Source organism: Micromonospora sp. NPDC127501 (genome assembly GCF_040302185.1).
Taxonomy (GTDB): Bacteria; Actinomycetota; Actinomycetes; order Mycobacteriales; family Micromonosporaceae; genus Micromonospora.
In genome coordinates, this window is sequence record NZ_JBEORJ010000018.1 from 57672 (window position 1) to 100868 (window position 43197).

Annotated in this window: 45 protein-coding genes (1 of these 45 cut by a window edge); 24 read left to right on the top strand and 21 right to left on the bottom strand. The window is 72.5% G+C overall.

Annotated features, from left to right (window positions below):
- The 3 genes in view from ABTW72_RS30205 to ABTW72_RS30215 are tightly spaced (at most 27 nt apart) and all read right to left on the bottom strand, a layout consistent with a single transcriptional unit that may run on beyond the window.
- Window positions 1–727 carry the 5' portion of an ABC transporter permease gene (locus ABTW72_RS30205; protein WP_350864661.1) on the bottom strand. 131 nt of this gene lie to the left of the window's left edge, so only the first 727 of its 858 coding nucleotides appear in the window; its start codon is at window positions 725–727; the stop codon falls past the left edge of the window.
- Entirely contained in the window at window positions 724–1737 is a 1014-nt protein-coding gene (locus tag ABTW72_RS30210) for an ATP-binding cassette domain-containing protein (RefSeq protein WP_350864664.1), read from the bottom strand. Before ABTW72_RS30210 ends, ABTW72_RS30205 begins: the two co-directional genes overlap by 4 nt.
- Window positions 1738–1764: 27 nt before the next feature.
- Complete coding sequence (locus ABTW72_RS30215) at window positions 1765–2319, bottom strand: NADPH-dependent FMN reductase (RefSeq protein ID WP_350864666.1); 555 nt, start codon at window positions 2317–2319, stop codon at window positions 1765–1767.
- A 128-nt stretch (window positions 2320–2447) separates the two neighbouring features.
- On the opposite strand from ABTW72_RS30215, the gene ABTW72_RS30220 reads away from it, so the two are divergent.
- Window positions 2448–2963, top strand: coding sequence for a GNAT family N-acetyltransferase (locus ABTW72_RS30220; protein WP_350864669.1), 516 nt, complete (start codon window positions 2448–2450; stop codon window positions 2961–2963).
- A 25-nt stretch (window positions 2964–2988) separates the two neighbouring features.
- On the opposite strand, the gene ABTW72_RS30225 is transcribed toward ABTW72_RS30220, so the two are convergent.
- The gene (locus ABTW72_RS30225; RefSeq protein WP_350864671.1) at window positions 2989–3975 is read right to left on the bottom strand and encodes an aldo/keto reductase; all 987 of its coding nucleotides are present in this window, start codon (window positions 3973–3975) and stop codon (window positions 2989–2991) included.
- Between the two features lie 83 nt (window positions 3976–4058).
- The gene (locus ABTW72_RS30230; RefSeq protein ID WP_350864771.1) at window positions 4059–5066 is read right to left on the bottom strand and encodes an ArsR/SmtB family transcription factor; all 1008 of its coding nucleotides are present in this window, start codon (window positions 5064–5066) and stop codon (window positions 4059–4061) included.
- 130 nt (window positions 5067–5196) lie between these two features.
- On the opposite strand from ABTW72_RS30230, the gene ABTW72_RS30235 reads away from it, so the two are divergent.
- Window positions 5197–5727, top strand: coding sequence for a nuclear transport factor 2 family protein (locus ABTW72_RS30235; protein WP_350864674.1), 531 nt, complete (start codon window positions 5197–5199; stop codon window positions 5725–5727).
- 57 nt (window positions 5728–5784) lie between these two features.
- Here the strand turns inward: ABTW72_RS30235 and ABTW72_RS30240 are convergent, their stop codons facing one another.
- Entirely contained in the window at window positions 5785–6636 is an 852-nt protein-coding gene (locus ABTW72_RS30240) for an aldo/keto reductase (protein WP_350864677.1), read from the bottom strand.
- Window positions 6637–6733: 97 nt separating this feature from the next.
- Window positions 6734–7699 carry a LysR family transcriptional regulator gene (locus tag ABTW72_RS30245; protein ID WP_350864680.1) on the bottom strand — a complete coding sequence of 322 codons (966 nt, stop codon included), beginning with the start codon at window positions 7697–7699 and terminating at the stop codon, window positions 6734–6736.
- A gap of 51 nt (window positions 7700–7750) precedes the next feature.
- Between ABTW72_RS30245 and ABTW72_RS30250 the strand changes: the two genes are divergently transcribed.
- Together ABTW72_RS30250 and ABTW72_RS30255 are read left to right on the top strand one after the other, a co-directional pair.
- Window positions 7751–8674, top strand: coding sequence for a serine hydrolase (locus tag ABTW72_RS30250; RefSeq protein ID WP_350864683.1), 924 nt, complete (start codon window positions 7751–7753; stop codon window positions 8672–8674).
- Window positions 8675–8828: 154 nt separating this feature from the next.
- Window positions 8829–9806, top strand: a complete 978-nt coding sequence (locus ABTW72_RS30255; protein ID WP_350864686.1) for an MBL fold metallo-hydrolase — start codon at window positions 8829–8831, stop codon at window positions 9804–9806.
- A 42-nt stretch (window positions 9807–9848) separates the two neighbouring features.
- Here ABTW72_RS30255 and ABTW72_RS30260 read toward each other — a convergent pair whose 3' ends face one another.
- Genes ABTW72_RS30260 through ABTW72_RS30270 form a run of 3 tightly spaced genes read right to left on the bottom strand, consistent with a single transcriptional unit; the run spans window position 9849 to window position 12239 of the window.
- Window positions 9849–10388 (bottom strand): DUF1697 domain-containing protein, encoded by a 540-nt coding sequence (locus ABTW72_RS30260; RefSeq protein WP_350864689.1) that lies wholly within the window; start codon window positions 10386–10388, stop codon window positions 9849–9851.
- A 28-nt stretch (window positions 10389–10416) separates the two neighbouring features.
- Window positions 10417–11085, bottom strand: a complete 669-nt coding sequence (locus ABTW72_RS30265) for a response regulator (protein ID WP_350864691.1) — start codon at window positions 11083–11085, stop codon at window positions 10417–10419.
- Window positions 11082–12239 carry a sensor histidine kinase gene (locus ABTW72_RS30270; protein ID WP_350864694.1) on the bottom strand — a complete coding sequence of 386 codons (1158 nt, stop codon included), beginning with the start codon at window positions 12237–12239 and terminating at the stop codon, window positions 11082–11084. The genes ABTW72_RS30265 and ABTW72_RS30270 overlap by 4 nt, the downstream gene beginning before the upstream one ends.
- Window positions 12240–12408: 169 nt before the next feature.
- On the opposite strand from ABTW72_RS30270, the gene ABTW72_RS30275 reads away from it, so the two are divergent.
- From ABTW72_RS30275 to ABTW72_RS30285, 3 genes are read left to right on the top strand one after another with little or no spacing between them, the layout of a single operon-like run.
- Window positions 12409–13158, top strand: a complete 750-nt coding sequence (locus ABTW72_RS30275; RefSeq protein ID WP_350864697.1) for an ABC transporter ATP-binding protein — start codon at window positions 12409–12411, stop codon at window positions 13156–13158.
- Window positions 13152–15572 (top strand): FtsX-like permease family protein, encoded by a 2421-nt coding sequence (locus ABTW72_RS30280; protein ID WP_350864699.1) that lies wholly within the window; start codon window positions 13152–13154, stop codon window positions 15570–15572. Before ABTW72_RS30275 ends, ABTW72_RS30280 begins: the two co-directional genes overlap by 7 nt.
- A 45-nt stretch (window positions 15573–15617) precedes the next feature.
- Window positions 15618–16628, top strand: coding sequence for a hypothetical protein (locus ABTW72_RS30285; RefSeq protein WP_350864702.1), 1011 nt, complete (start codon window positions 15618–15620; stop codon window positions 16626–16628).
- 1 nt (window position 16629) lies between these two features.
- On the opposite strand, the gene ABTW72_RS30290 is transcribed toward ABTW72_RS30285, so the two are convergent.
- The 4 genes from ABTW72_RS30290 to ABTW72_RS30305 are packed head-to-tail and all read right to left on the bottom strand — an operon-like array spanning window position 16630 to window position 19668.
- The gene (locus tag ABTW72_RS30290) at window positions 16630–17193 is read right to left on the bottom strand and encodes an SOUL family heme-binding protein (protein WP_350864705.1); all 564 of its coding nucleotides are present in this window, start codon (window positions 17191–17193) and stop codon (window positions 16630–16632) included.
- A 32-nt stretch (window positions 17194–17225) separates the two neighbouring features.
- Window positions 17226–17975 carry a YqeB family protein gene (locus tag ABTW72_RS30295; RefSeq protein WP_350864708.1) on the bottom strand — a complete coding sequence of 250 codons (750 nt, stop codon included), beginning with the start codon at window positions 17973–17975 and terminating at the stop codon, window positions 17226–17228.
- Between the two features lie 2 nt (window positions 17976–17977).
- Window positions 17978–18775, bottom strand: a complete 798-nt coding sequence (locus tag ABTW72_RS30300) for an ABC transporter permease (protein WP_502892270.1) — start codon at window positions 18773–18775, stop codon at window positions 17978–17980.
- Window positions 18772–19668, bottom strand: coding sequence for an ABC transporter ATP-binding protein (locus ABTW72_RS30305; RefSeq protein ID WP_350864711.1), 897 nt, complete (start codon window positions 19666–19668; stop codon window positions 18772–18774). The genes ABTW72_RS30300 and ABTW72_RS30305 overlap by 4 nt, the downstream gene beginning before the upstream one ends.
- Before the next feature lie 132 nt (window positions 19669–19800).
- On the opposite strand from ABTW72_RS30305, the gene ABTW72_RS30310 reads away from it, so the two are divergent.
- The 3 genes from ABTW72_RS30310 to ABTW72_RS30320 all read left to right on the top strand — a co-directional run bounded on the left by ABTW72_RS30310 (window position 19801) and on the right by ABTW72_RS30320 (window position 22405).
- Window positions 19801–21060 carry a sensor histidine kinase gene (locus ABTW72_RS30310; RefSeq protein ID WP_350864714.1) on the top strand — a complete coding sequence of 420 codons (1260 nt, stop codon included), beginning with the start codon at window positions 19801–19803 and terminating at the stop codon, window positions 21058–21060.
- Window positions 21039–21788: a response regulator gene (locus ABTW72_RS30315; RefSeq protein ID WP_350864777.1), complete on the top strand. Its 750-nt coding sequence runs from the start codon at window positions 21039–21041 to the stop codon at window positions 21786–21788. Before ABTW72_RS30310 ends, ABTW72_RS30315 begins: the two co-directional genes overlap by 22 nt.
- Window positions 21789–22051: 263 nt before the next feature.
- Window positions 22052–22405: a hypothetical protein gene (locus tag ABTW72_RS30320; protein ID WP_225855057.1), complete on the top strand. Its 354-nt coding sequence runs from the start codon at window positions 22052–22054 to the stop codon at window positions 22403–22405.
- 101 nt (window positions 22406–22506) lie between these two features.
- On the opposite strand, the gene ABTW72_RS30325 is transcribed toward ABTW72_RS30320, so the two are convergent.
- Window positions 22507–23286 carry a D-Ala-D-Ala carboxypeptidase family metallohydrolase gene (locus ABTW72_RS30325; RefSeq protein WP_350864717.1) on the bottom strand — a complete coding sequence of 260 codons (780 nt, stop codon included), beginning with the start codon at window positions 23284–23286 and terminating at the stop codon, window positions 22507–22509.
- A 305-nt stretch (window positions 23287–23591) separates the two neighbouring features.
- Between ABTW72_RS30325 and ABTW72_RS30330 the strand changes: the two genes are divergently transcribed.
- Window positions 23592–24230: a DUF6642 family protein gene (locus ABTW72_RS30330; RefSeq protein WP_350864720.1), complete on the top strand. Its 639-nt coding sequence runs from the start codon at window positions 23592–23594 to the stop codon at window positions 24228–24230.
- A gap of 42 nt (window positions 24231–24272) precedes the next feature.
- Window positions 24273–24737: a PPOX class F420-dependent oxidoreductase gene (locus ABTW72_RS30335; protein WP_350864723.1), complete on the top strand. Its 465-nt coding sequence runs from the start codon at window positions 24273–24275 to the stop codon at window positions 24735–24737.
- Between the two features lie 23 nt (window positions 24738–24760).
- Here ABTW72_RS30335 and ABTW72_RS30340 read toward each other — a convergent pair whose 3' ends face one another.
- Together ABTW72_RS30340 and ABTW72_RS30345 are read right to left on the bottom strand one after the other, a co-directional pair.
- On the bottom strand, window positions 24761–25402 hold the full coding sequence (locus ABTW72_RS30340; protein ID WP_350864726.1) for an NAD(P)-dependent oxidoreductase: 642 nt from the start codon (window positions 25400–25402) through the stop codon (window positions 24761–24763).
- 52 nt (window positions 25403–25454) lie between these two features.
- Window positions 25455–26687, bottom strand: a complete 1233-nt coding sequence (locus ABTW72_RS30345) for a serine hydrolase domain-containing protein (protein ID WP_350864729.1) — start codon at window positions 26685–26687, stop codon at window positions 25455–25457.
- Window positions 26688–26780: 93 nt separating this feature from the next.
- Between ABTW72_RS30345 and ABTW72_RS30350 the strand changes: the two genes are divergently transcribed.
- From ABTW72_RS30350 to ABTW72_RS30360, 3 genes are all read left to right on the top strand, one after another.
- Window positions 26781–27374 (top strand): pentapeptide repeat-containing protein, encoded by a 594-nt coding sequence (locus ABTW72_RS30350; RefSeq protein WP_350864731.1) that lies wholly within the window; start codon window positions 26781–26783, stop codon window positions 27372–27374.
- A gap of 285 nt (window positions 27375–27659) precedes the next feature.
- Window positions 27660–28508, top strand: a complete 849-nt coding sequence (locus tag ABTW72_RS30355; RefSeq protein ID WP_350864734.1) for a hypothetical protein — start codon at window positions 27660–27662, stop codon at window positions 28506–28508.
- A 117-nt stretch (window positions 28509–28625) separates the two neighbouring features.
- On the top strand, window positions 28626–28955 hold the full coding sequence (locus ABTW72_RS30360; protein ID WP_030331319.1) for a hypothetical protein: 330 nt from the start codon (window positions 28626–28628) through the stop codon (window positions 28953–28955).
- A gap of 45 nt (window positions 28956–29000) precedes the next feature.
- Here the strand turns inward: ABTW72_RS30360 and dacB are convergent, their stop codons facing one another.
- Window positions 29001–30584: a D-alanyl-D-alanine carboxypeptidase/D-alanyl-D-alanine endopeptidase gene (gene dacB, locus ABTW72_RS30365; protein ID WP_350864736.1), complete on the bottom strand. Its 1584-nt coding sequence runs from the start codon at window positions 30582–30584 to the stop codon at window positions 29001–29003.
- Window positions 30585–30806: 222 nt separating this feature from the next.
- On the opposite strand from dacB, the gene ABTW72_RS30370 reads away from it, so the two are divergent.
- Window positions 30807–31880, top strand: a complete 1074-nt coding sequence (locus ABTW72_RS30370) for an NAD(P)-binding domain-containing protein (protein WP_350864739.1) — start codon at window positions 30807–30809, stop codon at window positions 31878–31880.
- Between the two features lie 192 nt (window positions 31881–32072).
- The gene (locus ABTW72_RS30375) at window positions 32073–32354 is read left to right on the top strand and encodes an adhesin (protein WP_030331312.1); all 282 of its coding nucleotides are present in this window, start codon (window positions 32073–32075) and stop codon (window positions 32352–32354) included.
- Between the two features lie 8 nt (window positions 32355–32362).
- Here the strand turns inward: ABTW72_RS30375 and ABTW72_RS30380 are convergent, their stop codons facing one another.
- Window positions 32363–33433, bottom strand: a complete 1071-nt coding sequence (locus ABTW72_RS30380; RefSeq protein WP_350864742.1) for a beta family protein — start codon at window positions 33431–33433, stop codon at window positions 32363–32365.
- A 91-nt stretch (window positions 33434–33524) separates the two neighbouring features.
- Here ABTW72_RS30380 and ABTW72_RS30385 point away from each other — a divergent pair, with 91 nt between their 5' ends.
- The 4 genes from ABTW72_RS30385 (at window position 33525) to ABTW72_RS30400 (ending at window position 38507) form a co-directional block, all read left to right on the top strand.
- The gene (locus tag ABTW72_RS30385) at window positions 33525–34403 is read left to right on the top strand and encodes a sulfotransferase domain-containing protein (protein ID WP_350864745.1); all 879 of its coding nucleotides are present in this window, start codon (window positions 33525–33527) and stop codon (window positions 34401–34403) included.
- Window positions 34404–34646: 243 nt separating this feature from the next.
- Window positions 34647–35039 carry a cupin domain-containing protein gene (locus ABTW72_RS30390; RefSeq protein ID WP_229686966.1) on the top strand — a complete coding sequence of 131 codons (393 nt, stop codon included), beginning with the start codon at window positions 34647–34649 and terminating at the stop codon, window positions 35037–35039.
- A 42-nt stretch (window positions 35040–35081) separates the two neighbouring features.
- Window positions 35082–36881, top strand: a complete 1800-nt coding sequence (locus ABTW72_RS30395) for a glycoside hydrolase family 15 protein (protein ID WP_350864749.1) — start codon at window positions 35082–35084, stop codon at window positions 36879–36881.
- A 255-nt stretch (window positions 36882–37136) separates the two neighbouring features.
- Window positions 37137–38507, top strand: coding sequence for a pectate lyase (locus ABTW72_RS30400; RefSeq protein ID WP_350864751.1), 1371 nt, complete (start codon window positions 37137–37139; stop codon window positions 38505–38507).
- Between the two features lie 51 nt (window positions 38508–38558).
- On the opposite strand, the gene ABTW72_RS30405 is transcribed toward ABTW72_RS30400, so the two are convergent.
- Window positions 38559–39749, bottom strand: a complete 1191-nt coding sequence (locus ABTW72_RS30405) for a threonine synthase (protein ID WP_350864754.1) — start codon at window positions 39747–39749, stop codon at window positions 38559–38561.
- 14 nt (window positions 39750–39763) lie between these two features.
- Window positions 39764–40813 (bottom strand): DNA polymerase ligase N-terminal domain-containing protein, encoded by a 1050-nt coding sequence (locus tag ABTW72_RS30410; protein ID WP_350864757.1) that lies wholly within the window; start codon window positions 40811–40813, stop codon window positions 39764–39766.
- 94 nt (window positions 40814–40907) lie between these two features.
- Between ABTW72_RS30410 and ABTW72_RS30415 the strand changes: the two genes are divergently transcribed.
- The 3 genes from ABTW72_RS30415 (at window position 40908) to ABTW72_RS30425 (ending at window position 42940) form a co-directional block, all read left to right on the top strand.
- A complete protein-coding gene (locus ABTW72_RS30415) occupies window positions 40908–41696 on the top strand; it encodes an aldo/keto reductase (RefSeq protein ID WP_350864759.1) in 789 nt (262 codons plus the stop codon).
- Between the two features lie 126 nt (window positions 41697–41822).
- Window positions 41823–41975 (top strand): hypothetical protein, encoded by a 153-nt coding sequence (locus ABTW72_RS30420; RefSeq protein ID WP_350864762.1) that lies wholly within the window; start codon window positions 41823–41825, stop codon window positions 41973–41975.
- Window positions 41975–42940, top strand: a complete 966-nt coding sequence (locus ABTW72_RS30425) for a golvesin C-terminal-like domain-containing protein (protein ID WP_350864765.1) — start codon at window positions 41975–41977, stop codon at window positions 42938–42940. Before ABTW72_RS30420 ends, ABTW72_RS30425 begins: the two co-directional genes overlap by 1 nt.
- Window positions 42941–43197: the final 257 nt, after the last annotated feature.

Below are 43197 nucleotides of genomic sequence, written 5' to 3' on the forward strand. Positions count from 1 at the left end.
ACTGCGTCACCGGGTTGACCTTCACGAACGCCTGGAGCCAGCCGGGCATGGTGCTCGGCTCGACGAAGACGTTGCTGAGGAACGTCAACGGGAACAGCACCATCATGCTGACCCCCATCACCGACTTTTCGCTGCGCAGGATCAGCCCGAAGAACGTCCACACCCAGGAGAACGCGAACGAGAAGATGACCAGCAGCCCGATTCCGGTGGCGACCCCGACCACACCGCCTTCGGGGCGGAACCCGAGCACCAGCCCGAGACCCAGGATCACCACGGCGGCGAGGATGTAGCGCAGCACGTCGCCGAAGATCATGCCGACCAGGGCGGCCGGGCGCCAGACGGGCAGCGTCCGGAACCGGTCGAAGATGCCCTTCTCGATGTCGGTGTTGAGGCCGATGCCGGTGTACATGGTGATCATGACGACGCTGGTCACCATGATGCCGGGCAGGAAGAACTGCAGGTATTCGCGCGGGCTGCCGGCGAGGGCGCCACCGAACAGGTACGTGAACATCAGCACCATGATGATCGGAAACGCGGTCACGTCGAAGAGCTGCTCCGGCACGTGCTTGATCTTCAGCATGGCCCGCCAGCCGAAGGTGAGCGACGCGCCCAGCGCGCTCGGCCGGGGCGGTCGGGCACCGGGCGCGAGTACGGTAGCCAGCGCCTCGGCGGACGGAACGTAGACGGTCGGCGCCCGTTCGGTCGTGGTGGTCGAGGTGTCGCTCATCGGGCTGCCTCCAGCTCGTCGTCGCGCTCGTCGGTCGGCACGGCGGGGTGGTCGGTCAGGGCCAGGAAGACCTCGTCCAGGCTCGGCTGGCCGAGGGAGAAGTTGTCGACCACGATGCCGGCGCGGGCCAGGTCGCTGAGCACGCGAGCGGCCTGGGCGCTGGCGTCGAGGTCGGTGCCGGCCTCGCCGACGCGGGCGGTCAACGCCACCGGATCGGCGGCGAGCTGCACCGGCACGTCGAGCGCCTCCCGGAGCACCCGCTCCGCCTCGGGGCGCTGAGCGGGGTCGCGCAGCCGCAGGTGGACGGTGCCGGAGCCGATCGACGACTTCAACTCGCCCGGGGTGCCCTCCGCGATCACCCGGCCGTGGTCGACGACCGCGATCCGCCCGGCGAGCTGGTCGGCCTCGTCGAGGTACTGGGTGGTCAGCAGCACCGTCGTGCCGTGCGACACCACCGCCCGGACGATCTCCCACACCTGGTTGCGGCTGCGCGGGTCGAGGCCGGTCGTCGGCTCGTCGAGGAAGAGCAGATCCGGGGTGTTCAGGATGCTGGCGGCGATGTCGATGCGTCGCCGCATCCCACCCGAGTACTTCTTCACCTGGCGGTCACTCGCGTCGGTCAGACCGAACGCGGCCAGCAGGGCCGCGGCGCGCTCCCGAGCGGCCGGCTTGCGTAGGCCGAGCAGACGGGCGAGGAGCACCAGGTTCTCCGTACCGGTCAGGTCCTCGTCGACGGAGGCGTACTGGCCGGTGAGGCTGACCCGGGAACGGACCTTGTCGGCCTCGGTGACCACGTCGTGCCCGAAGACCCGGGCCGAGCCGCCGTCGGGTCGCAGCAACGTGGCGAGCACCCGGACCGCTGTGGTCTTGCCCGCGCCGTTGGGGCCGAGCAGACCGTAGACGGTGCCGGCGGGCACCTGGAGGTCGATGCCGGCCAGCGCCCGGGTGTCCCCGAACGAGCGGGTGAGCCCCTCGGCCTCGATGGCCAGGCCGGTGGTGCGTCTACTCATGATCCTTACCTTTCGTGTTGGACGTGTTCAGGAGACGTAGGGTCGAGCCGCCCGGCCGTCGCGCAGTGCCAGGCCCCACCAGCGCAGCTGGTCGAGCAGGACGCCGACGTCGCGGCGCAGCTCGTCGGTGCACCGGGCGGTCGGCTCGCCGGCGAGAAGGTCGATCCCGACGACGTCGCGCACCGTCATCGCGTGCAGTGCGGTGAAGACCGTACGGAGCTGGTCGACCGCGTGCAGGCCGGTGGAGCGACAGCCGTACGACACGAAGCCGACCGGTTTGGCCTGCCACTCGTCGTACGCGTAGTCGATGGCTTGTTTCAAGGGTGCCGGAAAGCTGTGGTTGTACTCGGGGGTGACCACGACGAACGCGTCCGCCCGGCCCACCTCGCGGACGAACGCCCGGATGGACGCCGTCGGCTCGGCGGGGTAGGTGGCCGGGAAGTCGTACTCGGTCAGGTCAACGACCGTCACCGCCAGGTCGTCGTGCCGCGCGGCCTGCTCGACGAACCAGTGGGCCAGCCGGTCGCCGACCCGTCCCTCCCGCGTGCTGCCGACGATCACAGCGATTCGCAACTGTGTCATGGCCACCCCCTTCCACACTGAAGGCGCGAGGTGACGACACGCGCCCGCTAGATCCGATCTAGCGGGCGCGTGTCGGGGCGAAATGTCGGTGGGATCGGCTTGACTGGGGGTCGACGAACGGGGGCGGAATGGCACAGGTGCGCATCGAGCCGTGGCACGAGGACGACCTCGACCTGCTGCGGCAGCTCAACTCACCGGACACCCGCAAGCACACCGGCGGCCCGGAGACCGACGAGCAGGTGCTCGCCCGGCACGACCGGTACGTGCACTTCTCCGGCACCGAGCAGGGCTGCATGTTCACGCTGGTGCTGCCGGACGGGACACGGGCGGGCAGCGTCGGCTACTGGGCCCGCGAGTGGCGCGAGCAGCCGGTGTACGAGCTGGGCTGGGCGGTGCTGCCCGCGTACCGGGGGCAGGGGCTGGCCACGGCGGCGGTGCGCGCGGTGGTGGACGTGGCCCGCGCCCGACGAGATCGGCGTTATGCCCACGCCTACCCCTCGGTCGACAATCCCGCCTCGAACGCGGTGTGCCGCAAGGCCGGTTTCACGCTGCTCGGCGAGACCGGTTTCGAATACCCGCCGGGGCGGATGATGCGGGCCAACGACTGGCAGCTCGACCTGACCGCCCCACCGACCGCAGGTTGAGGTCGGCGGGGCGGTCGGTGACAGGTCACCAGGTGGTGTCGAGGCGGTGCCGTTGCTCGGCGGTCAGCTCCAGGTCGACCGCTGCCAGGCTCTCCTCCAGTTGCGCCACCGACGAGGCGCCCACCAGTGGGATGGACGGCAGCTCGCCGCCCAGCAACCAGGCGAGCACCACCTGGTTGACCGTCGCGCCGCTCTGCCCGGCCACCTCCCGCAGCGCGGCCAGTCGCCGGGGCGCGCTCGGCAGGTCGTACGCCGAGCTGAGCGGCTTGTCCGCCCGGGTGAACGCCCCCTTGAGCAGCGGCGAGTACGCCACCAGGGTCAGCTCGGGCTCGGCACGCAGATAGCTGAGCAGGTCACCGCTGACGCCGCCCGGCTCGCCGTCCGGGTCCAGTTCGCTCATCAGGTCGGTGCGGTTCGGCAGGTAACTGCGGTGGTACTGGAGCACCTCGTACCCCGGCAGTCCGGCGGCGGCGGCCAACGCGCGGGCCCGCTCCACCCGCCAGGCCCGGTGGTTGCTGGCGCCCAGCAGACCCACAGTGCCCTCGGCGACCAGGTCGGCGAAGCCCTCGACGGTCTCCTGGAGTGGCACGGCCCGGTCCTCGATGTGCGCGTAGAGCAGGTCCAGCCGCTCCACCCCGAGCCGTTCCCGGCTGCGCTCCGCGGACTCGCGGATCACCTTGGCCGAGAGGCCCTCGGCGTTGTCCAGGTAGCTGGACCCCGGGGCCAGCGGTCGGGCACCCAGCTTGGTGGCGATGACGATCTCGGTGCCGACGCCCCGGCTGCGCCGCCACCGGCCGAGCAACTCCTCGCTCTGCCCGCCCTGGCCGCCGTCCACCCAGAACGCGTAGTTGTCCGACGTGTCGATGAACGTGCCGCCGGCCTCGACGTACCGGTCCAGGATCGCGTATGAGGTGGCCTCGTCGGTGGCGCTGCCGAAGAGCATCGCGCCGAGGCTGAGCACGCTGACCTCGCGCCGGGTCGCCGGGTCGGCGCCGATCGTGCGGTACCGCATGGGGATCTCCTCTCGTGCGCCCTACCGGTGGGCGCACGAGTCACACTGCCGGCTGGAGCGCGCTCCAGGTCAAGCGTCCACCGTCACCAGGGCTTCCGCCGGCTCGCCGGGCGCGTCGCGCCCTGACCTGCCCGGCAGCCGACCAGCCCGTCCCCGTGGTCGGAGCGCCGGTAGAGCACGCTGTGGCGCTCCCGGGTGCGCACCACCAGGCCGGAGCGCAGCAGCACCCCCAGGTGGTAGGAGACGGTGGCCGGGGCCAATCGGTGCCGTTCGCTGAGCTGCCCGGTGGATCGGGGAACGTCCAGGTCCGCCAGGATCGCCGCCCGGCTCGCACCGACCAGGTCACCGAGCCGGTCCGCCCGGCGCTGGACCGTCGGCCCGGCGCCGACCGGGTAGACCAGCACGGCGTTGCCCTCGTCGCACAGCTGGGTGGAGAGCTGAGGCCAGGCCAGCGCCGACGGCGCGAGCACCAGCTCCGCGCCGGTCAGCGCGGTGGTGATCCGGTACGAGCTGTCGATGGTCAGTGACCTGCCGGTCCAGCCGACCTTCGGGTGCAGGGTGTTCAGCATGCTGCCCACTCCGGCGGTGGCCATCGTGGTGGCTCGCAGGGCCAGCTCGGCCTCCAGCGTGGTCCGCACAGTTGGCCACTGCTCGGCGAGCGCGGCCCGCCAGAAGTGGCGCAGCCCGTTGGTGACCCGTCGGGCCAGGGTGCCGTCCTCGACCGCCGTGCGGACCCGCGCCGGGATCCCGCCCGCCGGAAACCGCTCGTTCACCTGCGCCGCCACCTCGTCGGCGGGGGTCGCGGCCGTGGCCGCCAACTGCTGCTCGAAGGCCGCGTCGAGCGGACCCAGCGGCGGCTTCGGCGTGAGCAGATCCGGGGTGTAGCCGAGCCGGCCGGGCGGCGTCACCAGCTCCGCGACCAGGGCCACGTCGGGGTGCCGCAGCGCGGCGCGGGCGGCCGGACCGGGGTCGCCGTGCACCGGGTGCCCGAAGCGCGAGAGCGCTGCCCGCAGCCAGGACGTCACCTCCGAGGCCGGCGAGATCGCCAACCGGAGCCGCGCGAGGCTCGAACCGTCCAGGTGAGCGACCATCACACGGCGGATCGTACAAGCGGGGGCATCGATGTGGTGTCGGCATTCGAACTGGTTCGAATCAGTACCCGGCGGCGTGACGGGTCGGGTTGGCTGCGACGGCACAAGCACTCGTCCTGAGGAGAACCCGATGCGTCCACCCGCCTCCGCCCGTCCCGCCGGCCGGCTCGGCCGCACGATCGCCCTGCTCGGGCTCACCACCGGCCTGCTCGCCGCCGCTCCGGCCGCGGTGTCGGCCGCCACCCCCGGACCGGGCGACACCACAACCGGGGACGCGGCGGCCCGCGGCTGCGAGCGCGCCTTCGACCGCGCCGTCCGGGCGTACGTGGAGACCACCGCCCGGCGCGACCTGGACGGCTTCGCCGCGCTGCTGCACCCCGAGGTCACCTCCGTCTTCGCCTCCGACGGGGAGGTGCTCGACGGCAAAAGGGCCACAGTGGACTGGCTGCGCGGGTTCTTCGCCGACGACTCGTGGACCCAGTCCTTCAGCGTGGCGAAGCAGACAGTGGTGGGCTGCCGGACGGGCTTCGTGCTGTTCGACTCCGTCTACGCGGTGCCGGCCACCGGCACCAGGGTGCCGTTGCTGATCGGTGTGAGCTACACCTACCAGCACGGCCGGTGGTTGGTGTTGCAGAACCAGGACTCCGTGGGCCGGATCTGACCGGGGGGTCGGGGAGGGGCGGGCACCACCGCAATGGGCGCCCGCCCCAGCGGCAGGTCAGTTGGGCAGGTAGGCGAAGGTGTCCGGGTTCGCGCCCTGCCGGCCGGCTTCGCCCTTGTCCAGCGAGGTGATCCGCTCCATCGCCGCGTCGTCCAACTCGAAGTCGAAGATCCGGGTGTTCTCCTCGATCCGCTTCGGGGTGGTCGACTTCGGGAAGATGATGTCGCCGCGCTGCACGTGCCAGCGGAGCACCACCTGCGCCGGGGTCCGGTCGAGCTGCCCGGCGATGTCGACCACCGTCGGGTCGTCGAGCACCTTGCCCTGGGCGATCGGCGACCACGCCTCGGTGAGGATGTTGTGCGCACGGCCGTAGGCGCGGACCTCGTCGTTGCCGAAGTACGGGTGCGCCTCGATCTGGTTGACGGCCGGCACGACGCTCGCCTCGTCGGCCAGCCGCTCCAGGTGCGGCACCTGGAAGTTCGACACGCCGACCGAGCGGGCCCGGCCGTCGCGCTGGAACTCCTCCAGCACCTTCCAGGTCGAGACGTAGTCGCCGTCGTACAGGGTCGGCAGCGGCCAGTGGATCAGGAACAGATCGATGTAGTCCATCTTCAGCGCCGCCAGCGTCGAGTCGAACGCCCTGCGGGCGTCGTCGGGGCGGTGGAAGGCGTTGCTCAGCTTGCTGGTCACGTAGACAGCGCTCCGGTCGAGACCGGAGACGCGTACCGCCTCGCCGACCTCGGCCTCGTTGCCGTACATCTCGGCGGTGTCGATGTGCCGGTAGCCCGCCTCGAGCGCCGTGGTCACCGCCGCGACGGTGTCCTTCGGCTCGATCTGGAACACCCCGAAGCCGAGCTGCGGAATGGTGGTGCCGTCGTTCAGGCTGATGTCGGGAATCGTGTTTGCCACTGCGGCTCCTTCGCGTCTTCGTTACCTGTCATCCATACCCGGGTGGGTGGACGATCCACCGCCCAACCGGGGGTGACGAATACAACGGCCGGTCGGTTCACCCGGTCGTGTCGAACAGCACCGGCCACGGCCGTGCCGCCGGCACCGACGTCGCGGGCGGCGCGGGCGCGCTGGGCTCGGCGTCGGCCAGCACCTCCGCGGCGAGCTGGCCGAACATCGCCGCCGCCGGGTGCGCCGACCGGTCCGGCCAGGCCGCCGAGGTGCGTTTCGCCAGTGGCGCGTCGGTGATGGGCCGCCAGGCCATCCGAGGTTCCCGGCGGGCCACCGCCGTCGGTTCCACGGCCACCCCGCCGCCGGCCAGCACCAGCCCGCAGAGAAACTCCGGGTTGCGGGCCGGACGCACCCGTGCCGGGTGCCACCCGTGCTGCCGGCACACCGCGAGCAGGTGGTCGTGCCAGCCGGGGGCGGTGGCGCGGGGAGCGGCCACCAGATCCAGACCGGCCAGCGACGCGAGCGTCACCTCGCGGCCGCGGGCCAGCGGCGAGGTGCGCGGCAGCAGCACCCCCAGGGGTACGTCGACCGGGGCGCCGAAGCGCAGCCCGTCCGCCTCCACGGGGTGATGCACGAGCCCCACGTCCAGGGTCCGCTCGGTGAGCATCCGCACCTGCTCGGCCGTGGTCAGCTCGTGCAGCTCCACGTCCAGGCCGGGCGCCCGGGTGGTGAGCCCGTCCAGCAGCGAGCGCAACGTCACGGCGGGCGTCTCCGGTGGCACCCCGGCCCGGAGTACGCCCAGCTCACCGGCGCGGATCTGCCCCATCAGGCTGCGGAGTCGACCCTCGCCGGCGAGCAGCTCCTCCGCCTCGCCGAGCAGCAGTTCACCGGCGGTGGTGAGGCGCACCTGGCGGCGGGACCTGTCGAACAGCTCGACCGTCAGCTCCCGTTCCAGCCGCTGGATCGACTGGCTCAGCGGCGGCTGGGCCATCCCGAGCAGCTCCGCGGCCCGCCCGAAGTGCAGTTCGTGTGCGACCACCACGAAGTGCCGCAGGTGCCGGAGCAGATCCACGCCGGGACCCTACGCCAGCGCGGCAACCGCGACGCTGGATACCGTGCTGGCGTGGACGTGGAGGAACGCATCGGGGCCATCTTCGCCGCCGTCGGGGTGACGGCCAGCCTGCACGTCGTGGACCTGGACGCCGTCGACCTGAGCGCCGTCGAGGGCGGCGGCCCGGCCGGCGGCGGTCGCGAGGTCGGGGTGCGGGCCGACGAGCAGGTGGTGATCGCCTCGATCTTCAAGATCCTTCTGGTGCTGGAGTTCGCCCGGCAGGTCGAGGCCGGCCAGCTGGACCCGACCGAGCGGGTCGTGGTCACCGCCGCCGATCGTCTCGGTGGGTGGGGTCTGGCCGGCTGCGACGACGACGCGGAGGTGTCGCTGCGCGACCTCGCGTACTTCGCCATGTCGGTCACCGACAACACGGCCGCCGACCTGCTGCTGCGCCGGGTCGGCCCGGACCTGCTGCCGATGCTCGCCGTCGAGCTGGGGCTGACCCGTACCCGGGTCCTCGGTGGCCCTCGGGAACTGGTGGAGATGATGCTCGCCGACGTGGGCGCCCGGACCGAGGCGGAGTTCGCCCGGATCTTCCCCACGCTGCCGGCGGACCGGGTCCGGGCGATGCGGGTCTTCGACCCCGCGCACACCACGTCCAGCACCGCCCGGGAGATCACCCGGCTGCTCACGCTGATCTGGCGGGACGAGGCCGGGCCGGCGGCGGCCTGCGCGATGGTCCGCACCTGGATGGCCCGGCAGATCTTCTGGACCCGGCTGGCCGCCGGTTTCCCGCCCGGCGTCCGGGTCTCCGGAAAGACCGGCACCCTGCCCGGGTTCCACCTGGAGGCCGGGGTCGCCGAATACCCCGACGGCGGCCGGTACGCGATCGCCGTCTTCGCCCGCGCGGAACAGTTGACCCCGCGCCGCATCGACGTGGACCTGGCCATGGGGGAGGCCGCCCGGACGGCCGTCGAGGCGCTGCGGGGCGACTGATTTCGCGACCCTCCGAGCGTCGCCGCGCCCCCGCCGAGCAGGACCGATATCCGTCGGCGTATCGAAGCGGACGGCCCTTGATCTTGGACTGCTGCCCGGTGCCGCTGGTTGGCTCGTGGTCGACACATCACCCGACCACGGGGAGTAGATCCGCATGCCCAGTCTCGACCGCCGACGCTTCCTGCGCGACGCCGCCGCCACCACCGCCCTGGTCTCCGCCGGTGGCCTCGCCGCCGGCGTCGCCACCCCGGCCCAGGCCGCGCCCTCGACCGCCGCGCCCACGCCCACCGCTCGCCGCAAGGGCGCGGTCAGCTTCCGCTGGTGGGGTACGGCCGGCTGGCGCGTCGACATCGGCGACCGCACCGTTCTCGTCGACCCGTTCCTCAGCCGGATCGACACCGGGCTGTTCACCGGGGCGTTCAAGACCGACACGGCGTTGACAGTGCGCACCGACGTGATCGACCCGCGGGTCGACCGGGCCACGACGGTGCTGGTCACGCACACCCACTGGGACCACTTCATGGACGTGCCGTACATCGCCAGGCGCACCGGCGCACGGGTGTTCGGCACGCTGACCGCGTACCACCTGGGGTTGGCCTACGGGTTGCCGTCGACGCAGCTCAGCGCCGTGAAGGGTGGGGAGGTGCTGGACTTCGGCGACCACAGCGTCGAGGTGGTCGGCTCACTGCACAGCCGCAACCCGTCGTACTCGGTGGCCTTTCCCGGGGTGCGGGTGAGCCCGCCGCCGCAGCCGGCCACCATCGCCGACCTGCCGGAGGGCGACACGCTGGGCTACCTGCTGCGGGTCGACGGCGGACCGTCGGTCTACTTCACCGGGGCCAGCGACGTCGCCGAGCGGAACCTCACCGGACTCGCGCCCGACGTGGCGATGGTGGCCATGCAGAACGCCACCACCACCGGCGACTACCTGCCCCGGCTGCTGGCCGGCCTCGACCACCCGAAGGTCGTGGTGCCGGTGCACTACGACAACTTCGAGACGGCGTTGCAGAACCCGCCGCCGGTCGCCCCGACCGACCGCACCCGCCTGAACGAGATGATCGCGGCGGTGCGCCGGATCTCGCCGCGCAGCCGGGTGCTGGTGCCCGAGTACGAGACCGCGTACCACTTCTGAGCAGCGCCGGTGGGGGTCGCCGAGCCGCGGCCCCCACCCCGGTCAGGAGGCGGTCATCTCCGCCAGGGCCCGCACCGACTTCCAGTTGCGGGAGGTCGCCACCACGCCGAGCTTCTTCTCCAGGTACGCGTTCGTGAACTTCGACCGCCCGTAACCGCCGTCGACGTAGTGCAGGAACACCTCCCGGCCGGTCACCGTGAACGACACGTTCTCGCCACCGGGCACGGCCAGCGCGTCCACACTGGACTTCTCCGGTGCGGTGGCGAGGAAGGCCACCAGCAGTCGCGTCGGGTCGTCCTCCCGGTCGGCGTACGGGTTGCCGCCGGCGATCGCCGCCAACTCCCGGCCGCTGCGCACCAGCACCGGCACTGTCAGCGCCAGCTCGTCGGTGAGCGCCCGCGCGATGCCGGCGGCCAGCTTCTCCGCGTCGCGCACGGTGCTGCCGAAGGCCACGTTGCCGCTCTGCAGGTACGTCCTGACGTCCTCGTGCCCGAGGTCGGCGACGATCCGGCGCAGGTCGGCCATCGCCAGCCGGGTGGTGCCGACGTTGACCCCGCGCAGCAGGGCGACGTAGCGGGTCATGGCTCCTCCTCGGGTGCGGACGACCCGCTCAGCGTAGGCCGCCCGGCCCCACCAGGCCCGTCTCGTACGCCACGATGACCAGTTGCGCGCGGTCGCGTACCGCCAGCTTGGTCAGCAGCCGCCCGACGTGCGTCTTGACGGTGGCCTGGCTGAGGTTGAGGTGCGCGGCCAACTCCGCGTTGGACAGGCCCCGGGCGATCAGCGCGAGGACCTCCCGTTCCCGATCGGTCACCCCGTCGAGCCGGCGGGGCAGCGGCCGGGTCGGCTCCGGCTGCCGGGCGAACTCGTCGATCAGCCGGCGGGTCACCGTCGGCGCGAGCAGCCCCTCCCCGGCCGCGACCACCCGGATCCCGGTCAGCAGATCCGCCGGTGGGGTGTCCTTGAGCAGGAACCCGCTGGCTCCGGCGCGCAGCGCCCCGTAGACGTACTCGTCGAGGTCGAACGTGGTCAGGATGATGACCCGGGTGTCGGCCGTCGCCGGGTCGGCGCAGATCCGCCGGGTGGCCTCGATGCCGTCCATCTCCGGCATCCGCACGTCCATCAGCACCACATCCGGCCGGTGCTGCCCGGCGAACGCGACAGCCTCCACTCCGGTGCCCGCCTCACCGACAGTGGTGCAGTCCGGGCTGAGATCGACCAGCAGCCGGAAACTGCCGCGCAGCAACGCCTGGTCGTCGGCGATCAGCACGCGGATCACGCGGCCACCCGGTAGGGCAGGCTGGCCGTTACCGCGAAACCACCGTCGGAGCGGGGGCCGGCACGGAACTCCCCGCCGTGCAACGCCACCCGTTCCCGCATGCCGATCAACCCGTGCCCCTCCCCGCCGAGCAGGACCGGCCGCCGGCCGTCGTCGGTCACCTCCACCCGCACCTCGTCGGGCAGGACGGTCACCGTGGCCCGGCAGGCGGCCGGTGCCGCGTGCTTCACCACGTTCGTCACCGCCTCCTGCACGATCCGGTACACCGCGAGGCCCACCGACTCCGGCACCGCGCCGGCCGGCTCGTCCCGCCGTACGTCGAGCTGCACGTCGACGCCGCCGATCGCCGCCTGCCGGGCGAGGAGGGGCAACTCGTCCAGCCCGGGCGTCGGCGCGTACGGGCTGTCCTCGCGCAACACGCCGAGCACCCGACGGACGTCGGTCAGCGCGGTGCGGCCGGTCTCCTCGATGACCCGGAGCGCGGCGCCCGCCTCGCGCGGGTCGGCCTCGGCGACGTGGTTGGCGACGGCCGCCTTCACCACGATGAGACTCAGCGTGTGCGCGACCACGTCGTGCAGCTCACGCGCCACCCGCAACCGCTCCTCGGTGGCGGCCTGACGGACCAGCTGATCACTCTGCCGGGTGGCGAGGGCGCGTCGCTCCCGGATCAGCCAACCGATCACCCAGGCCGGCGCGACCATGACGGCGGCGTAGACGACAGCGCCGGTCCGCGACCAGAGGTCGCCAGCGGTCAGCACCAGGCCGACGCTCACCAGTGCCAGACAACCCGCGGCGCAGAGCATGGACCGGCGAGTGGGCGTCGCCACGGCCACCGTGTAGAAGGACAGGCCGATGGCGAACGCCGGGGCGGCGGCCGCGAAGTTGGGTATCACCCCGGTGATCAGAGCGACGGTGGCGATCGAGCTGATCACGACGGCCACCGTCATCGGCCACCGTCGCCGGACGGCCAACGGCAGCCCGAGGGCCATCCCGACCAGCACCGACACCCAGAGCGGTTCGCGTACGCCGCCGTGCAGCGGCGACTCCAGCGCCGCGTACGGGCAGAGCAGCCCACCGACGGCCACCGCCAGCAGGGCGTCCACGGTGTACAGATCCACCGGCCGCATGCGTCGGGTCAGGAGGAGAGCGGTCACCCGTCGAACGGTAACGGCCGGCCGGGTCGGCCGCGTCCGCCTGCGGGTGGTCATCCCGCAGGACGACGCGCGGCCGGTTGCGGGCCCCGGACTCCACCCGGGGGAGGGCCGGAAAGTGCCCGCCTCGGCACGACGCGCCGCACCCCCGGCATTCGGCACGGTAACTGTCATGACCACAGACACGGTGACCCTGACGGGGCTGCGCGCGGTGTACGGCACCGGAACCCGGCGGGTGACGGCGCTCGACGGTGTGACCACCGGCTTCGCGAGCGGCACGTTCACGGCGGTGATGGGCCCCTCCGGCTCGGGGAAGTCCACCCTGCTGCACTGCGCGGCGGGGCTGGACCGCCCGACCGAGGGGATCGTCACGATCGACGGCACCAGCCTCAACGACCTCGGTGAGGACGAGCTGACCCGGCTGCGGCGGGACCGGATCGGCTTCGTCTTCCAGGCGTTCAACCTCGTGTCCACGCTGACCGCCGCGCAGAACGTCGAGCTGCCGTCGCGCCTGGCCCGCCGCCGCCCGCCGGCCGGGGACGTCGCCGCCGCCCTCGACGCCGTCGGCCTCGCCGACCGGGCCGGGCACCGGCCGAGTGAGCTGTCCGGCGGGGAGCAGCAGCGCGTCGCCGTGGCCCGCGCGTTGATCACCCGTCCGGCGGTGGTCTTCGCCGACGAGCCGACCGGGGCGTTGGACAGCGCCTCCTCCCGGCAGGTGCTCCGGCTGTTGCGGGCGCTCGTCGACGACCACGGGCAGACCGTCGTGATGGTGACCCACGACCCCACCGCCGCCGCGTACGCCGATCGGGTCCTCCTGCTGGCCGACGGCCGCGTCGTCGACGAGCTGACCGGCCCGATCACCGCCGCCGCCGTCGCCGCCCGGATCGCCGAGCGGGAAACCGTCGCGGAGTCGTCGTGCTGAGCGTCCGGCGGTCGGCCAGCGCGTTCGTGGCCGTCGCCATCGGGGTCACGCTGGTCGCGGCGGCCACCCTGCTGCTCGCTTCCGGGCGCCCGCAGGTGCCGGACCGGCTGGCGCGGGCGGCCGTCGTGGTGCAGAGCCCCGAGGCGGGTGCGTCCGCTGACGAGTTCGTGCCGACCCGCCCCTGGTCCGCCACCACGGCGGCGGAGTTGGTCGGCAGGCTGTCCGGTCTGCCGGACGTGGTGGCGGCGGTGGCGGACCGCACCTTCTACGCGCAGCCGCTCGTCGAGGGCCGACCCGCGGCCGCCGACACCCGTCGCGAGGACGCCTACCAGGGGCACGGTTGGTCCAGCGCCCAGCTGGGTGGGCTGCGCCTCACGGCCGGCGAGCCACCTCGCCGGCCCGGCGAGGTGGTCGTCGACAGCGCGCTCGGACTGCGCGCCGGCGCACCGGTCACAGTGCTGACCGCTGTGGGCCCGGAGTCGTACACCGTCAGCGGTCTGGTCGACGGACCGGGCGTCCACGTCGCCGACGAGGTCGCCGCCGCGCTCGCGCCCGGCGTGCGGGCCATCGGGCTGGTGCTCGCACCGGACGCCGACCCCGAGCGGGTTGCCACGGCGGTCCGCGGAGTCGTCGGCGGCGACGGACGGGTGCTCACCGGTGACGCCCGTGGTGCGCTGGAGCCGCGCGGCGACGCCCGTACCCGGTGGATCGGCATGCAGGTGCTCACCGCCACGGCGGCCCTCGCCGGTTTCGTCACGGTGTTCGTGGTCGCCTCCACCTTCGCGTTCACCATCGCGCAGCGCCGCCGTGAGCTGGGCCTGCTGCGCGCCGTCGGCGCCACCGGACGCCAGGTCCGCCGCATGGTCCACGCCGAGGCGCTCACCGTCGGCGTCTCGGCGGGACTCGTCGGCCTGCTGGTGGGCGCGGCGCTCGCCCCGTTGCTGGGTCGGCTGCTGGTCGACTTCGGCTACGAGCCGTCGACCTTCCGGGTCCGCTACGAACTCTGGCCGGTCGCGGTCTCGCTCGCCGCCGGGCCGGTGATCGCGTTGCTGGCCGTCTGGTCGGCATCCCGCCGAGCGGCGCGGGTCCGCCCGTTGGAGGCGTTACGCGATGCCGCTGTGGAACAGCGACCGATCGGCCGACTGCGGGCCGTCACCGGGGTGCTGCTCCTCGCGACGGGGGCCGCTCTCAGTCTGGGTACGGCGACCGCCGACGAGGCACGGGTGGGGGCGCAGTACGCGCTCTACGCGGTGATGGCGCTGGTGGCCGGCACCACAGTGCTCGCCCCGGTGGTGGTCGGACCGCTGGTGTGGCTGCTGCGTTCCCCGGTGCGTCGGCCCGGTGGCGCGATCGGGATGCTGGTCCGGGGCGCGGCGTTGACCGCGACCCGGCGAACCGCCGCCATCGCCGCGCCGGTGCTGCTCACTGTCGCGTTCGCGGTGCTGGTGTCCGGGATGGTGCGCACCACCAGCGCCGCGTACGCGGCGGGTCGGGCGGACAACGTGAACGCCGGCTGGATCGTCGTGCCGGACCGCGCGCCCGGCCTGTCCGACCGGGCCGTCGCCGCGACCGGCGGCACCGCGCTCCTGCCGACCACCGTCTACCGCACCGACCCCGGAACGTCGCCGCCGGACCGGCCGATGACCGCGCTCGGCGTGGATCCGGAGGGCTTCGCCGCCGCGAACCGGGTGCTCACCGTCGTCGCCGGTTCGCTGAACGATCTGAGGGGCGACGACACGGTGGTGGTCGGCGCCTCGGCGAACCGGCTGCCGTCCGAGCCGTACCCGGTGGTCTTCGCCGACGGGACGACGGTGTCGTTGCGCGTCGTCGCCGTGGTCGACGACACCTCGATCCCGGGCGACCTGCTCGTGCCCCGGGCCGTGGTGCGGGCGCACGACCCGTCGGCGCTGACGTCCACGGTGTACGTCCGGGACCGCATCGATCCACCGGTCGGCGCGCGGATCCTCGACGTCCCGGGCTGGGCGGCCGAGGCGGACGCCGCCGAGGACCGCCTCGTCTGGCTCTTCACGGTGCTGCTGATCGGGGTGTCCGCCGGCTACGGTGCCATCGCGGTGGCCAACACGCTGCTGCTGGCCGCCGCCGGCCGCGCCGCGGACCTGCGGCTGATCCGGATGGCCGGGGCGACCCGACGGCAGGTCATCTGGCTGGTCACGGCGGAGTCCGCCCTGGTGGTCCTGATCGGCGCGCTGCTGGGTGGGGCTGTCGCGTTCGTCGGTCTGCTCAGCATCAGCGCCGGCCTCGCCGAGCAGGTCGGCGCCCCCGTCGACCTGGTGATGCCGTGGTCGGTGGTCGGCGGGGTGGTGGGGCTGTGCCTGCTGCTCGCGGTGCTGTCCAGTGTGTTGCCGACGTGGCGGCTGCTGCGCCACCGCCCCGCACGGTCACCGGTCGGCTGATGACCGCACCCCCCGCGCGGGCGGTTGGGCCGTTACCGTCCACGGATGCGATCCGCGCGCCCGGTCGGGCTGCTCCTCTCCGCCGCCTCCGTCGCGCTCTGGGCGTACGGCATGACCACGTGGCAACCGCTGACCGAGCCGCTCGGCCCATGGTCGGAGAGCCTGCCGGGCAACAACGCCTACTGGGCGCGCGACCTGCGGTTCATGGCGATCATGGCGGTGCCGCTCGGGCTGGTGCTGGCCGGGCGCGGGCAGGTGCGGTGGAGCGGCCCGGCGGTGGTGCTGGGCGGCTGCTGGATCGCCGCCGACGTCGCTGTCGACCGGGCCGATCCGATCGGCCTCGACGCGACGGTGCTGCTCGCCGTCGCCGGCTACGCCGTGCTCGGCGTCGTCGCGGCACTTCTGCTCTGGTGGGAGCGCGCCGCGCCGCAGACGCGGGAGCCTGGTACGACTCCGGCCGCCGACCGGCGGGTGCTCACCGGCGCGGCCTGCGTGGCCGGGGTGCTGACGCTGGTGGCGGCCGGAATCGAGTCACCGACCGACCGGGAGCCGGAGCTGAACCAGGGTGCCCTGGCCACGGCGGCGCTGCTGGTGGCAGTGGCCGTCGGCGCCGCGCTGGCGGCGGCTCCGGCGCGGACCCGGGCTCGGGTCGGGCTGGCGGCCGGCCTCACCGTGGTGGCCCTGCTCGGCGTCGGGCTGGTCCGTGCCGCCGCGCCCGGTGAACGACTCCTACCGGAGGCCGCTCTCGGGGCGGTGCTGCTCACCGGGGTCACACTGCTGGCCTGGGACTGGCCGGGTGGTCGGCCGATCTGGTGGCACCACGGTCTGGCCGCTCTCATCGCGTTGGTGGGCCCGGTGGTGTTCCTGGTGGCCACGGCCGTCCCCATGATGCTCCTGCTGCCGATCGGCGCGGCGTTCACCGCGCTGGCCGGCAACAGCCCGATCAACGCGGCCGACTCCGACCTGCTGGTCTCCCTGGTCGGGCTGCTCGCCGGGCTGGCTATGGCCGTGCTGCTGGCGCGGCCGAGCGTCGAGGACCGTCGGCAGCTCAGGTAGCTCACTCGACGACCGGCAGCACCACCTCGTTGCGGCGCAGGAACCACGGCTTCCACGGCGGGTCGAAGCGCGCGTACCGGATGGCGCCGGTGGGTTGCAGCCCGGCCGCGGTCACCGACCGGCCGAGCATCGTGGCCCGCTGGCTGAACGCCTGCTCCGTCCACCGCCCGGAGAACCGCATCGCCGCCGCCAGCCGCGCCGGAACCGCGCGGATCCGCACCCGGGCGTCCACCGGCTCGGGCAGCGTGGCGGTGGTGAAGGTGGCCGGCATGACGAACTGGATCAGGTACGCGCCCGGCCACTCACCCTCGATCTGCACCACCGGCACGGTCATGGCGATCTTCTCCGAGCCGCTGGCCGCCGCCGTCGCCGGTGCGGCGGAGCCGATCGGGTGCCGGGCCCGATTGGCGCCACCGATGTACGCGGCCAGCGGCCGGAACGCCTCGATCGGCGCCCGGGTGAACGACGCCTGGATCTGCATCTCGGCCACCAGGTGGGCGGGGTACCGACGCAGCTCGAAGCCAGGGTGTCGGGACACCACCCGGTACGGCTGCTGTTCGGTCATCGCGCGGCTCCCAGGGTCTGCTGGGACAGACGCTACCGCCCGTCCGGCTCCCGCTCGGCCGAAGTCGGCTGCTCCGGCCCGGGGGCGAGGGCCCGGGTGGTCAACCGCCAGTACTGCCGCTTGCCCTCGTCGCGCAGCACCACCCCGATCTGGCCCAGCTCGCGGCGCAACTCCCGGGCGTCGTCGCGGCGGTCCCGCTCGATCGCCCGAGCCCGGGCACGCAGCAGCGCGTCCGCGCCGGCCGGCAACCCGGGCAGGTCCGGAACCCACAGCCGGTACGCCGACCGGTGCGGGTCGTCGTCCGCCCAGCCCCAGCCGTGCTCCCGGAACGCCGCAGCCAGTTGGGCGGCTGGCAGGTCCGTCGACTCCCGGACCAGTTCCGCGCCGTCGGCGTCCAGCAGCACCAGGTGCTTGTCGGCGAGGAAGACCACCCGGGTGTCGACCCGGGCGATGGTCCGGTTCTCATCGGAGCGGCGCAGCTGGACCTGCGCCCCGTCGACGGTGACGATCAACCGTTCGGCGGTGCCGATCCCGGCGATGACCAGGCCGGCCAGGACGCCCACCCCGATGGTGCCGGCGGTGGCCTGCGGTTCGGGCAGCCGGTCCAACCACTCGATCAGGTCGCTGAACGGCACCCAGGGCAGCCGGGCGAGCCAGCCCGTCGCCGCCGCGAGGAGCCATCCGGCGCCCGCGCCGAGCAGCGGGAAGCCACCCCACAGGACCGCCAGCTCCAGCAGGCCGCCGCTGACCACGGTGCGCGGACGGTAGCTGGCCATCTCCATGGTCAGGACACCTCGCGGCGCAGGGTCCGGAACAGCCCGGCGGCCAGCGGGAGGACCATCCAGACCAGCAGGGAGACCGCTATCCGCCCCCACTGCCCGCCGGTGACGGCGTCGCTGCTGAACAACGGTTCCATGGTCTTGCTGGTGTCCAGCCATTCGGACGGACCGCGCAGCGGCTTGACCATCTCGCCGAGCACCCCCCACAGCGTGGGCAGCAGCAGGTAACCGACGATCGCCAGCGGCGGGTTGAGCAGCAGCAGACCGAAGGCGGCACCCATCAGCACACTGGTGACCTGGAGGATCCCCGCGTTCAGCAGCAGCGACCAGTCGAACTGCCAGGTGCCCGCCCCACCGGTGGCGGACGCCACCAGCGTGCCGACGGCGGCGACGACGAGACTGGCCAGCACCGAGGCGAGCGCGGTCAGCGACACGGCGATCAGCTTCGCGGCGACCACCCGCTCCCGGCGGGGCACCAGGGCGTACGTGGTGAGGGCGGTGCGCTGCGACCACTCACTGGTGATCGACAGGATGCCCAGCACCGGCAGCAGCACCGACACCGGCAGCAGCGAGGGGACGAAGAAGTTGGGGAACGTCTGGTCGGCGTCCCCGGCGTAGATCAGTTGCAGGGTGACGATCGCGGCGGTGACCAGGCCGATGGTGATCAGGAGCCAGCGGCCGGCCCGGGTGTCGACGAGCTTGCGCATCTCCACGGCGGTGAGCCGGAGCAGCGACGGCCGGCGTACCGGAGTGTGGTGCCGGGGCGCGAGGGCGCCGGCGGCGGGCGCGGTGGTGGTGGTCATCGGACGGCCTCCTTGGTCGATTCGCCGGCGGTCAGGGTGAGGAAGAGCTGTTCGAGGCCACCGCCGCTGGCGGGGCGCAGCTCGGCCAGCGCGACGCCGGCATCGGCGGCGGCCTGGCCGACCGCCTCGGCGTCGGCCTGCACGAGCAGCCCCTCCGAGCTGTCAGTGGCGCTCAGGTTGGCCGCCTCCAGCGCCCGGCGCAGCGCCGCACTGTCGCGGGCCCGGACCACTGTGCCGCCGCCGGCCAGCAGCTCGTTCTTGTCGCCCTGGGCCACGATCCGGCCGCCCCCGATGACCACCAGCCGGTCCGCGACCGCCTCCACCTCGCGCAGCAGGTGGGAGGAGAGCAGCACGGTGCCACCCCGGTCGGCGAAGTCGCGCAGCAGGCCGCGCATCCAGAAGATCCCCTCCGGGTCCAGGCCGTTGGCCGGCTCGTCGAGGATCAACACCCGGGGGTCGCCGAGCAGCGCGTGCGCCAGCCCGAGCCGTTGACGCATGCCCAACGAGTACGCCCGTACCCGACGCTTCGCGGCCACCGCGTTCAACCCGACCAGGTCGAGCTTCGCGGCGACCTCGCGCCGGTCCAGACCCATGGTGTACGCGGACAGCGTCAACGCCTCGCGGCCGGTGCGCCCGGCGTGCTGGGCGGAGGCGTCCAGCAGCACCCCGACCTCCCGCCCCGGGTTGGGCAGCTCCTGGTACGGGTGCCCGGAGACGGTGGCGCGGCCGGCGGTCGGCGTGGTCAGCCCGCAGATCATGCGCATGGTGGTCGACTTGCCGGCGCCGTTGGGGCCGAGGAAGCCGGTGACGGTGCCCGGTTCGCACTGGAACGACACGTCGTCCACGGCCGGGTGTGGCCCGTATCGCTTGGTGAGGTTCTCTACGGTGATCATGCGGTTGAGCCTGCCCGCGCCGCCCGGCCATCCGCTGCGGCCACGGGTCGGTGTCGCGTCGACCTTGGTCGACCGGCGGGTCTCGACTTTGGTAGCTGGTCGTGTCGCCCGTCGGCTGCCTAGCATGGCGTCGTGACCAGCCTCGCTGTCCCGGAACACCCCTGGCTGCTGCCCGGGGCGCTGACCGGCGCGGTCAGCTCGGACGCGGCGGCCCGGCGCCCGCGCCGCACCACCCGGGACTGGGCGGTCGACATCCTGGCCTTCCTGCTCTCCCTGCTCTGGGTGCTGTTCGTCACCGCGGACGCGCTGTCACCGGATCCGGCGATGGCGGTCCCGCTGCCGCACGACTGGATGACCGGCGTGGATGCGCTGCTCGGTCTGGTCTGCTGCGGGCTGCTCTGGTTGCGCCGCCGATGGCCGCTCGGGCTGATCGTGGCCACGACACCGCTGACCCTGTTCTCGATGGCCGCCGCCATCCCGCTGATGATCTTCTATTTCACCGTGGTGGTGCATCGACGGACAGCGGTCGCGATCGCGGTCACCGGCGCTGGCCTTCTCACGAACTTGGTCTTCAGTTGGGTGCGCCCGGATCCGCACATGTCGTACTGGGAGACCGCGTCCTGGGGAGTGGTGGTCAGCTTCGCCGTGCTGGCGTGGGGGATGTTCGTCAGGGCCCGCCGGCAGTTGATCGTGTCGTTGCGCGAGCGGGCCGAGCGGGCCGAGGCGGAGCAGCAACTCCGGGTCACCCAGGCCCGCCACCTCGAACGCACCCGGATCGCCCGGGAGATGCACGACGTGCTGGCCCACCGGATCTCCCTGCTCAGCCTGCACGCGGGTGCGCTGGAGTTCCGCCCGGACGCGCCGGCCGACGAGGTGGCCCGCGCCGCCGGTGTGATCCGGGGCAGCGCGCACGCCGCTCTCCAGGACCTGCGGGAGGTGATCGGGGTGCTCCGAGCCGAGGACGACGCGGCCGGCGACGCCCCCGAGCCGCCGCAGCCCACCCTCGCCGACCTGCCGGCCCTGATCGCCGAGTCGCGGTCGGCCGGGGTGCGGGTGAACGTCAGCGACAGCGTCGCCAGCCCGGGGGAGGTGCCGGCGGCGCTGGGCCGGGCCGCGTACCGGATCGTGCAGGAGGGGCTGACCAACGCCCGCAAGCACGCTGCCGGCGCGGCCGTCACCGTGGACGTGGCGGGCGGGCCGGGCACCGGGCTGACCGTGGCGATCGGCAACCGGTGGCCGGTCGGGGAGCCGGCCGGCGGCACACTGCCGGGTGCCGGCACCGGCCTGGTCGGCATCAGTGAACGGGTGACCCTGGCCGGCGGGCGACTCGCCTACGGTCGGGACGACAGCGGTGACTTCCGGCTGGCCGCCTGGCTGCCGTGGCCGGCGTGACCAGCCCTGCCGGCGCGGCCGGACCGCCGGACGCGGTCGGGCCGGCCGACGCGGCCGCGCCGCCGGTACGCGTGCTGATCGTGGACGACGACGCGTTGGTCCGGGCCGGGCTCTCGATGATCCTCGGCGGTCTGCCGGACCTGGCCGTGGTCGGCGAGGCGGCCGACGGTGGCGAGGTGCCGGCGGCCGTCGCCGCGTACGCCCCGGACGTGGTGCTGATGGACATCCGGATGCCCCGGGTCGACGGGCTGACCGCCACCGAGGCGCTGCGTGCCCGACCGCACCCGCCGGAGGTGCTGGTGCTGACCACCTTCGACGCCGACGAACAGGTGCTGCGGGCGCTCCGCGCCGGGGCGGCCGGTTTCCTGCTCAAGGACACCCCACCGGCGGAGATCGTGCGCGCAGTACGCCGGGTCGCGGCGGGCGAGGCGACGCTCTCGCCGACCGTGACCCGGACGTTGATCGCCCACGTGACCGCCGCAGCCCCCGGCCCGGTCGGCCCGGACCCGCGCCGCGAACGGGCGCTGCGGCTGCTCACCGGGCTCAGCGAGCGGGAGCGGCAGGTGGCGGTCGCGCTGGGGCGGGGCCACACCAACGCGGAGATCGCGGGGGAGTTGTTCATGAGCGTGGCGACGGTGAAGGCGTACGTCTCCCGGCTGCTGACCCGACTGGAGCTGAACAACCGGGTCCAGGTGGCGCTGCTCGTGCACGACGCCGGCCTCGTCTGACCGTCGGAGCAGCTCACGACCAGCGGTGGAACACTCAGCGATGAGGGTTCCATCGGTGGAAGTATCAGCGGCGCGCGTCTTGTCGGCGGAGGATCTGCTTACCGCGTACCGGAATTGAACTTTCGTCCGGTGTCCGCCGTACCCATGGCCGAGGATGTCGGTGCGGTAGGTCCGCCGTACCGCTGCCGAACTGCGGGAGGCCTGCCGTGCGAGTTGGTGAGCAGTCGACGGATCCCATCGATCAGGTACTGGGTGAGGTGCCCATGCCGGCACCACTGACCCCGGAGGATGTCCGGCTCGCGGTCCGGGCGGTGGTCGTGCACACCGCCGAGGAGTGGCCCACCGGGCCGCTGTGCCGCAACGACGGCGCCTCCTACCCGTGCCGACTGCACCGCTGGGGGCGTCGGGTTTTGGAGACACACGGGCTCAACGAGCGGCAGATCGAGGCGTTGATCCGGCACGGTAATCCGTTCGTGCACGTGCCGTTCCCGTTCACGGCGACCGGGCCGTCGCGGCAACAGGCCGCGCGGGTCGTCCCCCAGGGGGTACGGCCCACCGCTGCTGGCCGGCCGGTGACTCCCCCCGTCACCGCGCCGCGCTGGCCCCGGGCGAGCTGAGCGCGCTACCCCTCCGCCCTTCCGACCCGGGGCGACACGACGTCGGCCCGGCGCGAAGATTCCCCCTCCGCGTCGGGCCGACGTCGCTTCCAGCGGGTGGCTCAGTTGCCGACCCCGCAGTCCGGGGCGGACCAGCTCGTCGTGTTCGAGCTGCTGTCGCTGTTGTTCTCCCGACGCGAGTCGACGTGGACGTGGTCGTCGTGGTCGGGGTAGCCCGGCCCGTAGATCCCACTGAAGCCGTTGTTGCGGGCGCCGCGGGCGACCTGGCACAGCGAGGACGTCCGTGAGGTCACGTCGGCCGCGTTGCCGTACAGGTGTTGGCTGTCGGACGCGCCGCCGACCTGGTTGTTGCAGGCGCGACTGCGGAACCCACTCGACACGTAGAGCGGCTTGTCACCGAGGCCCTTGCGCAACGCCTCCAGCTTCCACATGGTGCGCAACGCGTTCTGCTTGGTCTGGTTCGCCGACAACGGGCCGCCGCTCCACCCGCTCCCGCCGCAACCGTTGTCCAGTTCGCCGTAGCTGAAGTGTGCGGGCGTGCAGTCGTTGTCCTGAAGTTGGTACAGCTTGGCGAAGGTCTGTGGGCCGGCGATGCCGTCGGCGCGCAGCCCGTACGCCTGCTGGAACCGCTTGACCGCGGCGGCGGTCTTCGGCCCGTAGCGGCCGTCGTTCTCCACGATGTCCCGGTAGCCGGCCCACCCGGCGACCCGGATCTGCAACTGGCGGACGTCGTCGCCGGAGCGCCCCTGGGTCAGGGTGCGGTTCCAGGTGTAACAGCCGTCCGCGTGCGCCGCCGGTGCGGCGATCACCGTGGCGATTGCGGCCCCGGGCAGTGCCAGGGCGAATGCGACGGCGACCCGCTTCAAGGTGTTTACGCGCACAGAAGTCCTCCCGATAGGAGAGCGAATGGGGTGGCTCCGGGACATCGACCGAGAAGTCCCGTGATTTCCACCTTGGCACTGATCAGTGCCGTTGGAGGTGGTTAACGAGAATCGTGCTCACAATTCGCTGTCCCTGGGTATTGGCTGGGAATTCGGCTGATTTGCCAAACAGCCATTTCCGACCGATCAGCCCTCCTCCGGTCAAGGACACCGAACGTCGCAATCCGCCACACGGAGGGTGATGTTCCCGGGGCGGTGGCGGCCGGTAACGTCAGCGGCGGGGCGGCGGACTGGCGGAGGTGCGCGTGGCACGCGGTGGCGTCTTCTGTGTCGAGGGTCAGTGGCACCGTGACCTGAACGAGCGGGGCTCGGTGCTGCCCACGCTGGAGTTGCTGGAGCGGCTGGGCAAGATCCGCTTCATCCACAAGGACGCGGCCACCCGCGACGAGCTGTTCTACTTCCTGGACCGTTGGCTGCTCAAGCAGTACGCCGACCACCGGGTCGGCTTCTTCGCCATGCACGGTGAGCCGAGCCGGCTCTGCCTCACCGACTGGCAGTCGGTGGAGTTGAACGAGGTGGCCGAGTTGATGGCCGGCCGCGGGGAGGGGCGGCGACTCTATTTCGGCAGCTGCTCGGTGCTGCGCGCTTCGGACGCGGTGCTGCGCGAGTTCCTGGAGGTCACCGGAGCCGCTCTGATCTGCGGTTTCACCCGGGAAGTCGACTGGGTCGAATCGGCGGCCTTCGAAACCGTGCTCCTCGACGTGCTCGCCAACGGCCAGCGGCACAATGCGGCCGAGCTGCGGATGGGCTCCGCCCACTGGGCGCCGCTCGCGTCGTACCTCGGTTTTCGGGTGATCTACGCCAACGGTCGGGCCTGGCGTCCGTCCGGCCGTCCCCGGGTGCCCACCCAGGCGGTGCACCGCGCCGCGGCCCGACCCCGCTGACCCGCCGCCGCCGCTGCGCCCGCACCCTGGTAGGAACGGGGAATGGCACGCAGCATCGCAAGGAACACCCGGGTCGACCGGGACGGCCTGCTCGACTTCCTCCGGCCGCGACACCGCGTCGTGCTGATGACCACCCGGGCCGACGGGCGACCGCAGTCCTCCCCGGTCTCCGCCGGGGTCGACGGGCAGGGGCGGCTGGTCGTCTCCACCTACCCGGAGCGGGCCAAGGTGAGCAACCTCCGCCGCGACCCCCGGGTCTCGGCCTGCGTGCTCAGCGACGACTGGAACGGCCCCTGGGTGCAGATCGACGGCACCGCCGAGGTGCTCGACCTGCCCGAGGCACTGGAGCCGCTGGTCGAATACTTCCGCAGCATCTCCGGTGAGCACCCGGACTGGGACGACTACCGGGCGGCGATGGTGCGTCAGGGCAAGTCGCTGATCCGGGTCACCATCGACGCCTGGGGTCCGATCGCCACCGGCGGCTTCCCGGCACGCCTCGCCGGCTGACCGCGGCTGGCCCCGCAGCCGGGTCAGTACGCGGCGGTGAAGCGGGAGTTCGGGTGTCGCGGCTGCTCGATTTCGTCGATGATCGCCACCGCCAGGTCCTCGTAGGTGAGCACCGAGCGGCCCTGAGCATCGGTGACCGGCTGGTCGGTGCCGGTGCGGTAGTGCCCGGTGCGAGCGCCGGGGTGGAACTCCAGCGGGGGTGGCGAGACGTACGTCCAGTTCACCCCGTCGGCCGCGGTGCGGTAGTAGTCCAGCGCGTCCGCCTGGCCCAGCGCCGACTCCCGGTACTCCGCCGGGAAGTCCGGTTCGTCGAGAATGCGGGTGCCACCCGGGGTGAGCAGGGTGGACCCACCGCCCAGGTGGATGATCCGCGGTGCGGCCGGCATCCCGCGCAGCGTGGTCACCAGGTTCTCCGCCGCGTTCCGCCACAGCTCGCGCTCGCCGCCGCCGATCGCCACGACCAGCGCGTCGGCGTCCGGCGCCAGCTCCCGGACACTCCGCTCGCTGGTCGCGTCCCCGGTGACCGTCCGCACCCCGGCCGGCAGATACGAGGTGGCCTCCGGGCGGCGGACGGCGGCGATCACCCGGTGCCCCCGGTCGACCGCCTCGGCAACGACCCGTGAACCGGCGGTGCCGCCCGCGCCAAACACGACGATGGTGCTCACCAGCTCAGGCTAGGGACTGGGCCAGCTTCCGGTTGGTGGAACGACGATCCCGTCAGTCGATCAGGGCGGCGTAGACGAGCTGGCGCAGCTGGGAGCGGAGCGGGTAGGTGCTCGACGGCATCAGCTGCGTGAACAGCAGCGCGGTGATCTCCTCGGCCGGGTCGACCCAGAACGCGGTGCTGGCCACCCCACCCCAGTAGTACTCGCCGACGCTGCTGGGCACCCGGCTGGGGATCGGGTCGTCGACCACCGCGAAGCCGAGGCCGAAGCCGATCCCGTCCAGGGTGGTCTCGGCGAAGCCGCCGGTGGACAGGGTGCCGAGGTCCTGACCGCCGGGCAGGTGGTTGCGGGTCATGAACCGCACCGTGCGCGGCCCGAGTAGCCGGACGCCGTCCAACTCGCCGCCGCGCAGCAGCAACTGCGTGAATCGGTGGTAGTCGGCGGCGCTGGAGATCAGGCCACCACCTCCGGAGAGCAGCGCCGGCTTGCTGAAGGCGAGCGACCCCAGGCTGTCGTAGCGGACAGCCCGGCCGCTGCGCGGTTCCGGTACGTAGAGCGCGGCCAGCCGGTCGGCCTCGTCGCCCTCCACCCACCAGCGGGTGTCGGTCATGCCCAGTGGGCCGAAGATCCGGTCGGCGAAGAACTCGTCGAGGCTCTGTCCGGAGATCACCTCGACGAGTCGGCCGAGCACGTCGGTGGCGACGGAGTAGCCCCACGCCGAGCCGGGCTGAAACAGCAGCGGCAGCTCGCCGAAGGCCGCGCAGGCGCCGGCCAGGTCGACGTCCGCCGGCGGGTACAGGTCGTAGCCGGCGGCCCGGTAGAGTCCGTCGACCACCGAGGTCTGCATGAAGCCGTACGTCAGGCCGGCCGTGTGGGTGAGCAGGTGCCAGACCCGGATCGGCTCGACCGCCGGCACGGTGTACGGCTTGAGCGCCGACCCCTTGGAGTAGACCCGCAGATCGGCGAACTCGGGCAGCCAGCGGCTGATCTCGTCGGTCAGCTCGAACCGGCCCTCCTCCCACAGCATCATCGCCGCGACCGAGGTGACCGGCTTGGTCATCGAGTAGATCCGCCACAGGGTGTCGGCCTCGACCGGTGCGCCCGACTCCCGGTCGCGCAGCCCGTACGTCGAGGAGTGCGCCACCTCGCCGCGACGGGTGACCACCACCTGCCAGCCGGCCAGCCGGCCGTCGTCGACGTACCGGCCGAAGTGCTCGTCGATCCGCGCCAGCCGCGCCGTGTCGAAACCGATCTGATCCGGGTCCTTGCTCCGAGCCACACTCACGCCGCCGAACGTACTCGCCGGTACACCGACACCGGAAGGGGGCCGGCACCGGCCCGCCGGCCCTCGGCTGTCGCCGCCCACTAACCTGGCCGGATGCCGGAGTTGACCGAGGACATGACCTTCCGCAACGAGGACTGGTACGGCGAGGAGCTGACCGACCGGCACTTCGTGGGTTGCGAGTTCTTCGGGGTGGACCTGACCGAGGCGGTGAGCAGAGGCGCGGTCTTCACCGGGTGCACGTTCGGCAACGTGGCGTTCAATTCCTCCCGACATGTCGACTCCGCCTTCACCCGGTGCGTCTTTCGGCGGTGCAACTTCTTCGAGGCCGAGTTCACCGGTTGCAAGCTGGTCGGCAGCACCTTCAGCGAGTGCGATCTGCGCCCGTTGACGGTGGACGGCGGTGACTGGTCCTTCGTGGCGTTGCCCGGTGCCGATCTGCGTGGCGTCCGGCTGACCGGGGTGCGCATGCGCGAGGTGGACCTCACCAGAGCCAATCTCACCGGTGCTACGGTCACCGGTGTCGATCTTTCCGGGGCGCAGTTGACCAACGTCCGGCTCGGCGGCGCCGACCTGCGGGGCAGCGATCTCACCGCGCTGGACCCGACGGTCGTCGAACGGGCCGGTGCCGTGATCGACGTCGAGCAGGCCGTTGTCGTCGCGCAACTGCTCGGCTTCCGGATCGGCTGACCCGAGAAGGGCGCTCCTGGTCTGCCGAAGTGCCCGTCCGGAGCGGCCGGGTTGTCCGACAGCGTCCCATTGTGGGCTGGACACGTCCGGCAGTCCGGATCTAGCGTGTCGTCCACGCCCGGGCAAACGTGAAACTGCCCACAGTGGATGGTGTGGTCCTCGGCGGTCCCAAACGGCCGGGCGGCGGAGTTGGAGGGGTCGGTGGCGGACGAAGACCGCACGCGGGCTGGTTCGAGGGCTGGCGACGCGCCGCCGAAGCACCGTCCGCGCGCCATTGCCGCCGGGGTGACCCGCAGGATGTTGCGCCGCGCCCGACAGCGGCGGCGCTGGGCGGTGGAGGGAGCCGCCGTACTCGTCTGCCTGGTGGTGTTGATCTCGTACCTCGCCACCCGGTCCGGCCCGGCGCCGGACGCCGACCAGGCGGGTCCGGGGGGTGTGGCCGCTCGTTCGCCCGCTTTCCCGGCCGCCGACGCGCGCACCGGCGAGGCGGGGCCGGCGACGCCGGGTCTGCGTCCGCGCCAGCGCCCACCCTCGCCGGACCCGACGCCGTCGGCCAGCGCGCCCGCCCCGCCACCGGCGAAGCCCGGTTCGCCGGCGCTGACGGTGAGCCGGGGCGAGATGCCCGCCATCGTCGACCTCACCGCCGTGGGCGCCCGGGACTGGGTGCACTGGGGGGAGCACGGCGGTAGGTCGACGAACCGCAAGCGCTCCGGCTCCGGCGAGATCATCGACGGGGGTGGCCCGGGCCGGCGGGTCGGCTGGGACGGCAACCAGGAGTACGTGCGCTGGACCGACGGCACGCCGGAGCGGTCGACGAACGGCAGCTCCAACGGCGTCTACGCCTGCGGTGCCGGGAACGGGTTCAGCCTCGCCGTCGCCGGCAGTGGTGAGCCGCGCACGGTCCAGCTCTACGGTGGCATCTGGATGGCTCGGGGGCGACTGGAAGCGCGGCTGTCCACCGGCGGGCCCGCCAGCACCGCCCGCCTGGAAGACCCGTACACCAGTCAGAGCGCCCAGTTCACCATCCGCTTCACGGTGCCGAAGGGTGCCCGGCTGCTGCTGAACTGGACCGTCGAGAAGGTCTTCACGCCGCACTGCGGCAACGTCGGCCTCCAGGCCGTGACGGTGCGTTGACTGACTGACTGATCGCTGCGCGTTCGGGCCGGGGGACAGTTTGTCCGTCGCGGACTGTCGAATGCGTCGTAACTTTCTGCTGTCCCCATCCGGCCATCCAGTGTGGAGGCAGCGGAGATGAGTAGCAGCACCGCCCACCGCGTCCGTCGTGCCGCTTCGTCCGGCACCGGTGAAGCGTCCGGGGAGGTTCTTCGCGACATCCCCCTGCCGCCGTACGTGACGGGCGAGGACACCCAGTTCGCCGTACGGGCGGTGGTGGTGCACGCTCCCCGGCGGTGGTCCGGGGGTGTGGTCTGCCGTAACGATGCCAGCCCGCACCCGTGCCGCCTGCACCGCTGGGGCACCCGGGTGCTGGCGCTGCGCGGGCTGCGGGCCGCTGAGATCGCCGCGCTCATCGAACGTGGTGACCCGACGGCGGTGGTCCCCCCACCGGACCGTCCGGCCTGAGCGCTCGCTGGGCCGGGAGGCGCGTTCGCGCCTCCCGGCCGTCGCTCAGCAGGTGATCGGTTTGACCCAGGAGCACTCGACGCCCTCCGGGGTGCGCGGCGTCTCCGGCACCGCCGGCCGGGCCACCCGTGCCGTCGACGCACCACCCTCGCGGAAGCCGGCCAACGCCACGGCGATCTGGTCCTCGAGCGACTTCACCGACGCCGTGAGGTAGTTGTTCAGCAGGATGGAGAACGCCAACAGTCGACCATCGGCGCTGGTGACGTAACCGGAGAGCCCGGAGACACCGGTCAGGCTGCCGGTCTTGGCGTGCACGTTGCCCGCGGCCGGCGTGCCGGCCATCCGGCTGCGCAGGGTGCCGCCGACGAACCGGTCGGGCTGACCGGCGATCGGCAGCGCCGCGTACCAGGTCGCGAACCACGGTTCGGCGCGGACGGCGCTCAGCAGGTCGACGAATTCCGTCGCCGGGATCAGGTTGCGCCGGGACAACCCTGAGCCGTCACGCTGGCGCAGTCTCCCGGTGTCCATACCGGTGTCGGCGACATACTCGCTGATCGCGGTGAGACCGGCCGTCCAGGTGCCCGAGCCGGAGAGCACCCGCCCGATCTCCTTGGTCAACACCTCGGCGTGCCCGTTGTTGGACAGCTTCAAGAACGGCGTCATCAACTCGCCCAGACTCATCGAGTCGTGGCGCGCCATCTGCTGGGCCGTCTCCGGGGTGGGCTGGCCGAGCACGGTCCGGCCGAGCACCCGGACGCCGTGTCGGTGCAGCGCCGCCCGGAACACGTCGGCCGCGTAGCCGGTGGGTTCCCAGACGGTGACCCAGTCGCTGGCGGGCTCGTCGCCGACGGCGATCTGACCGGTCACCACGACGGTGTTGCCGCCGTGCTCGCGCTCGATCGAGATCGAGGTCTCGCCGTCGCTGACCGTCTGGGCGCGGTTGTCGACGCGGACGTACCCGGTGGTGGGAGTGGTGGTGACCACCGGCGGGGCGCCGGCCCGGTCGGCCGGTGCGGCGTGCACGATCACGGTGCCCGCGTCGTAGTCGGTGTCCGGGGCGACGGTCAGCGCGGAGACCTGGGCGGCGTAGTAGTAGGGCTCGTCGTCCCAGGTCCAGTCGGGGCCGAGTCGGGTGCGGTCGTAGCGGGTGTCGTCGGCGACCAGGTTTCCGGTGACCACCCGCACGCCGTCGGCGGCGACCTGCGCGGCGAGCGCGTCGTAGTCGGCGGCGAGCATGGTCGGGTCGCCCCCGCCGCGCAGGTAGAGGTTGCCGGAGAGCAGGCCCGCACGGCGCTTGCCGCTGGCCCGTACGTCGGTGCTGAAGCGGTGGCCCGGGCCGAGCAGCTCAAGGGCGGCCGTCGAGGTCAGCAGCTTGGTGTTGGACGCCGGAACCAGCCGGCGGTCACCGTTGCGGTCGTAGAGCGTCTGTCCCGTGCTGGTGTCGACCACGACCACCGACGCCTGCGCGCCGGCCAACCGGGCGTCGGCGAGGATCGTGTCGATGGTGGCACGCAGTTGGGTCGTCGCGGGGGTGGGCGACTCGGCCGTGGCACCGGGGGCGGCGGCGGCGGCCGCGGTGGCGACCAGCGCGAGCAGGGCGAGGGCCCGGGGAAAGTGACGGCGATGCATCCGCTGATGCTCGCACGGAGATATTCGCCGGAAAAGGCCTTCGGGCGAAAGATATTGCCGTCTGGGCTGTCTGGGACCGCCGGAGCGCCGAGGATTTCGGCCGCGTACCGACCGAAGTCGCTCATTCACTCACCGTAGGTGCAGCTCAGGTGGCCGAAGTCTGTGATCGGCGCGACGGTCGAGGACGGGCACAGGGGCGACATCCGGCGCGTTGTAGCCCACGTGGACACCCACTCCGCGGACGTCGTGGTGATCGGTGCCGGGCAGGCCGGCCTGAGCGCCGGCTATCACCTGCACCGCACCGGCTTCGCGCCCGACACCGGCTTCGTCATCCTCGACGCCGACGACGGGCCCGGCGGCGCCTGGCAGCACCGCTGGCCGACGCTGATCTTCGACCGGGTGCACGGCTTCCACGACCTGCCCGGGCTGCCGCTCCCGCCCACCGAGCCGCAACGTCCGGCTTCGGAGCAGGTCCGCGCCTACTTCGCCGCGTACGAGAGGGCCTTCGACCTGCCGGTGCGGCGGCCGGTGCGGGTCCGGGCGGTGCGCTCCCGCCCCGACGGCCGGCTGGATGTGCACACCGACCGGGGTACCTGGACCGCGCGCGCCCTGATCAACGCCACCGGCACCTGGACCCGACCGTTCTGGCCGCACTACCCGGGCCGGTCGACGTTCCGGGGACGCCAGTTGCACACCGCCGACTACCGAGGGCCGGCCGAGTTCAACGGTCTCCGCGTGGTGGTGGTCGGCGGCGGCACCTCGGCCGTGCAACTGCTCGGCGAGGTCTCCACCGTCGCGGCGAGCACCACCTGGGTGACCCGCCGCCCGCCGACGTTCAACGACGAGGAGTTCGGCCCGGAACTGGGCCGCGCCGCGGTGGCCCGGGTGGACCAGGCGGTCCGGGCCGGCCGACCGCCGGGCAGTGTGGTGGGCGTGACCGGGCTTCCGGTCACCCCGGAGGTACGCCGACTGCGCGAGCGCGGCGTCCTCGACCGGCTACCCATGTTCGACCGGATCACGCCCGACGGGGTGGCCTGGACGGACGGGAGGTTCGTGCCGGCGGACGTGATCCTGTGGTGCACCGGCTTCCGGGCGGCCATCGACCACCTCGCCCCGCTGGGGCTGCGCGCGCCCGGCGGCGGTATCACGATGGACGGCACCCGGGTGGTCGCCGACGCGCGGGTTCACCTGGTCGGGTACGGCCCCTCGGCCAGCACGATCGGTGCCAACCGGGCCGGTCGCGCGGCGGTCAACGAGATTCGCGCCTGGCTGGCGCCGGCCGCCGCTCTCCACTGACCTGGCTCTATTTGACGGATGGTCCGCCAGCGGGCACGGTGGGAGTGACGGGGCCGTCAGCTGCCCCGATTCGATGCGACGGCGACGACCGTTCGCCCCTCTGTCGCCTCCCACGTGTGCTCGTACGCGGGCCGACTGTCCGGTCCGCGCGGTATCCGACCGCGAGCCGAGAATCCACGAGGAGTTCCATCAATGCTCACCATGACCGATAACGCCGTGCTCGTCATCCGTGACCTCGCCAACCAACAGGACGTCGCCCAGGACGGCGGTGTGCGTATCGCCGCCGACACCGAGGCCGGCTCGCTCACCGTCGAGCTGGTGCCCGAACCGGTGCAGGGCGACCGCGTGGTCGACAACCAGGGCGCCCGGATCTTCCTGGACGAGGACGCCGCCGAACTGCTCGGCGACGCGTCGGTGGACGCCACCGTCGACGACGAGGGCGTCATCCAGTTCGGCTTCACCGAGAAGCAGTAGGTCCGGCTTCACCGCAGCGATCGTCCCCGCTGCGGTGGTGGCCCCTGCCCGGGGTGCCACCGCGGCGCTCCGTCGCCCGCTGGATGCAACAGCGTGGCGAGCACGTGGGCCAGGTGGTGCGAGGTGCTCCACGCCGCCCAGTTGGCGGTCGAGCCGGCCCCGGCGCCCCGGCGGGCCCGGCGCAGCAGCTCATGGTCACCCCAGGAGAAGGCCGCCCCGGTGGTCGGCCAGTGCGGTGCCGACACCAGCGTGCGACACAGGTCGGCGAACCGGTCGTCGCCCCGGCCGCCGCGTCGCGCCCAGCGGTAGACCCACCAGCTGCCGTCGTCGGTGTAGCGCACCGTCGGCAACCGGTCGCCAGGGTCACCGGTGCCCGGCCCGGCCGGGTGGACGCCGTAGTCGCCGTAGTCGACCCCGGCGTCGGCCAGTCGTCGCCACAGTTGCCAGTCCCAACGGTCCAGCTGGACCGGCTCGTCGGTGGGCAACCGGGACAGCGTCGGCGGCATACCGCCCGCCGCCACCGTCACCGACCGCCAGGCGTGTCGGCGCGCCCAGTCCAGCAGGTGGCGTACCCGGGGTTCGGCGGTCCGCACGTCCGCCGGGCAGCAGACGTCCCCCGCGTCCACCAGCAGGTCGCACTCCTCCGGTGCGAGGCTGGTGAACCGCCAGATCCGTTCCACAGCGGTGGTGCTCGCATCCGGCCCGGCCCGGTCCTGGCCGGCCCGCAGCCGGATGAGCGCGCGTCGGCCGTACACCCGCGCCGCCGCGCCGTGCGCGACCAGCCGGTGATCGCTCTCGGAGAGCCCGATCACCGGCACCACCGGTACGCCCCAACGGGTCAGCTCCGCCTCGGGGACGTCGGGCAGTGCGCTGACGTCGACGGCGGGCAGCAGCCCGGCTGGCAACCGGCGAATGGCGTCCATCGTGGACCGGCCGATCGCGGCGATCTCCAGGATCGGGGCGACCAGCGTGGCGTACGCGGGATCGAGGTGGCTCAGGGCCTCAAGCTCGCCTCGTCGGCTGGCGAGGATCGGGCGGTAGACCGGTGCCGCCGCCCGGCCCCCGTGAGCGGGCACCATAGTTCAATCTAGCCAGGCGTACGCCCATCCCCTAGGAATGTAAGCCGGAATTCGGCTGCTCGACTGTCGGTTCGGCGACTACCATCCACCGATGCCTACGCCAGTTCGCCGTTACCAATCCGACGAAGAGGACAGCGCGCGGTGGACCGGTTTTCCGTTCCGCGACGGCGACATCGTGATCAGCACCCGGTCGAAGAGCGGCACCACCTGGATGCAGATGATCTGTGCGCTCCTGGTGCTGCGCACCCCGGAGTTGCCAGCGCCGCTGACCGTGCTGTCACCGTGGCTGGACTGGTCGGGCGAGCCGCAGGCCACGGTGTACGACCGGCTGGCCGCCCAACCACACCGGCGGTTCATCAAGACGCACACCCCGCTGGACGGGGTGCCGCTCGACCCTCGGGCGCACTACGTGGTGGTGGCCCGGCACCCGCTGGACATGGCGGTCTCCCTCTACCACCAGAGCGCCAACCTGGACCGGGCGCGCATCGCCGAGCTGACCGGCCAACCCGCCCCGGCCGGGCCACCCCGGGAGCGGCCACCGCTGCGGGAGTGGTTGCCGAGCTGGGTCGGCCGGGAGGTGGACCCCCGCGCCGAGTTGGATTCGCTGCCGGGGGTGCTGATGCACCTGAGTGACGCGTGGGCCCGCCGGCACGAGCCGAACGTCGAGCTGGTGCACTACGACGACCTGCTGGCCGATCTGGGCGGTGAGATGCGCCGGTTGGCCGACCGGTGGAAGCTCCCGAGCCCGGGGCCGGAGTTGGTTGAGGCGGCCACCTTCGGTCGCATGCGGGAGCGCGCCGACCGGCTCGCGCCGGACACGCTCGGCGTGCTGCGTGACCGGCAGGCGTTCTTTCGCCGGGGAGGCTCGGGTCAGGGACGTGACCTGCTGGACGAGGCCGGTCTCGCCCGCTACCAGCAACGGGTCGCGGCGCTGGCTCCGCCCGACCTGCTCACCTGGCTGCACCGCTAGGTCCGCCGTCCACGAGAGCGCGCGGCGCCGCTCGACAGTGGTCGGAACGTCGCCGCGCTCTGGCCGTCTCCCACCACCGCAGCCGTTCGGCGGTACGCCGGCGGGGACCTGGCTCGACCGGCCTTCGTGCCGGTCCGCTTCTCGATCCCCGGTCCGTGCGGATCCAAACCCGCCAACCGTGGGGAATTCCACCATCCGCCAGTCCCGGCGTGGCGCGCCGCCGGACGGGGTATGAGCGTGGACATGGAGCATTTCACTATCGCGACTGTCGCCGAGAAGAGCCCGGATTTCCGGCGCGTGCTGTGGACCGGTGAGCACACCCAGCTGGTCATCATGACCATCCCCGCCGACGGGGAGATCGGTGAGGAGGTGCACGAGGACATCGACCAGATCCTGACCTTCGTGAGCGGCGTCGGCGAGGCGCGGGTCGCTGGCGCGAAGCGCAAGGTCGTCGCGGGCGACCTGGTCGTGGTCCCGGCGGGCACCAAGCACAACTTCGTCAACACCGGCCCCAACCCGCTGGTCCTGTACACCGTCTACGGGCCGCCGGAGCACGCCGACAAGGCCGTGCACAAGACCAAGGAAGAGGCCGACGCGGCCGAGGCGGCGGGCAAGGACGAGCCACCCACCGCGTGAGCCGTCCGGCCTGATCCGGCCCGATGCGGGTACCCCCGGCGGGTGGAGCAGCAGCCGCCGATCTCCGACTACGGGTTCCTCTCGGACTCCCGTTCGGGCGCCCTGGTCGGCAAGGACGGCTCGATCGACTGGTGGTGCCCGCACCGGTTCGACGGGGCGTCCGTGTTCGCGCGGTTGCTGGACCCGGGAGCCGGCCACTTCCGGCTGGCGCCGGTGGGGGTCGGCAGCCCGGGTTACCGGGTGGAGCGCGCGTACCTGCCGCACACGTTGGTGCTGCGGACGGTGCACCACACCCCGCACGGCAGCGTGGCCGTCACCGACGCGCTGGCCGCCGAGGTCGGCGCCCGCGCCCACGAGCTGGGCAAGAACTCACCCGCCGTACTGATCCGTGTGGTCAAGGGGCTCTCCGGGCGGGTGCGGATGGCGTTGGACTTCGCGCCCCGCCCGGAGTACGGCCTGCTCACGCCGTACCTGCACGAGCAGCCGGACGGCGGGGTGCTGGCCGGCGCCGGCCCCATCGTGCTGGTGTTGCGCGCCGGGGGTCTGCACCTGCGGGCGGGCACCGACCGGGTGACCCACGAGTTCGAGGTCTCCGCCGGTCAGGTGATCGGGGTGGACCTGGCCTTCGGCGAGGCGTACGGCGCCCCGCCCGTGCGGATGGATCCGCTGACCACCCTCGCCGAGACGACAGAGGCGTGGCAGGCGTTCCGGGAGACGCACGGGTACTCCGGCCGCTACCCCGAACTCGTCACACACAGCTCGACGGTCCTGACCGGCCTCACCTACGCCCGCAGTGGCGCGGTCGCCGCCGCGCTGACCTCCTCGCTGCCGGAGCAGATCGGCGGCGACCGGAACTACGACTACCGCTACTCCTGGTTGCGGGACTTCTCGTTGACCATGCGGGCGCTCTGGGTGGCGGCCTGCCCCGACGAGACGTCCCGGCTGTTCGCCTGGGCGACCCGCTCGATCGGCCGGTTCGGCGATGAGCCCGTGCCGGTGCTCTTCGGGCTGGAGGGTGAGCGTGACCTCTCCGAGCATCACTGCAACCACCTGCGCGGCTACCGCGACAGTCGACCGGTGCGGGTCGGCAACGACGCCTGGCGGCAGCGGCAGCTCGACGTGCCGGGTGAGGTGATGTCGGCGGTGTGGCGGCTGCGCGACTACCTGGGCGCGCGGTTCGAGGACGAGTTGCAGGAGATGGTGCTCGGGCTGACCGAGCAGGTGGCCGCGACGTGGCGCCTGCCGGACCGGGGCATCTGGGAGACCCGCGACGAGGAGCGCCACTACGTCTCGTCCAAGGTGTCCTGCTGGTTGACCATGGACCGGGCGGTGGGGCTCGCCGACCGGCTGGGTGATCGGGCCGACCCCCGTCGCTGGGCGCGGGTACGCGACGAGATCCGCGACACCGTGCTGCGCGAGGGGTGGAACGACCGGATCGGGGCGTTCACCGGCGCGTTCGGATCGGCGGAGCTGGACGCCTCGGTGCTCGCCCTGCCGGTAACGCACTTCCTGCCGGCCACCGATCCGCGGATGCGCTCGACCATCGCGATGGTCGAGCGCGAGCTGGGCACCGAGGACGGCCTGCTGCGGCGTTGGACGACCGACCCGGCCGGATTCCTGCTGTGCTCGTTCTGGCTGGTGGAGTGCCTGGTGATGACGGGTGAGCAGCAGCGCGCCGAGGCGCTCTTCGAGCGGGTCGTCGGTCACGCCAACGACGTGGGGTTGTTCAGCGAGCAGATCGATCTCACCACCGGCGCGCAGCTCGGCAACACCCCGCAGGCGCTCTCGCACATCGGGCTGATCAACGCGGCGTGGCGGATCACCGAGCCGGAGAGCTACTGATCGACCGGCGTTACGTCCGGCCGGAATCCTGCAACAGACCTGCAAGCGCCAGGCATTGACGCTGATGGTTGGACAGTCCTAGCCTCGAAGGAGTGGGAAAGCCCTTTCCCCAGGGCTTTGATCCCGCTTCACCCCGCTTCGGATCCGGGCTTCCGACGGGGCGCACACCGATCCCGTTCAGCGCAGCACGCCGTGCGAACACGTCTCGGTACGGCGGCCGAGGGATCACCACCACATGCGTCAAGGAGGACACCTGTGCAGAAAAGACGACTCTCCGGCCGCCGACCACTCCTGCTGGCGGTAGGCGCCGGGGTGACTGCGGCGGCCCTCGCCGCCGGCATGACCTCGGCCTTCGCGGCCACCGTCTTCACCGACGACTTCAACGACGGCAACACCTCCGGCTGGTCCAAGTCCGGCGGCACCTGGACCGTCGACGGCTCTGGCGTGCTCAACCAGTCCAACGCCGGCAGCGAGCTGGCCCGCCAGTTCGCCGGCCAGACCAGCTGGACCAACTACTCCGTGCAGGCCCGGGTCAGGCCGACGAGCTTCGGCTCGTCCAGCGCCCTGATCGGGCTCGCCGCTCGCTCCACCAGCAGCACCAAGATGTACCGGCTGGTCCTGCTCGGCTCCGGTCGGGCCGAACTCCAGGCGGTCAACGGAAGTTCCGTCACGGCGATCGGTTCCGCCGCGCTGGGCATCGGCACCGGCACCTGGTACACGGTGCGCATCGAGACCAGCGGCAGCACCATCCGCGGCTTCGTCAACGGCACCCAGATCGCGTCCGGCAGCAACAGCCTGGCCGGTGCGGGCCGGATCGGCCTGGTCACCGCGTACGCCAGTGGCGGCTTCGACGACGTGCTGGTCGACTCGTCCGGCGGCGGCACACCGACCACACCGCCACCGACGACCACACCGCCGCCGACCACCACACCTCCGCCGACCACCACACCTCCGCCCGCTGGCTGGCCGACACCCACCGGCAGCCAGAAGGTGGACGCCACGATCCCGGTCTCCGGCTCCTTCGACGGTGGGCTCAAGCGCTACTACGGCATCGGTGACGGCGGGCAGAGTGAGAGCCAGGACCCGATGTTCGAGCTGGCCGCCGGCGCCACCCTGCGCAACGTGATCATCGGCGCCCCGGCCGGCGACGGCGTGCACTGCGAGGGCAACTGCACCCTGATCAACGTCTGGTGGGAGGACGTCGGCGAGGACGCGGCGACCTTCCGCGGCGGCACCACGTACACCGTCGACGGCGGCGGGGCCCGCTCCGCCAGCGACAAGGTCTTCCAGCACAACGGCTCGGGCACCGTCTACATCAAGAACTTCCGGGTGGAGAACGCCGGCAAGCTCTACCGCGCCTGCGGCAACTGCTCCACGTCGTACCAGCGGCACGTGGTGATCGACAACGTGATCGTCCGGGACACCGACGCGATCGCCGGCATCAACACCAACTGGGGCGACACCGCCCGGTTCAGCCGGATCACCATCGTCGGCGACCCGGACCGGGAGACCTCGATCTGCGTGAAGTACAAGGGCGTGCCGAAGGGCAGCGAGCCGACCGAGATCGGTGAGGGCGCCGACGGCGTCAACTGCCTCTACTCGCCCTCGGACATCACCTACCAGTAGACCGGCACGACGGCGCCCCGCGGACCGCCCGGTCCGCGGGGTGCCGTCACCTCACCCCATCAGGGGTACGCCGGAGACGTCGACAGTGTCCGGATACTTCAGCCCGGCACCGGTGTTGAGCACCACCACCCGTTCGCCGGCCCGGATCCACCCGCCCGCGCGCAGTTGCCGGGCCGCCGTCAGGCAGGCCGCCCCCTCCGGGCAGAGCAGCAGCCCCTCCCGGGCGGCGAAGTCCCGCAGATCGGCCAGGATGTCCGCGTCGTCGACGGCGACTGCCGTGCCGGAGGACTCCCGCAGCGCGGCCAGGATCAGCTCGTCGCCCAGCGGGGCCGGCACCGTGATGCCGAACGCCACAGTGTGCGCGTCCGCCCACGGCTGCGCCCGATCCTCGCCGGCGGCGAAGGCCCGCACGATCGGCGCGCAGCCGGTGGACTGCACCGCCACCAAGCGGGGCAGCTTGTCGCCGATCCAGCCCAGCTCGCGCAGCTCGTGCAGCGCCTTGTGGATGCCGATCAGGCCGACCCCGCCGCCGGTCGGATAGATGATCACGTCCGGCGTCTGCCAGCCGAGCTGCTCGACGATCTCGTACCCCATCGTCTTCTTGCCCTCCAGCCGGTAGGGCTCGCGCAGCGTGCCGGCGTCGAAGATCGCCCCGTTCGACTCCGCGATCAGCTCGGCCACCCGCCGGCCGGCGTCGCCGATCAGCCCGTCGATCAGGCGCAGGTCGGCGCCGGCGGCGACGCACTCGCGCCGGCAGATGCTCGGCGCCTCCAGCGGCATGACGATGGTCGCGCCCATTCCGGCCCGCGCGGCGTACGTGGCCCAGGCCGACCCGGCGTTGCCGTTGGTGGGCATCGCGATCCGCTCGACGCCCAGCTCGCGGGCCCGGCTCACTCCGACCGCCGCGCCCCGGGCCTTGAACGAGCCGGTCGGGATCAGCCCCTCGTCCTTGACCATCAGGTCCGCGATGCCGATCTCGGTGCCGTACGCCGGAGTCCGCAACAGCGGCGTCCAGCCCTCACCCAGCGTGGTGACGTGCCGAGGATCGGCGACCGGCAGCACCTCCCGGTAGCGCCACAGGTCGGCCGGGCGCAGCGGAAAGCGTTCCGGGGTGACCGCCTTCGCCACGGCCGCCAGGTCGTAGCGGGCCAGCAGCGGCGACCCACACTCGCAGAGATTCTGTAACCGGTCGGCGGCGTGCTCCTTGCCGCAGCGCGGGCAGTCCAGGTGAGTCAGGTACACGTCGCTCCTCGCCGTCACACCGCGTCGATGCTCAGCCAGTGCCGGCTGCGCCGCCCCGGCTGGTAGACCGAGTCCAGTCGCTTGGCGACCACGCCCGGCAGGCCCTGTTCCCGCCCAGCACGCAGGGCCTCGTCGCCCGCGCCCGGGAACCACGGCGGAGTCTGCCAGTGCGTACCGGACAAGACCAGCCCATCGAGCAGCTCCCGGCGTTGCGCGTACGGCACGTCGACGCTGCTCACGCCCTCCAACCAGAGCAGGTCGACGATCAGGTACTGGGCGCCGGCGGGGACCCGGCTGCCGGTGGCCGGACGGACCGGGCGGACCCGCCCGGCACCGTCGATGCGGACCAGCACACCGTCGAGCACCGCCTCGGTGGGCGCGAGCGCTTCGGCCATCGCGCGCAGCCACGGATACCCACCCGTGATCTCCTCGTCGGTCTCGGAGAGCAGCCGCAGTCGTCCGCCGGAGACGTACGCCATCGCCCGGACGCCGTCCCAGCGCAGCTCGTACCCCCAGGCGGCGCGGTCGCGCGGGAGCCCGGCGGCGGGCGTGCTGTGCATCGGTCGGACCAGATCCGGCATCGGCGTCCAGCCCGGCGGCGCGGGGTCGGTGCGGCGGACCATCCAGTCCCGTCCCCCGGTGGCGAAGAGGACGTAGCGGCCGGCGGTCCGCTCACCGGAGAGCGTCACGATCACCTCGTCGTCGCGCCACTTCTCGCAGCGGTAGGTGCCCCGGTCGTGAATCAGCATCCGGCCGCCGCCGTACTCACCGGCGGGGATCTCACCGGCGAAGTCGAGGTACTCCATCGGGTGGTCCTCGGTGTGCACGGCGAGGTGGTTGCGACCCGGATCGCGGGGCAGACCGCGCGGCACCGCCCAGGACGCGAGCACCCCCTCGTGCTCCAGTCGCAGGTCCCAGTGCAGGCTGCGGGCGTGGTGCTGCTGGATGACGAAGCGGGCGGCGTCGGCGTCGGGGCCGGCCGGCAGCGGGCTCTCCGACGGCACCGGCTCGGGTGTGCGGGCCGCGTCCCGCCGTCGCCGGTACTCGTCCAGCCGGTCGGTCACACCCGCATTCTCCGGCAAACCGGACCGGTGCGCTGGACGCCGGAGTGTCCGGTTCGCTCGGCGGCCGGGGGCGCGGCGGGGTAGAACGGACCTCATGGACCTCACCGACCAGCCCACCGCACTGCTCCCCGGTGACGTGCGGATGCCCCTGCTCGGCTTCGGCACCTGGCAGGCCACCGGCCAGGCCGGTTACGACGCCGTGCTGGCCGCGCTCGACACCGGCTACCGGCACCTCGACACCGCCACCGTGTACGGCAACGAGCGGGAGGTCGGCCGGGCGGTACGGGAGAGCGGGCTGCGTCGGGAGGACCTCTTCATCACCACCAAGCTCCCGCCGGACCGGGTGGGCCGGGAGCGCGCGACGCTGGAGGCCAGCCTGGAGGCGCTCGGCGTCGAGTACGTCGACCTCTGGCTGATCCACTGGCCGCCGTCGTCGCCGGGGGACAGCATCCCGCTCTGGCGCGAGCTGCTCGCCGCCCGCGACGAGAACCTGGCCCGGGCGGTCGGGGTGAGCAACTACAGCACCGCGGAGATCGACGAGCTGATCCAGTCCACCGAGGAGAACCCGGCGGTCAACCAGATCCGGTGGAGCCCGTCGCTGTACGACCGGCAGCGGCACGCCGAGCACCGGGACCGGGGCGTGGTGCTGGAGGGGTACAGCCCGTTCAAGACCAGCGACCTCAGTGACCCGGTGCTGACCCGGATCGCCGGAGCGCACGGCGTCTCCCCGGCGCAGGTGGTGCTGCGGTGGCACATCGACCACGAGATCGTGGTGATCCCGAAGTCGGTGACCCCGGAGCGGATCACCGCCAACTTCGACATCTTCCACTTCTCGCTCACGGCGGAGGAGATGCGCGACATCGACGCGCTGGGCGAGGTCTGAATCGGCGAATTCCTTCAGCTAGCGACCCGGCAATGAAGGGTATCGACATCGACGTACGTGACGGTATAGCGTCGCCGTCATCACGTTCGTCGATCCGTTCGTACCCGCCGTCGCTGGAGGATCGCCATGGCCCGAACCCCGTCCATCCGTCTGCCCCGTCGTGGGGTGCTCGGCATCCCCGCCCTGGTCATCGCCGCGCTGACAGTCGTCGCCCGACCCGCTGCCGCGAGCGCCGCGCCGAAGGCCGAGTGCCTCGCCGACCTGCTCCAGGACGCCTGATGGCGACGATTCCCTGGCTGGTGGACGTGCTGCGCGCCGCCGGGGTCCAGGTCGTGGTCGAGGGGGACTGGCTCAACCGGATGCGGCCCGGCTCGTTCGACCCGATCGGGGTGCTGTGGCACCACACCGCCTCGACCTCCAGCGCCAGCAACCCCCACCCGGCGCTCGGCATCTGCATCAACGGCCGGTCCGACCTGCCGGGGCCGCTGTGCCAGGCGCTCGTCGACTACAACGGCGTCTTCCACGTCATCTCCGCCGGCCGGTGCAACCACGCCGGGGTCAGTGGCGGCAGCGGGCCGATCCCGGCCGGGGACGGCAACACCCTGATGATCGGGTGGGAGATCGACTACAACGGCGTCAACCAGGAGATGACGGCCGCGCAGTACAACGCCTCGCTCGCCGCCACCGCCGCCGTGCTCACCCGGCTCGGCCGGGACAGCAGCTACGCCCGTGGTCACCGGGAGACCAGCACCACCGGCAAGATCGACCCGTCCTTCATCGACCTGAACGTCATGCGCGCCGACGTGGCGGCGAGAATGGCCGGCGGCGGCCCGGCCTGGTCCTCGACTGTGGACAACACCACCAGCGGTCGGTTCACCGCCAGCGCCAACTGGGGCGTGTCGTCGTACTCCAGTCAGCGCTACGGCGCCGACTACCGCTACGCGGACCCGGTCGCCGCCAGCGATGTCGCGTGGTACCGGTTCAACGTCCCGGCCACCGCCAGCTACCGGGTCGAGGCCTGGTGGCCCGCGAACTCCGGCTACAACAGCGCCGCCCCGTACATCGTCGCCACCAGCACCGGCAACCAGACCGTCCGCGTCGACCAACGGGCCACCGGTGGGCAGTGGCGAGTCCTCGGCACCTTCACACTCCCGGCCGGTGACGCGAACCGGGTGGGCGTGAGCCGGTGGAGCAACACCACCGGCCTGGTCGTCGCCGACGCCGTACGCCTCACCCGCGTCTGACCCAACGGCCCCCGCCGCGGCTTGACCCGCCCGGCCCGGCTTGATCGACTCGACCTCCCGGAAGTCGGGGTGTCCCACGGGCGAGGATGCCCTGCTTCAAGGGTCCCGAGTGGATCTCCTGGGTGGTGGGGGGGGGGGGGGGGCCCCCGCCCCCCCCCCCCCCGGGGGGGGGGGGGGGGGGGGGGGGGGGGGTGGGGGGGGGTGGTGGTGGGCCGGAGTCGTCTGGTGAGGGGGGGCGGGGGGCAAAGAGGGGCGGG

What these genes read in the sequence shown, in the direction of transcription:
- ABTW72_RS30210 (WP_350864664.1), bottom strand. Translation starts at nt 1,737, where the DNA reads ATGAGTAGACGCACCACCGGCCTGGCCATCGAGGCCGAGGGGCTCACC.
- ABTW72_RS30255 (WP_350864686.1), top strand. Translation starts at nt 8,829, where the DNA reads ATGCCCAGTCTCGACCGCCGACGCTTCCTGCGCGACGCCGCCGCCACC.
- ABTW72_RS30320 (WP_225855057.1), top strand. Translation starts at nt 22,052, where the DNA reads ATGCCGGCACCACTGACCCCGGAGGATGTCCGGCTCGCGGTCCGGGCG.
- ABTW72_RS30335 (WP_350864723.1), top strand. Translation starts at nt 24,273, where the DNA reads ATGGCACGCAGCATCGCAAGGAACACCCGGGTCGACCGGGACGGCCTG.
- dacB (WP_350864736.1), bottom strand. Translation starts at nt 30,584, where the DNA reads ATGCATCGCCGTCACTTTCCCCGGGCCCTCGCCCTGCTCGCGCTGGTC.
- ABTW72_RS30285 (WP_350864702.1), top strand. Translation starts at nt 15,618, where the DNA reads ATGCGATCCGCGCGCCCGGTCGGGCTGCTCCTCTCCGCCGCCTCCGTC.
- ABTW72_RS30360 (WP_030331319.1), top strand. Translation starts at nt 28,626, where the DNA reads ATGAGTAGCAGCACCGCCCACCGCGTCCGTCGTGCCGCTTCGTCCGGC.
- ABTW72_RS30380 (WP_350864742.1), bottom strand. Translation starts at nt 33,433, where the DNA reads ATGGTGCCCGCTCACGGGGGCCGGGCGGCGGCACCGGTCTACCGCCCG.
- ABTW72_RS30390 (WP_229686966.1), top strand. Translation starts at nt 34,647, where the DNA reads ATGGAGCATTTCACTATCGCGACTGTCGCCGAGAAGAGCCCGGATTTC.
- ABTW72_RS30260 (WP_350864689.1), bottom strand. Translation starts at nt 10,388, where the DNA reads ATGACCCGCTACGTCGCCCTGCTGCGCGGGGTCAACGTCGGCACCACC.
- ABTW72_RS30385 (WP_350864745.1), top strand. Translation starts at nt 33,525, where the DNA reads ATGCCTACGCCAGTTCGCCGTTACCAATCCGACGAAGAGGACAGCGCG.
- ABTW72_RS30415 (WP_350864759.1), top strand. Translation starts at nt 40,908, where the DNA reads ATGGACCTCACCGACCAGCCCACCGCACTGCTCCCCGGTGACGTGCGG.
- ABTW72_RS30275 (WP_350864697.1), top strand. Translation starts at nt 12,409, where the DNA reads ATGACCACAGACACGGTGACCCTGACGGGGCTGCGCGCGGTGTACGGC.
- ABTW72_RS30235 (WP_350864674.1), top strand. Translation starts at nt 5,197, where the DNA reads ATGCGTCCACCCGCCTCCGCCCGTCCCGCCGGCCGGCTCGGCCGCACG.
- ABTW72_RS30220 (WP_350864669.1), top strand. Translation starts at nt 2,448, where the DNA reads ATGGCACAGGTGCGCATCGAGCCGTGGCACGAGGACGACCTCGACCTG.
- ABTW72_RS30375 (WP_030331312.1), top strand. Translation starts at nt 32,073, where the DNA reads ATGCTCACCATGACCGATAACGCCGTGCTCGTCATCCGTGACCTCGCC.
- ABTW72_RS30420 (WP_350864762.1), top strand. Translation starts at nt 41,823, where the DNA reads ATGGCCCGAACCCCGTCCATCCGTCTGCCCCGTCGTGGGGTGCTCGGC.
- ABTW72_RS30230 (WP_350864771.1), bottom strand. Translation starts at nt 5,066, where the DNA reads ATGGTCGCTCACCTGGACGGTTCGAGCCTCGCGCGGCTCCGGTTGGCG.
- ABTW72_RS30225 (WP_350864671.1), bottom strand. Translation starts at nt 3,975, where the DNA reads ATGCGGTACCGCACGATCGGCGCCGACCCGGCGACCCGGCGCGAGGTC.
- ABTW72_RS30425 (WP_350864765.1), top strand. Translation starts at nt 41,975, where the DNA reads ATGGCGACGATTCCCTGGCTGGTGGACGTGCTGCGCGCCGCCGGGGTC.
- ABTW72_RS30300 (WP_502892270.1), bottom strand. Translation starts at nt 18,775, where the DNA reads ATGACCACCACCACCGCGCCCGCCGCCGGCGCCCTCGCGCCCCGGCAC.
- ABTW72_RS30215 (WP_350864666.1), bottom strand. Translation starts at nt 2,319, where the DNA reads ATGACACAGTTGCGAATCGCTGTGATCGTCGGCAGCACGCGGGAGGGA.
- ABTW72_RS30305 (WP_350864711.1), bottom strand. Translation starts at nt 19,668, where the DNA reads ATGATCACCGTAGAGAACCTCACCAAGCGATACGGGCCACACCCGGCC.
- ABTW72_RS30295 (WP_350864708.1), bottom strand. Translation starts at nt 17,975, where the DNA reads ATGGAGATGGCCAGCTACCGTCCGCGCACCGTGGTCAGCGGCGGCCTG.
- ABTW72_RS30350 (WP_350864731.1), top strand. Translation starts at nt 26,781, where the DNA reads ATGCCGGAGTTGACCGAGGACATGACCTTCCGCAACGAGGACTGGTAC.
- ABTW72_RS30290 (WP_350864705.1), bottom strand. Translation starts at nt 17,193, where the DNA reads ATGACCGAACAGCAGCCGTACCGGGTGGTGTCCCGACACCCTGGCTTC.